This is a genomic window from Flavobacterium sp. B330r (assembly GCF_056824325.1).
This window is the reverse complement of sequence record NZ_CP124860.1, coordinates 1,441,788-1,499,458: the sequence shown is the minus strand read 5'-3', so window position 1 is coordinate 1,499,458 and position 57,671 is coordinate 1,441,788. Positions and strand designations below refer to the sequence as shown.

Annotated in this window: 54 protein-coding genes (2 of these 54 cut by a window edge); 32 read left to right on the top strand and 22 right to left on the bottom strand. The window is 33.1% G+C overall.

The window, feature by feature from the left end; translation table 11 throughout:
• Together QLQ95_RS06955 and uvrC are read right to left on the bottom strand one after the other, a co-directional pair.
• Window positions 1-557: the 5' portion of a patatin-like phospholipase family protein gene (locus tag QLQ95_RS06955; protein ID WP_482503168.1), read on the bottom strand. The gene continues 1,714 nt to the left of window position 1, outside the view; only the first 557 of its 2,271 coding nucleotides appear in the window; its start codon is at window positions 555-557; the stop codon falls past the left edge of the window.
• 7 nt (window positions 558-564) lie between these two features.
• Window positions 565-2,358: an excinuclease ABC subunit UvrC gene (gene uvrC / locus QLQ95_RS06950; RefSeq protein ID WP_320494305.1), complete on the bottom strand. Its 1,794-nt coding sequence runs from the start codon at window positions 2,356-2,358 to the stop codon at window positions 565-567.
• A gap of 137 nt (window positions 2,359-2,495) precedes the next feature.
• On the opposite strand from uvrC, the gene QLQ95_RS06945 reads away from it, so the two are divergent.
• From QLQ95_RS06945 to QLQ95_RS06935, 3 genes are all read left to right on the top strand, one after another.
• The gene (locus QLQ95_RS06945; protein WP_095928419.1) at window positions 2,496-3,473 is read left to right on the top strand and encodes a succinylglutamate desuccinylase/aspartoacylase family protein; all 978 of its coding nucleotides are present in this window, start codon (window positions 2,496-2,498) and stop codon (window positions 3,471-3,473) included.
• Window positions 3,460-4,029 (top strand): 5-formyltetrahydrofolate cyclo-ligase, encoded by a 570-nt coding sequence (locus QLQ95_RS06940; protein ID WP_482503166.1) that lies wholly within the window; start codon window positions 3,460-3,462, stop codon window positions 4,027-4,029. The genes QLQ95_RS06945 and QLQ95_RS06940 overlap by 14 nt, the downstream gene beginning before the upstream one ends.
• A gap of 286 nt (window positions 4,030-4,315) precedes the next feature.
• Window positions 4,316-5,863, top strand: a complete 1,548-nt coding sequence (locus QLQ95_RS06935) for a vWA domain-containing protein (RefSeq protein ID WP_482503164.1) — start codon at window positions 4,316-4,318, stop codon at window positions 5,861-5,863.
• A 75-nt stretch (window positions 5,864-5,938) separates the two neighbouring features.
• On the opposite strand, the gene QLQ95_RS06930 is transcribed toward QLQ95_RS06935, so the two are convergent.
• The 9 genes from QLQ95_RS06930 to QLQ95_RS06890 all read right to left on the bottom strand — a co-directional run bounded on the left by QLQ95_RS06930 (window position 5,939) and on the right by QLQ95_RS06890 (window position 15,911).
• Entirely contained in the window at window positions 5,939-6,556 is a 618-nt protein-coding gene (locus QLQ95_RS06930; RefSeq protein ID WP_482503162.1) for a hypothetical protein, read from the bottom strand.
• A 41-nt stretch (window positions 6,557-6,597) separates the two neighbouring features.
• On the bottom strand, window positions 6,598-7,344 hold the full coding sequence (locus QLQ95_RS06925; protein WP_095928415.1) for a tetratricopeptide repeat protein: 747 nt from the start codon (window positions 7,342-7,344) through the stop codon (window positions 6,598-6,600).
• Between the two features lie 102 nt (window positions 7,345-7,446).
• Window positions 7,447-9,195, bottom strand: coding sequence for a BatD family protein (locus tag QLQ95_RS06920; RefSeq protein ID WP_320494296.1), 1,749 nt, complete (start codon window positions 9,193-9,195; stop codon window positions 7,447-7,449).
• Between the two features lie 108 nt (window positions 9,196-9,303).
• Window positions 9,304-10,065 (bottom strand): tetratricopeptide repeat protein, encoded by a 762-nt coding sequence (locus tag QLQ95_RS06915; protein WP_320494295.1) that lies wholly within the window; start codon window positions 10,063-10,065, stop codon window positions 9,304-9,306.
• Window positions 10,066-10,104: 39 nt separating this feature from the next.
• A complete protein-coding gene (locus tag QLQ95_RS06910; RefSeq protein ID WP_248728578.1) occupies window positions 10,105-11,139 on the bottom strand; it encodes a vWA domain-containing protein in 1,035 nt (344 codons plus the stop codon).
• Between the two features lie 120 nt (window positions 11,140-11,259).
• Window positions 11,260-12,261: a vWA domain-containing protein gene (locus tag QLQ95_RS06905; RefSeq protein ID WP_482503159.1), complete on the bottom strand. Its 1,002-nt coding sequence runs from the start codon at window positions 12,259-12,261 to the stop codon at window positions 11,260-11,262.
• A complete protein-coding gene (locus QLQ95_RS06900) occupies window positions 12,261-13,898 on the bottom strand; it encodes a hypothetical protein (RefSeq protein WP_482503157.1) in 1,638 nt (545 codons plus the stop codon). Before QLQ95_RS06900 ends, QLQ95_RS06905 begins: the two co-directional genes overlap by 1 nt.
• A gap of 64 nt (window positions 13,899-13,962) precedes the next feature.
• Window positions 13,963-14,826 carry a DUF58 domain-containing protein gene (locus QLQ95_RS06895; protein ID WP_320494292.1) on the bottom strand — a complete coding sequence of 288 codons (864 nt, stop codon included), beginning with the start codon at window positions 14,824-14,826 and terminating at the stop codon, window positions 13,963-13,965.
• A gap of 80 nt (window positions 14,827-14,906) precedes the next feature.
• Entirely contained in the window at window positions 14,907-15,911 is a 1,005-nt protein-coding gene (locus QLQ95_RS06890; protein WP_095928410.1) for an AAA family ATPase, read from the bottom strand.
• 212 nt (window positions 15,912-16,123) lie between these two features.
• On the opposite strand from QLQ95_RS06890, the gene QLQ95_RS06885 reads away from it, so the two are divergent.
• The 4 genes from QLQ95_RS06885 to QLQ95_RS06870 all read left to right on the top strand — a co-directional run bounded on the left by QLQ95_RS06885 (window position 16,124) and on the right by QLQ95_RS06870 (window position 19,633).
• A complete protein-coding gene (locus QLQ95_RS06885) occupies window positions 16,124-16,999 on the top strand; it encodes an aldo/keto reductase (RefSeq protein ID WP_428237683.1) in 876 nt (291 codons plus the stop codon).
• Window positions 17,000-17,017: 18 nt separating this feature from the next.
• Window positions 17,018-17,524: a GNAT family N-acetyltransferase gene (locus tag QLQ95_RS06880; RefSeq protein WP_482503154.1), complete on the top strand. Its 507-nt coding sequence runs from the start codon at window positions 17,018-17,020 to the stop codon at window positions 17,522-17,524.
• Window positions 17,525-17,622: 98 nt separating this feature from the next.
• Window positions 17,623-18,378 carry an SDR family NAD(P)-dependent oxidoreductase gene (locus QLQ95_RS06875; RefSeq protein ID WP_095928407.1) on the top strand — a complete coding sequence of 252 codons (756 nt, stop codon included), beginning with the start codon at window positions 17,623-17,625 and terminating at the stop codon, window positions 18,376-18,378.
• A gap of 109 nt (window positions 18,379-18,487) precedes the next feature.
• A complete protein-coding gene (locus QLQ95_RS06870) occupies window positions 18,488-19,633 on the top strand; it encodes an ATP-binding protein (RefSeq protein ID WP_095928406.1) in 1,146 nt (381 codons plus the stop codon).
• A gap of 113 nt (window positions 19,634-19,746) precedes the next feature.
• On the opposite strand, the gene QLQ95_RS06865 is transcribed toward QLQ95_RS06870, so the two are convergent.
• Entirely contained in the window at window positions 19,747-20,490 is a 744-nt protein-coding gene (locus QLQ95_RS06865) for a DUF3298 and DUF4163 domain-containing protein (protein ID WP_320494288.1), read from the bottom strand.
• Window positions 20,491-20,594: 104 nt separating this feature from the next.
• Here QLQ95_RS06865 and QLQ95_RS06860 point away from each other — a divergent pair, with 104 nt between their 5' ends.
• Window positions 20,595-21,737, top strand: coding sequence for a cystathionine gamma-synthase (locus QLQ95_RS06860; protein ID WP_320494287.1), 1,143 nt, complete (start codon window positions 20,595-20,597; stop codon window positions 21,735-21,737).
• Window positions 21,738-21,908: 171 nt separating this feature from the next.
• Here the strand turns inward: QLQ95_RS06860 and QLQ95_RS06855 are convergent, their stop codons facing one another.
• Entirely contained in the window at window positions 21,909-22,700 is a 792-nt protein-coding gene (locus QLQ95_RS06855) for a THC0290_0291 family protein (protein ID WP_320494286.1), read from the bottom strand.
• Window positions 22,701-23,027: 327 nt separating this feature from the next.
• On the opposite strand from QLQ95_RS06855, the gene gdhA reads away from it, so the two are divergent.
• The 3 genes from gdhA (at window position 23,028) to recO (ending at window position 27,589) form a co-directional block, all read left to right on the top strand.
• Window positions 23,028-24,371: an NADP-specific glutamate dehydrogenase gene (gdhA, locus tag QLQ95_RS06850; protein ID WP_095928401.1), complete on the top strand. Its 1,344-nt coding sequence runs from the start codon at window positions 23,028-23,030 to the stop codon at window positions 24,369-24,371.
• A gap of 125 nt (window positions 24,372-24,496) precedes the next feature.
• Complete coding sequence (gene porZ, locus QLQ95_RS06845) at window positions 24,497-26,779, top strand: type IX secretion system anionic LPS delivery protein PorZ (RefSeq protein WP_482504055.1); 2,283 nt, start codon at window positions 24,497-24,499, stop codon at window positions 26,777-26,779.
• A gap of 96 nt (window positions 26,780-26,875) precedes the next feature.
• A complete protein-coding gene (recO, locus tag QLQ95_RS06840; protein WP_320494285.1) occupies window positions 26,876-27,589 on the top strand; it encodes a DNA repair protein RecO in 714 nt (237 codons plus the stop codon).
• 84 nt (window positions 27,590-27,673) lie between these two features.
• Here the strand turns inward: recO and QLQ95_RS06835 are convergent, their stop codons facing one another.
• Complete coding sequence (locus QLQ95_RS06835) at window positions 27,674-28,468, bottom strand: T9SS type A sorting domain-containing protein (RefSeq protein WP_320494284.1); 795 nt, start codon at window positions 28,466-28,468, stop codon at window positions 27,674-27,676.
• A gap of 299 nt (window positions 28,469-28,767) precedes the next feature.
• On the opposite strand from QLQ95_RS06835, the gene ileS reads away from it, so the two are divergent.
• Entirely contained in the window at window positions 28,768-32,169 is a 3,402-nt protein-coding gene (gene ileS, locus QLQ95_RS06830; RefSeq protein ID WP_482503150.1) for an isoleucine--tRNA ligase, read from the top strand.
• A gap of 6 nt (window positions 32,170-32,175) precedes the next feature.
• The gene (locus QLQ95_RS06825) at window positions 32,176-32,556 is read left to right on the top strand and encodes a TraR/DksA family transcriptional regulator (RefSeq protein WP_012022792.1); all 381 of its coding nucleotides are present in this window, start codon (window positions 32,176-32,178) and stop codon (window positions 32,554-32,556) included.
• A gap of 262 nt (window positions 32,557-32,818) precedes the next feature.
• On the opposite strand, the gene QLQ95_RS06820 is transcribed toward QLQ95_RS06825, so the two are convergent.
• Window positions 32,819-33,199, bottom strand: coding sequence for a hypothetical protein (locus QLQ95_RS06820; protein ID WP_095928397.1), 381 nt, complete (start codon window positions 33,197-33,199; stop codon window positions 32,819-32,821).
• Window positions 33,200-33,234: 35 nt separating this feature from the next.
• Window positions 33,235-33,591 (bottom strand): roadblock/LC7 domain-containing protein, encoded by a 357-nt coding sequence (locus tag QLQ95_RS06815; RefSeq protein WP_091494460.1) that lies wholly within the window; start codon window positions 33,589-33,591, stop codon window positions 33,235-33,237.
• Window positions 33,592-33,771: 180 nt separating this feature from the next.
• Between QLQ95_RS06815 and QLQ95_RS06810 the strand changes: the two genes are divergently transcribed.
• The 7 genes from QLQ95_RS06810 (at window position 33,772) to QLQ95_RS06780 (ending at window position 44,673) form a co-directional block, all read left to right on the top strand.
• A complete protein-coding gene (locus QLQ95_RS06810) occupies window positions 33,772-33,987 on the top strand; it encodes a hypothetical protein (RefSeq protein ID WP_095928396.1) in 216 nt (71 codons plus the stop codon).
• Between the two features lie 119 nt (window positions 33,988-34,106).
• Window positions 34,107-34,703: a lipoprotein signal peptidase gene (locus QLQ95_RS06805; protein WP_095928395.1), complete on the top strand. Its 597-nt coding sequence runs from the start codon at window positions 34,107-34,109 to the stop codon at window positions 34,701-34,703.
• A gap of 142 nt (window positions 34,704-34,845) precedes the next feature.
• Window positions 34,846-38,004 (top strand): UvrD-helicase domain-containing protein, encoded by a 3,159-nt coding sequence (locus QLQ95_RS06800; RefSeq protein WP_095928394.1) that lies wholly within the window; start codon window positions 34,846-34,848, stop codon window positions 38,002-38,004.
• Between the two features lie 81 nt (window positions 38,005-38,085).
• Window positions 38,086-39,279, top strand: a complete 1,194-nt coding sequence (kbl, locus tag QLQ95_RS06795) for a glycine C-acetyltransferase (protein ID WP_095928393.1) — start codon at window positions 38,086-38,088, stop codon at window positions 39,277-39,279.
• Window positions 39,280-39,392: 113 nt separating this feature from the next.
• Entirely contained in the window at window positions 39,393-40,874 is a 1,482-nt protein-coding gene (locus QLQ95_RS06790; RefSeq protein ID WP_095928392.1) for an OmpA family protein, read from the top strand.
• 63 nt (window positions 40,875-40,937) lie between these two features.
• Window positions 40,938-43,700, top strand: coding sequence for a PD-(D/E)XK nuclease family protein (locus QLQ95_RS06785; RefSeq protein ID WP_482503147.1), 2,763 nt, complete (start codon window positions 40,938-40,940; stop codon window positions 43,698-43,700).
• A gap of 298 nt (window positions 43,701-43,998) precedes the next feature.
• Window positions 43,999-44,673, top strand: a complete 675-nt coding sequence (locus QLQ95_RS06780) for an ATP-binding cassette domain-containing protein (RefSeq protein WP_482503145.1) — start codon at window positions 43,999-44,001, stop codon at window positions 44,671-44,673.
• A gap of 6 nt (window positions 44,674-44,679) precedes the next feature.
• Here the strand turns inward: QLQ95_RS06780 and QLQ95_RS06775 are convergent, their stop codons facing one another.
• Entirely contained in the window at window positions 44,680-44,823 is a 144-nt protein-coding gene (locus QLQ95_RS06775; protein ID WP_248728558.1) for a hypothetical protein, read from the bottom strand.
• A gap of 273 nt (window positions 44,824-45,096) precedes the next feature.
• Here QLQ95_RS06775 and QLQ95_RS06770 point away from each other — a divergent pair, with 273 nt between their 5' ends.
• Both QLQ95_RS06770 and QLQ95_RS06765 read left to right on the top strand, forming a co-directional pair.
• On the top strand, window positions 45,097-45,432 hold the full coding sequence (locus QLQ95_RS06770) for a roadblock/LC7 domain-containing protein (RefSeq protein WP_250834922.1): 336 nt from the start codon (window positions 45,097-45,099) through the stop codon (window positions 45,430-45,432).
• A gap of 24 nt (window positions 45,433-45,456) precedes the next feature.
• Window positions 45,457-45,831: a hypothetical protein gene (locus QLQ95_RS06765; protein ID WP_095928390.1), complete on the top strand. Its 375-nt coding sequence runs from the start codon at window positions 45,457-45,459 to the stop codon at window positions 45,829-45,831.
• Window positions 45,832-45,916: 85 nt separating this feature from the next.
• On the opposite strand, the gene QLQ95_RS06760 is transcribed toward QLQ95_RS06765, so the two are convergent.
• Window positions 45,917-46,693, bottom strand: a complete 777-nt coding sequence (locus tag QLQ95_RS06760; RefSeq protein ID WP_320494276.1) for an alpha/beta fold hydrolase — start codon at window positions 46,691-46,693, stop codon at window positions 45,917-45,919.
• A gap of 165 nt (window positions 46,694-46,858) precedes the next feature.
• Window positions 46,859-47,662: a TIGR00266 family protein gene (locus QLQ95_RS06755; RefSeq protein WP_248728555.1), complete on the bottom strand. Its 804-nt coding sequence runs from the start codon at window positions 47,660-47,662 to the stop codon at window positions 46,859-46,861.
• Window positions 47,663-47,839: 177 nt separating this feature from the next.
• Between QLQ95_RS06755 and QLQ95_RS06750 the strand changes: the two genes are divergently transcribed.
• Window positions 47,840-48,196, top strand: a complete 357-nt coding sequence (locus QLQ95_RS06750; RefSeq protein WP_320494274.1) for a hypothetical protein — start codon at window positions 47,840-47,842, stop codon at window positions 48,194-48,196.
• Between the two features lie 89 nt (window positions 48,197-48,285).
• A complete protein-coding gene (locus QLQ95_RS06745; RefSeq protein WP_095928386.1) occupies window positions 48,286-48,804 on the top strand; it encodes a ferritin in 519 nt (172 codons plus the stop codon).
• Window positions 48,805-48,863: 59 nt separating this feature from the next.
• Here the strand turns inward: QLQ95_RS06745 and QLQ95_RS06740 are convergent, their stop codons facing one another.
• The gene (locus tag QLQ95_RS06740) at window positions 48,864-50,156 is read right to left on the bottom strand and encodes an aminopeptidase P family protein (protein ID WP_482503142.1); all 1,293 of its coding nucleotides are present in this window, start codon (window positions 50,154-50,156) and stop codon (window positions 48,864-48,866) included.
• A 452-nt stretch (window positions 50,157-50,608) separates the two neighbouring features.
• On the opposite strand from QLQ95_RS06740, the gene QLQ95_RS06735 reads away from it, so the two are divergent.
• Window positions 50,609-51,244 (top strand): hypothetical protein, encoded by a 636-nt coding sequence (locus tag QLQ95_RS06735; RefSeq protein ID WP_482503140.1) that lies wholly within the window; start codon window positions 50,609-50,611, stop codon window positions 51,242-51,244.
• A 99-nt stretch (window positions 51,245-51,343) separates the two neighbouring features.
• On the opposite strand, the gene QLQ95_RS06730 is transcribed toward QLQ95_RS06735, so the two are convergent.
• Complete coding sequence (locus QLQ95_RS06730; protein ID WP_095928383.1) at window positions 51,344-51,751, bottom strand: helix-turn-helix domain-containing protein; 408 nt, start codon at window positions 51,749-51,751, stop codon at window positions 51,344-51,346.
• Between the two features lie 187 nt (window positions 51,752-51,938).
• Here QLQ95_RS06730 and QLQ95_RS06725 point away from each other — a divergent pair, with 187 nt between their 5' ends.
• The 4 genes from QLQ95_RS06725 to QLQ95_RS06710 are packed head-to-tail and all read left to right on the top strand — an operon-like array spanning window position 51,939 to window position 54,729.
• Window positions 51,939-53,282 (top strand): polymer-forming cytoskeletal protein, encoded by a 1,344-nt coding sequence (locus tag QLQ95_RS06725; protein ID WP_428237695.1) that lies wholly within the window; start codon window positions 51,939-51,941, stop codon window positions 53,280-53,282.
• Window positions 53,283-53,288: 6 nt separating this feature from the next.
• Entirely contained in the window at window positions 53,289-53,897 is a 609-nt protein-coding gene (locus tag QLQ95_RS06720) for a hypothetical protein (protein WP_428237696.1), read from the top strand.
• Between the two features lie 12 nt (window positions 53,898-53,909).
• Window positions 53,910-54,287, top strand: a complete 378-nt coding sequence (locus tag QLQ95_RS06715) for a nuclear transport factor 2 family protein (RefSeq protein WP_428237697.1) — start codon at window positions 53,910-53,912, stop codon at window positions 54,285-54,287.
• Window positions 54,288-54,291: 4 nt separating this feature from the next.
• The gene (locus tag QLQ95_RS06710; RefSeq protein ID WP_428237698.1) at window positions 54,292-54,729 is read left to right on the top strand and encodes a GNAT family N-acetyltransferase; all 438 of its coding nucleotides are present in this window, start codon (window positions 54,292-54,294) and stop codon (window positions 54,727-54,729) included.
• A 134-nt stretch (window positions 54,730-54,863) separates the two neighbouring features.
• Here QLQ95_RS06710 and QLQ95_RS06705 read toward each other — a convergent pair whose 3' ends face one another.
• A complete protein-coding gene (locus tag QLQ95_RS06705) occupies window positions 54,864-55,838 on the bottom strand; it encodes an integrase core domain-containing protein (protein ID WP_320493490.1) in 975 nt (324 codons plus the stop codon).
• Window positions 55,839-55,925: 87 nt separating this feature from the next.
• On the opposite strand from QLQ95_RS06705, the gene QLQ95_RS06700 reads away from it, so the two are divergent.
• The 3 genes from QLQ95_RS06700 to QLQ95_RS06690 form a co-directional block, all read left to right on the top strand.
• Complete coding sequence (locus QLQ95_RS06700) at window positions 55,926-56,666, top strand: LytTR family transcriptional regulator DNA-binding domain-containing protein (RefSeq protein ID WP_482503138.1); 741 nt, start codon at window positions 55,926-55,928, stop codon at window positions 56,664-56,666.
• A 101-nt stretch (window positions 56,667-56,767) separates the two neighbouring features.
• A complete protein-coding gene (locus QLQ95_RS06695; protein ID WP_428237700.1) occupies window positions 56,768-57,316 on the top strand; it encodes a hypothetical protein in 549 nt (182 codons plus the stop codon).
• A gap of 53 nt (window positions 57,317-57,369) precedes the next feature.
• Window positions 57,370-57,671, top strand: partial view of a hypothetical protein gene (locus QLQ95_RS06690; RefSeq protein ID WP_482503136.1) — the 5' portion only. 187 nt of this gene lie beyond the right edge of the window; the window shows 302 of its 489 coding nt (coding positions 1-302); it begins with the start codon at window positions 57,370-57,372; the stop codon falls past the right edge of the window.

The following is a 57,671-nucleotide window of genomic DNA, read 5'->3' as shown; positions in this document are numbered from 1 at the left end:
ATACATAAAAAAGGAGTTGGCAGTTTGTTGAAATCCCGAACGTGACGTACATTTCTAGTTAAACTGCTTAATAAATTATAATTGTACATTCCTTTTGAAAGCGCTTCTGGAATGCCGACTCTGAAGTTACTGAAAGGCAAGACAATCGCATATAACTCGTCATTCTTCTTGCCATAAAAATTCTTAGAAGAACGCGGAATATAATCGTTTATTAATTCGTCGAAATTGGTTCGTTTGAAAATAGAATCGATTTGAGAAGCATTGTAACCAGAGGCATAAAGTCCGCCAATTACAGATCCCATACTGGTTCCGCCAATGTAGTCGATTTTGATTCCGGCTTCTTCCAAAACTTTCAAAACTCCAATATGTGCAAAACCTTTAGCGCCGCCGCCACTTAAAACTAATCCTATTTTGGGTCTTTTAACACTATCTTTTTTTGTTTCCTGCGAAAATGATTTTGACGAAAACAAAAAGGTCAGCAATAAAACAAATGAGAATGCGTACGAAGAAGCTCCTTTGAAACAAATTTTTGAAATGTACAGTTGGAATGAACGCATAAAAACTTTAATTGGTTTTGTAAAAGTCGACAATTTTTTTGGCTTTAGAAACACCTATAACGTCTGAAATTTCTTTTTCTGTGGCCAATTTTAATCTTTTAACACTTTTAAAATGCTGAATCAAAGCAAGCATGGTTTTTTCGCCAATTCCAGGAATGCTTTCAACAGAAGAATTAAGTGCCGATTTGCTTCGTTTGTCTCTGTGAAAAGTAATTCCAAATCGGTGCGCTTCGTTTCGTAACTGTTGAATCACTTTTAAGGTTTCTGATTTTTTGTCTAAATATAATGGAATCGAATCGCCTGGATAAAAAAGTTCTTCCAAACGTTTTGCAATTCCGATAATGGCAATTTTACCGCGTAAACCTAATTCATCAATACTTTTTAAAGCCGATGATAATTGTCCTTTTCCACCGTCAATGATTATTAGCTGAGGCAAAGGCTGATTTTCGTCTAATAATCTTTTGTAACGGCGATAAACAATTTCGGTCATCGAAGCAAAATCGTCGGGGCCTTCAACAGTTTTAACGTTAAAATGGCGATAATCTTTTTTGCTTGGTTTTCCGTCTTTAAAAACAACGCAGGCCGCAACAGGATTTGTTCCCTGAATGTTCGAGTTATCAAAACATTCTATATGTCTTGGTTCAACAGGAAGACGTAAATCTTTCTGCATCTGCGCCATAATTCTGTTCACATGACGATCTGGATCTACAATCTGTAATTGCTTTAATTGTTCGATTCGATAAAATTTAGCATTTCGAATTGACAAATCTAAAATCTGTTTTTTATCTCCAAGCTGAGGAACAGTTATTTTAATGTTTTCGCCCAAATCCATTTCAAAAGGAACAATGATTTCTTTTGATAATAGCTGAAAACGCTCGCGAAGTTCTATAATCGCCAATTCTAATAATTCTTCATCACTTTCATCCAGCTTTTTCTTCATTTCTAAAGTGTGCGAACGAATAATTGAACCATGAGAAATCTGAAGGAAGTTGACATAAGCCGCACTTTCGTCAGAAATAATAGAGAAAACATCAATATTGGTAATCTTCGGATTGATAATGGTAGACCTAGATTGATAGTTTTCTAAAACTTCAATCTTTTCTTTGATTTTTTGCGCTTCTTCAAACTGTAAATTCTGCGCATAAGTGTTCATCAGTTTCTTGAAATCCTTTAAGCTTTCTTTGAAGTTTCCTTTTAAGATTTCGCGAATTGCATTGACTTGTCTTTGGTATTCTTCCAAAGGTTCCAAACCTTCGCAAGGGCCTTTGCAATTGCCAATATGATATTCCAGACAAACTTTAAATTTTCCCGAATTAATATTAGATGCGCTCAAATCATAATTGCAAGTTCGTAGCGGATATAATTCTTTGATTAAATCTAAAATAGTATGTACTGTTTTGAAACTGGTGTAGGGGCCAAAATATTCAGAGCCGTCCTTGATCATGTTTCGAGTTGAAAATATTCTTGAAAAAGGTTCTTTTTTGATGCAGATCCAAGGATACGTTTTGTCATCACGCAAAAGTACGTTGTATCGCGGCTGTAGGGTTTTAATTAAATTATTTTCTAATAAAAGCGCATCGGTTTCGGTTGGAACTACGATGTGTTTTATCGTTACGATTTTTTTTACCAGTACATTTGTCTTGGCAGTATCGTGAATTTTATTGAAATAAGAAGAAACCCTTTTTTTTAAATTTTTAGCTTTGCCGACATACAAGATTTTCCCGTCTTTATCATAATACTGATACACGCCAGGATTGTCTGGTAAAGTTAAAATTTGAAGATCTAAGGCTGGTTTTTGCATTCTTTTTTATGTGTGAAGATACTCGAAAAGCTTTTTTCAAAAACCATTCCGATTTCCAAATGAAGCTTAACATTGAATTAGTTTCAAATTTACAAAATCAAAAGAATAATTTCTATATTTAGATTTTATAATTCTACATGAAAAATAGTACTCCATTGGTTATTTTTGGCGAATCGATTTTGCCGGGAGAACACAGAACGATAAACGTCGAAATTGCTCGGCTTCATACTACAACAAAACTAAATATTCCTGTTATTGTTCGTCGTTCCAAGAACGAAGGTCCGACTGTTTTATTTTCTGCCGGAATACACGGAGACGAAATTAACGGTGTTGAAATTGTTCGTCAGATTATCAGTAAAAAAATCAACAGGCCTGCACGCGGTACTATAATCTGCATTCCGGTGATTAATATGTATGGTTTTGTAAATAAATCTCGCGAGTTTCCAGACGGGCGCGACTTGAATCGTGTTTTTCCAGGAAGTAAAAAAGGTTCGCTTGCCAGCAGATTTGCCTATCATATTGTCGAAGAAATTTTACCAATTTTGGATTATGCAGTCGATTTTCATGCGGGCGGAGCAAGCCGATTTAACGCGCCACAAATTAGAATCACAGAAAACAATCCTGAACTTAAAGTTTTGGCCGATATTTTTAATGCGCCATTTACACTCTATTCTAAAAATATAAATGGTTCTTTTAGAAAAACTTCTGAAAGTGCCAATGTAAAAATGCTTCTTTTTGAAGGTGGAAAATCTTTAGATATCAATAATGAAATTGCAAATCAAGGTGTTTTAGGAACAAAACGTTTACTGCATTATCTGGGAATGTTAGATTCTAAACAAATTATGGAACCTGCCTTAACACCTTCAATTTACATTAAACAATCGGTTTGGCTTCGAGCAAAATGTTCGGGTTTGCTTCATGATTTTAACTTGATCGGAAAATTTGTAACCAAAGGCACTATCTTGGCTATTATTACAGATCCGTTTGGGAAGTTTGAACAAAAAATCAAAGCGCCGCACGATGGTTATGTAATCAATGCGAATCATTCGCCAATTGTTTATGAAGGCGATGCTATTTATCATTTATCTAAAACTCCAGACAATGCCGACGAGTAAAAAAGAACTTCGAATAGAATATAAAAATTTCCGTAAAGCACTTTCTTTTGATGAAGTAGAAGAGAAGAGCTTGGCAATTGCAAACCAATTGATTCAAATGCCAATTTGGGATAAAATTTATTATCATGTTTTTCTTCCGATTGAAGAGCATAAAGAAGTCAATACTGAATTTGTTCTGCATTTGCTTTCTGGAAAAGACAAAGAAATCCTGATTTCTAAAAGTGATTTCGAAACAAGAAAAATGACTCATTTTCTTTTAACGGATAATACTAAAATCAAAAAGAACGAATACAACATTCCTGAACCTGTTGATGGAATTGAAGTTCCGTCTTCTAAAGTTGAAGTTGTTTTTGTACCACTTTTGGCTTTTGATGTTTTTGGAAATAGAATTGGTTACGGAAAAGGTTTTTATGATAAATTTCTTGCCGAATGCAAACCCGAAACCATCAAAATTGGACTTTCTTTTTTTGAGGCCGTAAATCAGATTGATGATGTTTTTGAATCGGATATCAAGTTGGATTATTGCGTAACGCCAGAAAAGATTTATCAGTTTTAATTTAATAGCAAAAAAAAATAATGCCACAGATTAAAGGATTTTAAAAGATTAATCTATTTAATCAGTGGCAAAAAAAATATTCGCATTTCACAAAAAAAATATTCTACACCAAATCCCTTTAAAATCAAGGTTTCTCATTTTATTTTTACGTAAGAAAAGGATTTTTAAATTTTTTGGCACGATTTTGCTTACTCGAAAAAATGCAAATAATCGCCTCTAGTACATCCGGAATGCTAGTCCTTATTTGAAGCCTATAACCTTTTATTAATTTTTAAAAATTTACTTTATGAGAAATCTTAATTTCTTTATGATGGCATTCCTTGTACTTACTATTTTCAGCTGTAAGAAAGCGTATGCACCAGATCAAAGTTACGAGACAGTTGATTCTGCTGCGGCTGTAACAGATGCAATTCCAGAGGAAATGTACATTGAACCAAATACAGAAAGCTACGCAGGATTGGAAGAAAATCCTTTTGAATCTCCCCTAAAAGAGCCTCTTTCTACTTTTTCTATTGATGTTGATAATGCATCCTATACCAATATCCGCCGATTTATAAACGAAGGGCAAAAAGTTCCTAAAGATGCCGTTCGTGTGGAAGAGATGATTAACTTCTTTAAATACAAATATCCACAGCCAGAGGGTCATCATCCGTTTTCTATTAATACAGAATACAGTGATTGTCCTTGGAATAAAAACAGCCGATTACTAAAGATTGGTTTGCAAGGAAAAGACATTCCGATGGCGAACCTGCCCGCTACTAATTTAGTTTTTTTGGTTGATGTTTCGGGTTCAATGGATGAACAGAATAAATTGCCATTGTTGAAAGAATCGATGAAAGTTTTGGTAAAAGAACTGAGAAGCATTGATAAAGTTTCGATTGTAGTTTATGCGGGATCTGCGGGAGTAGTTTTAGAACCCACTTCTGGAGATAATAAGGATGAAATTATGGATGCTTTTAATGATTTACATGCAGGTGGAAGTACGGCAGGAGGAGAAGGAATCGAATTAGCCTACAAATTGGCACAGCAGAATTTTATTAAAGAGGGCAATAATAGAGTGGTAATAGCTACAGATGGTGATTTTAATGTTGGTGCTTCTTCAGATGATGATATGCTGAAATTGATCGAACAAAAAAGAGAATCTGGAGTTTTCTTAACCGTTCTTGGATTTGGAATGGGAAATTATAAAGACAGTAAAATGGAAATTCTTGCCGATAAAGGAAACGGAAATTACGCTTACATTGATAACATTCAAGAGGCAAATCGTTTTCTTGGAAAAGAATTTAAAGGTTCTATGTTTGCTATCGCGAAAGATGTAAAAATCCAAATCGAGTTTAATCCGAATCACGTTCAGGCGTATCGATTGATTGGTTATGAAAACCGAAAATTAAATGCTGAAGATTTTAAAAATGATAAAATTGATGCAGGCGAATTAGGCAGCGGACACTCGGTTACGGCTTTGTATGAGATTGTTCCGATTGGTGTAGAAAGTGATTATGTTCCTTCAGATTTAAAATATACTAAAACGCAGAAAGTGGCTGGAAATCATAGTGATGAATTAGCTACAGTAAAATTTAGATATAAAAAACCTGATGGCAACAAAAGTATTGAAATCGTAAATGTAATTGCAGACCAAAAAACGGACTTAGAAAACAGTTCTCAAGATTTCAAATTCACAACTGCCGTTTCTTGGTTCGGATTAAAATTACGTGACTCAAAATATATAGCAAACAGTTCAAGTTCTGATATTAAAAGATTGGCAAAATCTGGTTTGTCAAACGACGAAGAAGGTTACAGATCTGAGTTTGTAAGATTGGTCGATGCAGTAAATTAATTTAAAATTTCAAAATAAGAAATCCCAAATTCCAGTCTTCTTTGGAATTTGGGATTTCTTATTTTTCAATGTAAATTATTGCAATTTAAAATATTGTAATTTTTGATTGCTGCAGAACAATTCTGATATTCCGTTTTCATTTTCTTCTCCGATATAAAAAGCAATCAAATTACCCGAAGCCTCATCAATATAATAACGCCAAACTTCCTTGTTTGAATACACTATCAATAAAGGATCAGAAGTTAAACTTTCTTTATCTGAAAAAATGATTTTTTCTGTTTTGGCTAAATTCCAGTTTTTTGCTTTATCATAAAGTTCGTAAAACAATATTTGATCAGGATCGATAGTAATCATTCTCCCGACGATACTGTCAGAAGGATCTCTCATTGCCCAAGAGTCAGGAGTAAGCATTTTCCAATTCCCTATAATTTCTTGTCTTTGTTCTGCTCTTACGATGATTTTTAAGGAATCAGTTTTTTTTATCGATTTGCTTACGATTTCTTTGTCTGGACTAAAACCGGTTTGAGCTAAGGAGAAAAAACCGTAGGCACGGTAAAAATTTTGTTCTTTTAAAGCTTTTAGTCCTTCTTCAAAAAAGTGTTTTTGGCGCTGTTCTGGTTTTAATTTTTCTTCCTGAGCATAGATTGTGCAGGATAAAGTAAATAGTATAATTAAGAGTTGTTTTTTGACCATTGAATGTAATTTTAAATTATTTCAATTGCATTCTAAAAAAACTATTTAACCTCTTTAATTGTTGAAGAGTCGATCCAACCTTGCGTTCCGTCTGTCAATTCGATTTTTTTCCAACCTGCAATACTTTCTAAAACATAAACTTTTGCTCCTTCATGCAATAAAATAATTCCAGTCGAAGATTTTTTAGGCTCATGTCTAACTTGGCTTAATTCAGAAAAAACAATGGCTACACGGTCGTTTTCAAAATGATTTTTTTCAGACATTCCCGCTGAAATGCTTAAAGCAAAAGCCACCAAAATGATAAACATTCCGACAAAATAAATTCTTTTTGCAAGTGTAGCGTTCGAAAAATAATACCCAATAAAGCTCAATAAAAACACAAACCCAAGCGCTATAGAAATTTTGGCCCAAGTATTATAGTCAAAAATAGAAGTAAAGTTTTGAATCAGTTTGGCAAAACCTACTTTTGGAACTTCTTTGATTTCATCAATCGTTAGTTTTTTGGCAAATTTTAAGTTGTTTAAAGTCTCAGGATCGTTTGGTTTAAGAACCAAAGCCTTTTCATAATTGTAAATTGAAGGTGCAACCTGATTTAGTTTGTAATAACAGTTTCCAAGATTAAAATACACTTCAGCAGAATGTAATTTGTCTTCTTTTATGATGTTTTCATAAACCTGCGCCGCTTCTTTATATTGTCCTTTTTGGTACAATGCATTAGCCGATTCAAAGCGACCTTGCGCAAAGAAAACCTGCGAGATGAATAAAAAGAGATATAGTATGTTTTTCATTTTCTATTATAATAAAGATTATCAACTTTGCGAACTTAAATTCGACTCAATCTAAATCAATTTTCTTAGCTCCCGATAGCTATCGGGATTGCGTAAAAAAAATTAAACAATCTGTTTTTCTAATTCAGAAATAATCAATACAGCCTTATCATAATCCTGTTGAATTGAAGCGCTCGATGCTGGTGCATAACGTGCAAATTCGCAGTTTTCAGTTAGAGCAATAAAATTCTGAACCGTTTCTGGATTTGCATTTCTAGATAGCAGCAATTCTCTAATATTATCTTTACTCATTTCTGAAGTTTCGATATGTAGTTTTGCTTTCAAGAAATTATGCATTGCTTTTTCAAGTGCAATGTAGAAAGGCTCTTTGTTGTTAAGATGTTTCTTCGCTTGCGATAAATATTTTTTAGCCAGCTTATTGTTCATTCTAATTCTATTTCCAGTAACATCACTATCCATAGCTTCTTTTTTCTTTCTAGCCAGAATAATTATCGGGATAATGATAAATGGAGCAAACAATAATCCTAAATATAAGTTTGAGTCGTAAAAATCTTTTTTCTCAATAGGAATTAATGCTGTTCTAGATTTAATGTTTTTGAACTGATCTGCTTTTGCTACTGCATTTTTAGAAGCTGATGCTCCTGGATTTGCTTCAGCAGGCGTTGGACCGTCCAAAACATCAATCATAATTTCTTTTGAAGTGATGGTTTTATAAGTACCAGAACTCAAATCGAAATACGAAAACTGCATTGGTTTTATCGCATATTTTCCTCGGTATTGTGGTACAATAGTGTATTTGTCTGTAATTCTTCCAGACATGCCGCTTAGAGAAGTAGTTACTTGCTCGTCATGAACAGGATCGTACATTTCTAATGCATTTGGAACAACTGGTTTTGGAAGCGTAAACAACTTCATATTTCCAGTTCCTTGCGCACTTACGATTAAGTCAAGACCTTCGCCATTTTTAAGCGTTGTTTTTGATGGAGTAACGGTAAAATTCAGTCTTCCGACAGCTCCAGTAAATCCTTCTGGTTTTGTGCTTTCGGGAAGAGGTCTTACATTGATTGTTTTTGCTCCAGCAGAAACTATTTTATTGTCTTCTGTAATAATCATTTGACCAAACATATCACGACGATTTGTTGGCAATTGCACACCAATATCTAGTGAAAGAGGTTCAATAGTAAGTTTTCCTGATTTCTGAGGATATAAAATGGTCTTTTTCAGGATAACATAATAACATTTTTGGCCTTGGAAATTTCCTTCTTCAATTGCTAATTGTTTGATATCAATGTTCTGATTCCAGAAATCATTGTATTTAGGTTTGGCCAATTCTTTAAATCCTGTAACTCCAATATTATTGAAATACAATTTGTAAACCGCTGTTATTGGTTCGTTTAGATACGGATTTGTTTTTGAAATTTCGGCAACAAGAGTCAATAATTCATTTCCAGATCCTGGAGGTCTATCGTTTGGATCTCTTTCTTGAGCCACGGCATTGGTCACAGTAACCTTAATCGGATTTGTTTTGTAAACCTGACCGTTGAATTCTATTGCGGCCTGCTTAATGGTGACAACTCCTTTTCTCTCAGGCTGCAAGATATAAGAATATATTTTCTGAAAAGAGCTTCGCCCATTTATCCAAGACTGACTAATCTGTTGGCTTGGTCCTGCGACCATTTTAAACCCCTCAAAAGAAGGTTGCTCGAAATTATCTCCGTCAACATTCATGATGAAGTCGATGCGAAGTCTTTCATTTATTCCAAGCGAGTTTTTGCTGACTCTGGCTTCAAATTGTACTTGAGCCATAAGTCCTTGAAAAGTGAGTAGAAATAGAATTAAATATCTTTTCATTACTTGTTTAATCGTTATTTTTAATGCTTAATCGTTTAAACGTTATTTTGTTTAATCGTATTGTTTGGATCAAATAAACAAATTAACGGTTAAACGATTAACCAAATTTTACCAGTCTTTTTCTGTTTTCTTAGGATTAGTTTTTACTTTTTGAGCGTTTACTTTGTCCTGAATTTTCTTTTCTTCATTGTTTACAGCATCTAACAAATTCTGAACACGCTCTTTTGATATTCCTCCAGGCTGTGGTTTTGGCTCTCCTTGATTATCAGATTTGTCATCTTTCTTAGGATCGTTTTTACCGTCTTTTTTGTCTTTATCCTGGTCGCCTTTATCGTCTTTTTTATCCTTGTCTTTATCTTTATTTTTGTCCTTGTCTTTATCTTTGTTTTTATCCTTATCCTTGTCTTTGTCCTTGTTTTTATCTTTCTGATCGTTTTTAGGAGGATTCTCTTTTAGTTTTTGTTTTGCGTAAGCATAATTGTAACGTGTTTCATCATCAGTCGGATCGTTGCGAAGTGCTTGTTTGTAAGCTTCAACTGCTTGAGAATAATCTTTCTCTTTCATAAAAGCATTTCCAAGATTATGATAAGCCTTATGTTTTTCAGGCCTCGTTTTGGCATTTTTTATCGCTTTCGCGTAAGCAAATTTAGCTTCCGAAATCTGATTTTGTCTATAAATGGTATTTCCTAAATTATATGGAGCTGCTGATTTTTTAGGAAATTTTGATTCCGAAATTCTATAGTTTGCCTCAGCATCAGTAAATTTATTCTGTTTATATTCTTCATTACCAGCAGGCAATGATTTGTCTTTTTCTTGTGCAGCAGCTGCAAAAGAAACGGTTAGTAAAATATAAAGGAGTAAATTTTTCATTCTAATTTTGTTTTCTGTTCTGAATTTCATTCTGAACATTTATTTCTTTTCATTAAATAAATCCAACTCTTTGATCCAGCTTGTTTTTCTTTCTAATAAGAAAATGTCTAGGAAAAGCAGTAAAAATGCAAATCCGATAAACCATTGGAACTGCGATTGAAATTCTGCCATTTGTGTAGCTTCAAATTCTGTTTTCTGAATATTGTTCAAAGCATTTTTTACATATTCTAAAACTTCTTTCGTGCTTCCGCCGTAAACATAACCACCTTTTGTTGCTTTTGCAATTGTTTTTAAACCTTCTTGATTTAATTTGGTAATAACTGTTTCTCCGTTCTGGTCTTTTTGATAGCCTCTTACAACGCCATTTTCTTTTAACGGAATTGTTCCTCCTCTTTCTGTTCCAACACCAATTGTGATGATTTTCATTCCTAACTTATTCGCTTCTTCTGCCGCAGCAGTTGCACCTTCAGAATGATCTTCACCGTCAGAAATCAGAATTAATAATTTACTGGTCTTACTCTTTTCATCAAAATAAGTAGAGGATAATTTAATCGCTTCATCCAAAGAGGTTCCTTGAGAGGAAACCATTCCTGGATTCATACTTTGCAAGAACATTTTTGCAACGCTATAGTCTGATGTAATTGGTAAAACTGGGAAAGCACTTCCTGCATACGCCACGATTCCGATTCTATCGCTTCCTAAATTGTTAATGATTTGAGAGACCAACTGTTTACTTTTATCTAAACGGCTAGGAACAACATCTTCTGCAAGCATACTTTTAGAAACGTCAACAGCAAAAACAATATCAATACCTTCTCGTTTTACGGTTTCCATTTTGGTTCCGATTTTCGGATTTACCAAGCCAATAATTAAACAAGTAAGCGCCAAAAGAATTACAACAATTTTTAAAACAGGTTTAAAAACCGATTTCTCTGGGCTCAATCTTTTTACCATTTCCAAATCACCAAATTCACGTTGCGTTCTTCTTTTCCAATACATGTTGAAAAGAAAAATACATACCACAATTGGGATAAGTAATAAGAGATATAAATATTTTTTTTCGTCTAATTCCATAAATGTTTTTAAATTCCAATATTGAAATTCCAAATTCCAAATCCTCTTTCTAATTTTTAATCTTCAAATCCTAAATTCCAATTTGTTATTTGGAATTTTTAGAATTGGAATTTTTTTAAATTAAATAAAGCTTCTGTAAACCGTATTTCTTAATCCAACTTCAAGCAATAACATTAAACCTGCAAATAAGACAAAAAACCTGTATTTTTCGTCGTAATCGTAGAATTTCAGTTCCTGAATTTCTGTAGTTTCCAATTTATTGATCGATTTGTATATTTCTGCTAATTTATCGTTGCTTGTTGCTCTAAAATACGTTCCATCTGTTTTTCTAGCAATGTTTCTCATTAGCTTTTCATCGATTTCAACTTTCTGCATTTTAAATAAGAAACCGCCATTTGGAGCATATGCGTATGGAGATTCTGCCATTCCGTTTGTTCCAAGACCAATCGTGTAAACTTTAATTCCATACTGTTTCGCAATATCTGACGCTGTTTCTGGTTCAATAAAACCAGCATTGTTTACACCGTCAGTAAGGAGGATAATAACGCGGCTTTTTGCTTTGCTATCTTTCAAACGATTTACAGCAGTTGCCAATCCCATTCCAATTCCAGTTCCGTCTTGTAAAACCGTATCGTATTTAATTCCTTTTATAGCTTCAAGAATAATAGCTTTATCACTTGTAACAGGCGTTTTGGTGTAAGCTTCAGAGGCGTACAAAACCAATCCGATTCTGTCGTTTGGTCTTTCTTCAACGAAATCGGCTGCAACTCGTTTTAAAGCTTCCATACGATTTGGCTTTAAATCTTTTGCCAGCATAGATCCAGAAACGTCAATTGCCATTACAATATCAATTCCTTTTGTTGTTTTAGTCTGGTTGCTAATATCTACAGTTCTTGGGCGTGCCAATGCTATAATTAATGAGCTTAAAGCGAGAATTCTGAAAACGTATAAAGCAGGTTTGAACTTGATCCAAAACGATTCATTATTTTGGAATCCTGCTGTCGAACTCATTTTTAAGGTAGCCGACTGCTGGTTGCGTTTCCAGAAAAACCAAATTATCGCAATCGGAATTAATAGAAACAACCAAAGGAACTCTGGATTTAAAAAAGTGATCTTGCTCATTAGTTGTTTGCTCTTTGAAGTTCAACAGAATTTAATATTCGGGTCGTGATTTCATTTGCATAAGTATCGCCTTCTTCGTGCAAAATCAGGATTTGCTGTAAACCTTGATCTTGTTTGAAAAGTAACAATTCATAATATGCTTTTGTACTCGTTTTGGTTGCTGGATTCAAAACAGTCATTGTTCCGTAACCTTTTACTCCCTGAATACCTTCATTAGTTTGAAAATCTTCTTGTTTTACTATAATATTTTGTCCGCCTTGAGCCTCAATAATTTTTAGAGTGCCTTCGAGAGTTTTACTTAAATCAATATCTGTTGGCTGTTTGAATTTAGATGTAGAAACCGTTACATAGAAATTATCAATCATACTTCCGTACGTAAAAAGTTGCATTTCTTTGATAAGTGCCATTGCTTCTTTTGGGAGTACTTTTTGCGCGTCCATTCTTTTTAAAACCTTTGGCGTTTCAACAACAACAGCAGGACTTCCGTAAGCACTTTTTACCCATTCGCCTTCTAATAATTCTTTTGAAGGGTGGCCAATTACGTTATCTTTTACATAATTGAACCCTTTGGTAACCACAAAGAAAGTTGTTGTGGCAAACAATAAAAGTATGATAGCAGCAACAGAATAACCAATTCTTGCATTGCGCTGTTTTTTAAGCTGCGCTTGAATTTGTTTTTGTCTTTGCGCTTCGTTTAATAACTGATCTTCAATTTCTTCTGGAACTTCAGTTGGAATTGCATTATCAAGGGTTAAAATTACTTTCTGTATTTTATTTCTATCATCGGTAATTTCAAAATCAAGCGGTTTAGATTTTGCAAATTTTACCAAATCGGCCTGACGTAAAACGCGTTCTAAATTTTCAACCGTTTCCGGCGTAAGGGTCATTTTCTTTTTGGTCGAAGCTTCTCTAATTGCAGCAATTAACTCAGAAGTTGTGCTTTCCATTGCTGGGATATGAATGGCTTCTTCAATATAATTTCTAGCAATATCGGTCAGTTCGCTATAGTATTCTTTGATTTCTCCTTTTTGAACCAGTTCTTTTTGTTCTAGATTATTTAATAAACTAGTCGCTTTTTCGATAGGAGTTTTGTAAACTTCTTCTTCGATTTTTTTCAACTGGCGTTTTTTAACATACCAGTAAACGAAAGCGCCAATTCCTAAAATTGCTAGAACTATTAAAGTGTAAATCCACCAATTTCCCATTCCTTCATCAACAGAAGAAATATCTTTAATGTCGTACATTTTCTGCTGTAAGGTATCAACTTTTACAGCGGCAACTTCAACTTTAATAGAATCAGAGTAAAAAGGTTTTTTATCAATTAAAATTTTGATGCTCGGAATCGTATAACGGCCAGAATCAAACTGTGTTAAACCATATTTTTTTATAAGTTCGTAATTAGTGGCATCTTTCTTAACCGTATCAATTGGATAAGACTGGATAACTTCTAACGGACCAATATTTTTAAGTTTAGGAAATTCAACTTTTGATGTTGAAGTTACAACTGTTTTCAGGGTCAGTTTGAACTCAGCACCAATCTTATTTTTGGTGGTATCAATACTCGTTTCTACTTGTTTTTGCTGAGCAAAAATCATGGTAGAAAAAAGCAATAAAAATATATAAAGTTTAAATTTCATTTGATTAACGATTGTTGATTTTAGATTAACGATTTTTGATTTGTTAATCAAAATTGCCAGATTTTTATCGTGATTTGAAATAGCCTAATAGTTTAGTAACGTAATTTTCGTCTACTCTGGTATTTACAATTCCTGCTCCAGATTTACGGAAAGTATCTTTAAAGTAATTCAGCTTTTCTTGATAATGTTTTTCATAATTCATTCGAACAGCTTTAGAACTTGTATCAACCAATTGTATTTTTCCGGTTTCGGCATCCAGCATGCTTACCATTCCTAAATTCGGAATTCTTTCTTCGCGAATATCGTACACACGAACTCCTGTAATGTCATGTTTTTTAGAAGCAATCTTTAATGTATGCTCATAAGAATCAGACATAAAATCGGAAATCATAAAAATGATGGCTTTCTTTTTCTGTGTTCCAGATAAGAATTTCAAGGCTTGAGCAATGTCTGTTTTATGACTTTTTGGTTCAAATTCAATCAATTCACGAATGATGCGAAGTACATGAGAACGTCCTTTTTTAGGCGGAATATATAATTCTACAGTATCAGAAAATAAGATTAAACCAATTTTGTCATTATTTTGTGTAGCCGAAAAAGCCATCGTTGCCGCAATTTCGGTTACGATGTCTTTCTTGAATTGATTTTTAGAACCAAAAGATTCTGAACCCGAAATATCGACCATTAAAACCATCGTTAATTCGCGTTCTTCTTCAAATACTTTAACGTGAGCTTCGTTGTAGCGTGCGGTTACATTCCAATCGATGTTACGAATATCATCTCCGTATTGGTATTGACGCACCTCGCTAAACGTCATTCCTCGTCCTTTAAATGAAGAGTGGTATTCTCCCGAAAAGATATGATTACTCAGTCTTTTCGTTTTGATTTCTATTTTCCGTACTTTTTTTAAAAGCTCTTTTGTATCCATTTGATTTGTTTAAAGTTTAAAGTTTAAAAGTTTCAAGTTTGTCTTGCAACAACTTGAAACCTGAAACTTGAAACAAATTTTTAAGGTACCTCAATCTCGTTAACGATTTTGTTGATAATGTCTACAGAAGTGATGTTTTCTGCTTCTGCTTCGTAAGTGATTCCAACTCTGTGACGTAATACATCGTGAACAACTGCACGAACGTCTTCTGGAATTACATAACCACGACGTTTGATGAAAGCATAACATTTAGCAGCATTAGCCAAGTTGATACTTCCACGAGGAGAAGCTCCAAAACTGATAAGCGGTTTTAAATCGGCTAATTTGTATTTTTCTGGGTAACGTGTAGCGAAAATAATATCAAGAATATATTTCTCGATTTTTTCATCCATATAAACTTCACGAACAGCTTCCTGAGCACGTAGAATCTGATCTACAGAAACTACTGGATTTACTTTTTCGTAAGTTCCTTTTAAGTTTTGACGAATTACAAAACGTTCTTCATCAATTTTTGGATAATCAATAACAGTTTTCAACATAAAACGGTCAACCTGTGCTTCAGGAAGTGCATACGTTCCTTCTTGCTCAACTGGGTTTTGTGTTGCTAATACTAAAAACGGACGATCTAATTTAAATGTAGTGTCACCAATAGTAACTTGTTTCTCCTGCATCGCCTCTAATAAAGCAGATTGAACCTTTGCTGGAGCACGGTTAATCTCATCGGCAAGTACGAAATTGGCGAAAATTGGTCCTTTTTTAATTGAGAACTCATTTGCTTTAATATTGTAAATCATGGTTCCGATAACATCGGCAGGTAATAAATCTGGCGTAAACTGGATACGGCTGAAAGATCCTTGAACCGCTTGAGAAAGCGTGTTGATGGCTAAAGTTTTTGCCAGACCAGGAACTCCTTCCAATAAAATATGCCCTTGTCCAAGTAATCCGATCAATAGACGCTCGACCATATGTTTCTGACCCACAATAACTTTGTTCATTTCCATTGTAAGAAGGTCTATAAAAGCACTTTCTCTCTCAATTTTTTCATTTATCGCTCTAATGTCTAAAGTCGTTGTATTTTCTTCCATATAAATATTTTTAAAACCTTGATTTTAACGCCTAATTTTTGAGAGTGCAAATTGAATATTTTTTAAGAAGTAAGATGTTAAAGAATGGTTAAAACTTCGACCAAAGACCTAATTTTAAGGACTAATTGTGAATCTATTTTTATATTTTTAAGAACTTTGATGATTATGTTTTAGTAAAGCATAATTATTACCAAAAATAACGCATAATTATTATGAGCAAAACAGTCTTATCGCCTATAATTTCGGGCACTATGAATTGGGGAGTTTGGGATAAAAACCTTACAACTAAAGAAATGGAAAACATGATACAGGTGAGTATCGAAAACAAAATTACGACTTTTGATCACGCGGATATTTACGGTTCGTATACGACCGAAGCCGATTTTGGAAAAGCCTTTCACGCAAGTAAGATTGCCCGTGAAAAATTACAATTAATTACCAAGTGCGGAATTCAGATGATTGCTGAAAAACGCCCTGAAAACAAAATCAAACATTATGATTATTCTAAAGACTATATTATTAAGTCTGTAGAAACATCTTTGAAGAATTTAAAAACAGATTATGTAGATGTTTTTTTACTTCACAGACCAAGTCCGTTAATGCAGGCTGATGAAATTGCAGAAGCGGTTGAGAAATTAAAAGGAGAAGGAAAAATTATTGATTTTGGACTTTCAAACTTTACAAGCTCACAAACTGAATTGATTCGTCAGAAAACAGAAGTAAGCTATAATCAAGTTCAGTTTTCTGCTACGCATTATGAAGCAATGATTGACGGAAGTTTAGATTATATGAAGACTAACGGAATTCGACCTTTATCATGGAATCCGCTAGGAACGGTTTTTAGAGAAGATACAAAACAAACTCGCCGTTTGAAAAAACTGTTTTCTACTTTATTAGAGAAATATCATTTAGGTGCAGATACACTTTTATTAGCATGGATTTTAAAACATCCAGCAAGAGTTATTCCTATTGCAGGAACTGTTAACGTTGCCAGAATTCAATCTCTGTCAAAAGCAGTTGAATTAGAAATGGATAAAGAAGATTGGTTTGCGATCTGGACTGAAAGTATGGGCGATGATGTGCCTTAATTTTGTACTATTCTGAAAATGATATACCTAGAAAAATTTGAGAGAAAAGATTACTTTGAATTGATTAATTCTGTCAAAAGTGCCAAAGATTTAATGCAATTTGGAGGACCAGAATTTACTTTTCCTTTAACAGAAGAGCAAATAGATAAAACGCTTTCTGATGAAAACAGAGTTGCTTTTAGAGTTGCAAATATTTCAAATGGAAATACGATTGGACATTGCCAAATTTACTTTAAAGATGATTTTGCAAAATTAGGAAGAATACTCATTATTGATGAAAATCAAAGAGGAAAAGGAATTGGTGAGCAGATGGTGACTTTATTGTTGCAATATATTTTTGAAAACAGAAAAGAAAGAAACGTAGAATTAAATGTTTTTGATTTTAATATTGGAGCCCAAAAATGTTATGAAAAAGTTGGGTTTACTTTTAATCCCAATAAAAAATATTTAAGGGAAGTAGATGGAGAAACTTGGACAGCGCTCAATATGGTATTGAATTTAGAAGAATGGAAAGATAAGAATTAAAAATATTTTGCCACAGATTAAAAGATTTCTAGGATTTCAAAAAAAATCATTTTAATCCTTAAACCTGTGGCAAAAAAATCTTTTTTAAAGAAAAAACAATGAAAAAAACAGTTTTAATTACTGGCGCTACAAGCGGAATTGGAAAAGCAACCGCTCAGATTCTGGCAAAAAACAATTATAAAGTTATCCTTTGCGGAAGGCGTAAAGACCGTTTAGAAGAACTCGAGAAAGAGCTTTCGGCTTTTACAGAAGTACATTCTTTAGAATTTGATGTTCGTAATAAAGAGGAAGTTTTAGAAAAAATAGGTGCTTTGCCAAACGATTTTTCTGCGATTGACGTTTTAATTAATAATGCAGGAAATGCCCATGGTTTAGATCCGATTCAAAATGGAAATTTAGACGATTGGGATGCGATGATTGATATTAATGTAAAAGGACTTTTGTACGTTTCAAAAGCGATAATTCCGCAGATGGTTGAAAGACAATCTGGACACATCATTAATATTGGATCAACAGCAGCAAAAGAGGTTTACCCAAATGGGAATGTATACTGTGGTTCTAAACATGCCGTTGATGCTATTACTGCAGGAATGCGAATAGATTTAAACCCGTTTGGAATTAGAGTTGGAGGAATTCATCCAGGAATGGTAGCAACTGAATTTAGCGAAGTTCGCTTTAAAGGAGATGTAGAAAGAGCGGCAAATGTTTATAAAGGATTTGATCCGTTACAGGCAGAAGATATTGCCGATATTATTCACTTTGTAGTTTCACGACCTTATCATGTAAATATTGCCGATTTGGTTGTTATGAGTACAGCACAGGCCTCTTCGACGATTGTTAAAAAGAATATTTAAAACTAGATTATTAGACTTCTTAGAAAGTCGGATCTTTAGTTTAACTTAGGAAACTGAAAATCAATCTAAGAAGTCTAAAAATCTAAGTCAGTCTAATAATCTAAAAAGAATGATTAATAAGCGCCTTTTAATTAAAAATCTCCTCGCTCATAATGACGAAAGCAGTTTTTATGATAAGAAAAGGCAGTTGAATCTTCATTCGCGCGAAGGGAAGGGCAAGTTTTTAAAACACATTTGTGCGTTATCCAATTCCAATCCAAACAATAATTCTTATATCGTTGTTGGAGTAGAAGATCAAGATAATGAGATTGTAGGCGATGATTTCTTCGATGATAGCCGAATTCAGAATCTGGTAAATGCATTTTTAGAAAATCCACCAAAAATTCAATACGAAAACGTCCCTTTTCCCAATCTTCCAAAAGACAAAGTAATCGGTCTGGTTACCATAAAACCTAAAAGTAAAATCTCTTATTTTAAAAAAGGAATTCATACCATTCTTGCTAACAGTGTTTTTGTGAGACGTGGCAGTAATTCAATTCCTCTAGAAGAACATGAGATAATCGAAAAGAGCAATCAAAATACAGAAACGGTAATCGGAATAGAAAATAGCTCTCGAAATAGTATTCAATATACTTTAGACGGTGTTATCGATTTTATGAATTTCAGACATAAAGATATGTCGCCAAAATACCGTGTTTTTAAAGAATTATTCGTGATTTGTTGGGCTGGAGTTCCGAAAAAATTACGTGATAAAACGTATTTGTCTCGCGTAGATATCGAATTGATAAACGAACAAATTAAGCTTTTTTATTCGGCACAAGATGTTGTTACAATACAATATAATGATGATACTTTTACCATTACAGAATATGTTCCGCTGGGATTAAATGACAAAACGAGTTATTATCCGTTAGAAGAACAAACGATTCATTTCTTTGATAATGGTTATTATAAAATAGATCGCCAAATGCTTTTTCAGCCACCAGAATTCAACCGAAAAATGCTGTATCATATTTATAATTCGAATATGGCTTTGCTCGGAAAACTTCAAAAAGAAATTGCATTGTCTGATCGTGAAATGAAAGATCTGGAAAATCTTCCTTCTACTTTTATGATTTGTCATTTGAATGGTTTCGAAGATGCTCGACAAAAATTAATAGATGCAAAATTGCTTTTAAAACCGTATAAAAATGTATACTCTTCTTTTAAAGAAGCTTTGAGGGTTTTAAGAAAGATGAAATATGATGTTCAGTAATCTAAGGTTCTAAGTTTTTTCTGTAGAGATACATTGTAGTGCGTCTACGTCCACTATATCTACAAAGATTGTGCTAGATAGGGAATAAATAAAAATGTCTTGATTTTATTTTTCTATTGAAAATTCAAATATTTTTTTATTTCTTCATACGGAAATATAAGTTCTTTTGGGCCATCTGCATAAGATGCGGCTTCATATGAGTTGTAATATAAAAGCAAACCTTCAGAGGTGTAAAAAATGTTTTGAGGCAGTTGAAATTTATCATTTTCAAACATTAAACCTGTAGCGTTGATATTAGCTTTTTCTGGAATTTTATATTTTGATCTGAATGTTTTCTCAGCGAAATTTTTAAACTCATTTTCGTTTTTAAATAACTGATTATTGAAAATGGTTTTTCCTGTTTTTTTATCGAATAATAAAGAGCGATAACCTTGATAACCGTGAGCGCCGCCAGTAAAAGTATAATGGTCAATTTTAAGATTTAAAATTTGGTCAGATTCAAATTCGACATTTCCAATGATTTTTGCTTCCCAGCCAAAGGTATCGTTTGGGAATTTTTGATGCATTTCTTGATAGGAGGCAATAAAAGATTTCGCCAAAGCTTTGTAGCCATCAACTTTTACCGAATCGTCTTCAAAAAACACAATCTCTTTAATGACGGCAAATAGTTTCTTGTTAATGCTGTCTGATGTTACTTTAACATTTTTAGCAATTGGAACTTCTATGGTGATTTTTGGGCAATCATTTTTGCATGGGACAGTAGATTTCTCTTCAAACGTTTCATTCTCAAATGAAAGCTCTTTTTTGCAACTTGTAAAAATCAAACACAAAAAGAGTATAAATAATGAATTTTTCATATCAAAAAGTGTTAATTATCTACAAAGGTAAGAAGTTGTGTCGCGATAAAATAAATTAAGCGGTAAATTTGTAAAAGAATTAAGGATTTAAAATTTATAACTATATGAAATTCAATACAAAAGTTATTCACGGAGGACAGCATCATGATCCAAGTACAGGCGCTGTTATGCCACCAGTGTATCAAACTTCAACATTTGTACAAACAAGTCCAGGTAAACCTTTGGCAGATTACGAATATAGTAGAGCTTCAAACCCGACACGTACGGCTTTAGAAGAGGCGCTGGCTAGTATTGAAAACGGAACTCGCGGATTAGCATTTTCGTCTGGTCTTGCAGCTACAGATTGCGTTTTAAGATCTTTTAAAGCTGGAGACGAAATCATTGCGATGGATGATTTGTATGGCGGAACTTACAGAATGTTCTCTCGTGTTTATAAAGATTCGGGTATTAAATTTCATTTTGTTGATATGACGAATATCGAAAAACTGAAAAGTTTAATTAACGAAAATACGAAGTTAATTTGGGTAGAAACACCAACAAATCCGTTGATGAAATTGGCAGATATTCAAGAAATTGCAAAAATTACTAAAGAGAAAAATATTCTTCTTGCGGTTGATAATACTTTTGCAACGCCTTATCTACAAAAGCCTTTAGATTTAGGAGCAGACATTGTAATGCACTCTGCTACGAAATATTTAGGAGGTCATTCTGATGTTATTGCTGGAGCATTAATTGTAAAAGACGCAGCGCTTGGAGATCAATTGCATTTTCAGCAATTTGCAACAGGAGCGACTCTTGGGCCAATGGATAGTTTCTTGGTTTTAAGAGGGATCAAAACTTTAGCTTTAAGAGTTCAGAGACATTGTGAAAATGGGGAAAAAGTAGTTGAATATTTGAGCAACCATCCTAAAATTAAAACGGTTTATTATCCAGGTTTAAAGAATCATCCGTTTCACGAAATTGCTAAGAAGCAAATGAAAGCTTTTGGAGGAATGGTTTCTTTTGATTTTAAGTCTGGGAAGAAAGAAGATTCTATCGCGTTTTTAGAAAAACTGAAAGTTTTTACTTTGGCAGAATCTCTTGGCGGTGTTGAATCATTGGCTAATCATCCAGCTTTAATGACGCACGCTTCTATTCCTGCAGATAAAAGAGCAGAAGTTGGTATTACTGACGATTTAGTTCGATTGAGTGTTGGTATCGAAGATGCAGAAGATTTAATTGCCGATTTAGAACAAGCTTTAGCTTAATATAAATTCCAAATAAGAAAATCCCAAATTCCAATTTTTATTCTGGAGTTTGGGATTTCTTATTTTAAAATTTCTTAGAAAGAAGGCGATAAAATGTCTAATGAAAAATCCCAAATTCCAATGAATAGTTTTGGAATTTGGGATTTTTTATATTTTGAAATTTAAACTTTTTTAGAATTCTAAATAGTAGATGTATCCAAAGTTAAACCAAACTTGCCAATCGTTAGATTTGTTTTCTTTGTAAATATCTTTATTTGGGTTTAATCCGTCAATCCAGTCTGAGCTGTACATATGAAAACGAGTTTCAAACATTAAATCACTCATTTCAGTTAGTTTATAATGTACACCTACTGCTGCTGTTGCCGCTAAAGCTACACCAGTTTCTGTAGAAAAACCATGTGCACGTCCGTCAGATGGAGTTAAGTATTTTCCTGGGGTAATAGCAGGAAGCGTAATGTCTCCTAAATGTGACCCAACTTTTGCTGAATAATAGCTCACCTGAAACCCTACAGCTCCATACGGACTGAAGCTACCAACTGTGTTTTCGAAATCGTGGATTTTCATAAAAGGAGAAAATTCCATCTGTGCTCCCAAGCTTACTATACTAGAACTTGCATGCATGTTTCTTAATTGTGTTGCAAATAAACCATTGGGCTTATAATCAACCCATTTTCCATGATGTTTTAAAGTGGTTCTGCTGTAAGACAGATCAGATCTTACTTTAAAATGTTCTGTGAAAAAATTTTCTCTATTGTTATTGGCAGAAAAGTTTATAAAGTGCATGATTCCAATGCCAAAACCTGTGTTTCCGACATTATTATCAAAGTTGTTTCTTTCTCCAAAATCGGACTGTAAAGTTACAGGTCCTGCGTAGATTCCGATCTCTTGGGCTAATCCTTGTGCTGATACAGCAGTTGAGATGCCCAATAAGGCAAATAATGTGATAAATAGGTGCTTAGGCATTTTTTAGGGGCTTACAAATCTCGGCAAATATATAAAAAACATAATCGATTCAAAATATTAAATTGACGTATTGAAAAATAACTAGCAAAATACTTAATTTACTAACTTTTAAAAGGTGATTTGCATGTAAACACCTACATGTAAAATGTGTTTTTTTCTATTGTTTGAAAAAAACACAAATCGCTTCAAAAAAGTGAAAAATGTAACATCGAATCATTATTTGATATATCTTTGTCAGTTAAAACGAAAACGTTTTCTTAAACATGATTTCTTATTTTTTATAAGAGTAAAAATTAAATCTAAATTATCTGAAAATTTATTTTAAAGATGGAACAAAAAATAAATGAATTTATGGCTCTTGTTGAGTCAAAAAATCCAAATGAGCCAGAATTTCTTCAAGCAGTTAGAGAATTCGCTGAAACTGTAATTCCGTTTATATCTGAGCGTAAAAAATACGATGGAAAGAATATTCTCTTAAGAATCGCTGAACCGGAAAGATCAATAATATTCAGAGTTCCGTGGGTAGACGATAAAGGGGAAATTATTGTAAATAGAGGTTTCAGAATTCAAATGAACTCTGCAATTGGACCTTACAAAGGAGGAATTAGATTTCATCACTCGGTAAACTTATCGGTTTTAAAATTCTTGGCATTTGAACAAGTATTTAAAAACAGTTTGACAACACTTCCGATGGGAGGTGGAAAAGGAGGTTCTGATTTTGACCCAGAAGGAAAATCTGATGCTGAAATTATGCGTTTCTGCCAGTCATTCATGACAGAATTATGCCGTCATATTGGTCCAGATCTTGACGTTCCAGCTGGAGATATTGGTGTTGGTGCACGTGAAATCGGTTACTTATTTGGTCAATATAAAAGAATTAGAAATGAATTTACAGGAGTTTTAACTGGAAAAGGTTTGGCTTACGGAGGTTCATTAATCAGACCAGAAGCTACAGGATATGGTGTAGTTTATTTTACAGATCAAATGCTTCGTACAATTGGTCACGAAATTAAAGGAAAAAGAGTTGCTATTTCTGGATTCGGAAATGTGGCTTGGGGTGTTGCTTTAAAAGTAAATGAACTAGGAGGTAAAGTAGTTACTATTTCTGGACCTGATGGTTATATTTATGATGAAGAAGGTATCTCTGGAGAAAAAATCGAACATATGGTTGAGATGAGAGCTACTGGAGATAATAGAGCAGAAAGATATTTAGAGAAATATCCAAATGCTATTTTCCACAAAGGAAAAAGCCCTTGGGAAGTAAAAGTAGATATTGCTATTCCATGTGCTACTCAAAATGAATTGAATGGCGACGATGCTAAGAAATTAATAGATAATGGCGTTTTATGTGTTACGGAAGCTGCCAATATGCCTTCTACTTTAGATGCTATTAAACTTTTCTTAGATAGTAAAGTATTATTCGCGCCAGGAAAAGCTGCAAATGCTGGTGGAGTTGCTGCTTCAGGATTAGAAATGACTCAGAACTCAATTCGTTTAAACTGGACTAGTGAAGAAGTAGACTTGAGATTGAAAGAAATCATGATCGGAATTCATAACCAATGTAAAAAATACGGTGCAGAAGAAGACGGATATGTTAACTACGTAAAAGGAGCTAATATTGCCGGATTTGTAAAAGTTGCCGACGCTATGCTTGCACAAGGTGTAGTTTAAGATTTAATTGCAATATTTAGAATTACCCTCGTTATCCTAATAAGATATCGGGGGTATTTTATTTGTGCTAAAAATTAAATAAAAACCCGATTGTATTATATTTGTCTATTCGAATACATTATATGATGAAAAAAGTATTTTTCTGCGGTTTGTTTTTACTTCTAATTCAGTTTTGCGAAGCGCAGAGCAAATTGTCTTGGCAGGGATATTTTTCATTTAATGAAGTAAAAGACATTTCAGAATCTGGAACAACTGTTTTTGCGGCTTCCGAAAACGCACTGTTTTCAAAAAATACAGTAACAAATGTTCTTAAAACGACGACGACTGTTGATGGACTTTCCGGCCAGACCATTTCGGCAGTTTATTACAGCGAAGCTTCTAAAAAAACAATCATAGGTTATGAAAATGGTTTGATGATCTTGATTAACGAAGTAGACGGAAGTATTCTAAAAGTTGTAGATATAATCAATAAGCAATTGCCAGCAAATACTAAAAAAATCAATCATTTTATGGAAAATAATGGATTGATATATGTTTCTTGCGATTTTGGAATTGTTCAATTTAATCTTAAAACATCTCAATTTGGCGACACTTATTTTATTGGAGATAATGGAGCAGAAATAAGCGTAAAGCAAACCACAATGTTTAACGGATTTATTTTTGCGGCAACTTCAAGCGGTATTAGAAAAGCTGACATAACAAATGCTAATCTTATAGATTATAGCCAATGGTCAGTAGTCAATGGCGGAGATTGGTCGAGTGTTGAGGCTTTAGATTCAGAGCTTATTGCAATAAATAGTACAGGGTATATTCATAGATTTAATACCAATACCTTTGTGGGCTTTTTGCAACTGCCTCAAGCGTCTGTTGATACGCGAGCGAAAAACCATAATTTATTTGTTACGACTGCCAATACAGTATATGTTTATAATAATCAAATGACGTTGAGTCGACAAATTACAAATTCTCAAGTTTTAGATAATACCCTGAATTTTAGCTGTGCAACTGCAGTTGGAAATCAGATTTTTATTGGAACAAAAGAAAAAGGACTATTTGCTTCTACTTTAAATAATGCCACAGCTTTTGAAAACAGTACGCCTAGCGGTCCTGTGCGTAATGATATTTTTTCTATAGATGCTGGTTCAAATGTTTTGTGGGCAGTTTATGGAGATTATGATGCGGTGTATAATCCGTACCCTTTGGATAGTTATGGAATTAGTCGATTTAATGCTTCGGGATGGTTAAACATTCCATATTCTGATGTTTATGATGCCAAATCAATAACGAGAATTTATATAAATCCTAATAATGAAAAACAGGTTTATGCTGGTTCTTTTTTCTCTGGATTATTGAAAATTGAAAGCGATATTCCAACTCATTTATATAATGAAAAAAATAGTGGTTTAGAGTCGCTTAAAACAACATCGCCAGATTATGTAGATGTCCGAATCAATGCAACGGCTTTTGATAAATCTGGAAATCTTTGGGTGACCAATAGCAGAATCAATAATGGATTGAAGGTTTTAAAAACAAATGGACAATGGGGCAGTTATTCGATGACTTCGATATCAGACGATGTGGGAGAAGATAACTATTCAAGTATAGTGGTAGATCGCAACAATGTAAAATGGATTGGAACTTATAAAAGTGGAGTTGTAGGGTTTAATGAAGCTACAAATACCTTCAAAAAAATGACTTTTGGAACTGATGCTGGTAATCTGCCAATTGCCGATGTTAGAGCAATAGCTTTAGATACAAAAAATCAGCTTTGGATAGGAACAACAAAGGGTTTGAGAGTTCTCTCTAATGTTTCTAGTTTTCAAACAGATAGTCAGTTAAAAGCAAATTCAATTATTATAACCGAAGACGATTTGGCTCAGGAGTTGTTATACGAACAGTTTGTAACTTCGATAGCAGTCGATGGCGCAAATAATAAATGGATTGGAACGGCAGATTCTGGAATATTTATGGTTTCGCCAAATGGTCAGGAAACAAAATATCATTTTACAATAAACAATTCGCCTTTGCCAAGTAATTATATAAATGATGTTAAGATAAATGCTAAAACGGGAGAGGTCTTTATTGCAACCGACAAAGGATTGGTTTCGTTTGGCGGAATTGCAACTGGAGCAAATGACGATTTAAGCAATGTATATGTTTATCCAAATCCTGTACGTCCGAATTATTCGGGAACCGTTAAAGTGGCTGGATTAATTGACAAGGCTAATGTGAAAATCACAGATATAGAAGGGAATTTAGTTTATGAAGTGACTTCTTCTGGCGGAACAATCGAATGGGACACAACTGCTTTTGGGAAGTATAAAGTAGCATCTGGTGTTTACATGGTTTTTATCTCGGCAGAAGATGGAGGAGAAACTAAAGTTAAGAAAGTAATGATTATACGATAAGATCAGTATTCAGTATTTAGTCTTTTTTAGTGTTCAGTTTATCGTCAATTTGATAAACTTGATACCTGAAAATTGAAACAAAAAAAACAAAAATTTGTGCTCGTCAAAACAAAAGCCATAGTAATTTCGTCTTTAAAATTTCAAGAGAAAAGCTTGATTGTAAAATGCTTTACACTTTCTAGCGGACTGAAATCTTATTTTGTGCGCGACGCTTTTTCGAGTAGGAAAGCAAGTCAGAAAATTGCTTATTTTCAGCCATTTTCTATTTTAGAAATTGAAGCTGTGCATAAGAATAAAGGAACTTTAGAGAATTTTAAAGAAATAAAAAGCGCTGTTCCGTTTCAGACTATTCATACTGATATTGTCAAAAGTACCATGGTGATGTTTTTGTCCGAAATGCTTCATTATTCTATTCAAGAAGAAGAGAAAAACGAACAGCTTTTCCTTTTTTTAGAAGCTGCGCTGACTTGGCTGGATCATCATGATGAGATTTCTAATTTTCATTTAATTCTCCTTTTAGAAATCACAAAATATCTCGGTTTTTATCCTGATATTTCTGAAATTGATTTGCCTTTTTTTGAAATGAATGAAGGTGTCTTTACACTTTTTCAAAATGGAAATTTGCTTTCAGAACACGAGACCAACTTGTTTAAAAAGTTATTGGAATTAAAATTCGATAACGATCAAAAAGTCTTTCATGTTTTAGAAAGGCAGATTCTCCTAAAAATTCTAATCGATTATTACAGTCTGCACTTGGAAGGTTTTAAAAGGCCCAAATCTTTGGATATTTTAAAAGAGATTTTTTCGTGAGAGTATACTTTCTTTAAATTGTATAAAAACAAAAAAGGATCAAGTTTAACTCGATCCTTTTTTGTTTTAGGTTGCTTAAGTCTATTATTTGATGAACTTAACTGAAGTGCCTAAGTCGTTTAATTTTAATAAATAAACTCCGTTTGGTAATCCAGAAATTGCAATAGTTTCAGATGAGTTATTGTTTACTCTTTTTACTGCTTTACCATCGATAGAGTAAATTACATAAGAAGAATTTTTAAAATCACTGCTTAATTTTATTTCATCTTTAGACATAGATGCTATCGGGTTGGTTTTTTTATCAAAATCAACAGTTCCTAAAGTGCCTTTTTTTGCTACTATCACATTGTCAAAATAGATTGCAGGACCATCAAATTGACATCCAGCTGTAAAAAAAGCAGCCATTGTTACCGATGTTGTTGGTGCTAAAAATGCTGTTATTTTAAAGTCAAAAGTTACTGTCTTCCAAACGCCAAATTCTCTAGTAAGAAAATCGGGTTGAGCAATAAAAGAGGCTCCTCCTGAAGTTACTTTTATGATTTCATAAGATAGATTGCTAATGTTCATGAAAGAAGGAACATCATTTGGAATATAATAGTCAAATTTTAAAGTGTATTCGTCAAGATCTGATAAAGTAAACTCTTGTTTGAATTGTAAAGTTGGCATCAGACCATTTTCTAAGTCTGATACTGGTAAACCCTTTAAGCTTGAAGATCCACCATTTTTAATTGTTTCTTCTTTTGATGTAGCTCCGTAAATAAAAGTCCATGAATCAGGAGCATTAGCGGTAAATTGTTCAAAACTACCGTTTTGTAGAAGATTCTGGCTTTTTGCAAAACTTACTGTAAGTAAGCATAAGATAAGTAATTTTGTTCTCATACACATTTTTTAAAGTTGGGTATAAAACTACAATTATTAATCTTACAATTCCTAATAATAGGTTTCAATATGTTAAAATTTAACAAAAATTCATGACAGTACATTGCAATGCTGTTAATCTTTTAGAAAAGTGTATTTGAATTAAGAAATGTTGAAAAAAGCGATCTTAATTTCTTATTTTGATAATGATTTCTTTTTTACTCTTAAAAATTGTCTTAAAAGTGCCAACTTTTGGCTTTAGATATTCTACTTCTGACTTAAATTTACTACTTTCGCACCTCGTTTAAGAAAAGGATAAAATGAGTACAAAATTTACTGAATACAAAGGACTTGACTTGCCAACTGTAGCGTCTGAAGTTCTTGATTTTTGGAAGAAAGAAAATATATTTGAAAAGAGTGTAACAACTCGCGAAGGTGCTGAGCCTTTCGTATTTTTTGAAGGTCCGCCTTCAGCAAACGGATTGCCTGGTATTCACCACGTAATGGCACGTGCGATTAAAGATATTTTTTGCAGATATAAAACTCAAAAAGGTTTTCAGGTAAAAAGAAAAGCCGGTTGGGATACTCACGGTTTGCCTGTTGAATTAGGTACCGAAAAAGAATTAGGAATTACAAAAGAAGATATTGGTAAAACCATTTCGATCGAAGAATATAACGAAGCGTGTAAAAAAACCGTTATGCGTTATACAGACGTATGGAATGATTTGACCGAAAAAATGGGGTATTGGGTTGATATGGAAGATCCGTATGTGACTTATAAACCAAAATATATGGAATCGGTTTGGTGGCTTTTGAAGCAAATCTATGATAAAGGTTTGTTGTACAAAGGATACACAATTCAGCCTTATTCTCCAAAAGCAGGAACGGGATTGTCTTCTCACGAAGTAAACCAACCAGGAGCTTACCGTGATGTTACTGATACTACAATTGTAGCTCAGTTTAAAACATTGCCAGAAACATTACCTTCATTTTTGCAAGGTTTTGGAGATATCCACATTTTAGCTTGGACGACTACTCCTTGGACACTTCCATCAAATACAGCTTTGACAGTTGGGCCAAAAATTGATTATGTTTTAGTGAAAACATTCAATCAATATACTTTTGAGTCAATCAATGTTGTTTTGGCTAAAAACTTAGTTGGGAAACAATTCGGAAAAGGTTTTTTCTTAAGTGAAGATGACGCTGATTTTGACAATGTGAAAAACGGCGACAAAAAACTTCCATACAAAATTTTAGCAGAAGGAAAAGGAGCAGATTTAGTAGAAATCCGTTACGAACAATTATTGCCTTACGTATTACCTTATGAAAATGCTGAAAACGCATTTAGAGTAATCGCAGGTGATTTTGTTACAACTGAAGATGGAACAGGAATTGTGCATACAGCTCCGACTTTTGGTGCAGATGATGCTAAAGTAGCAAAAGAAGCAAAACCAGAAGTTCCGCCAATGTTGGTTTTAGACGAAAACGGAACTCCAGTTCCATTAGTAGATTTACAAGGAAGATTCACTTCTCATGTAGGTGATTTGGCTGGTAAATACGTTAAAAACGAATATTACGATGCAGGACAAGCTCCGGAGAAATCTGTAGATGTTGAAATCGCTATTCGTTTAAAAGAAGAAAACAAAGCTTTTAAAGTTGAAAAATACGTGCACAGTTATCCACACAGCTGGAGAACAGACGAGCCGTTATTATACTATCCTCTAGATTCATGGTTCATCAAAGTAACCGATGTAAAAGATAGAATGTTCGACCTGAACGAAACTATCAATTGGAAACCTAAATCTACTGGTGAAGGACGTTTTGGAAATTGGCTTAAAAATGCCAACGATTGGAACTTATCTCGTTCTAGATATTGGGGAATTCCGTTGCCAATTTGGAGAACAGAAGATAAAACAGAAGAAGTTATTATCGGTTCTGTTGAAGAATTGTACAATGCAATCGAAAAATCAATTGAAGCAGGTTTCCAAAAAGAAAATCCGTTTAAAGGATTTGAAATCGGAAACATGTCTGAGTCAAATTATGATTTAATCGATTTGCATAAAAATGTTGTTGATGGACTTACTTTAGTTTCGGCTTCTGGAAAACCAATGAAGCGCGAAAGTGATCTAATCGACGTTTGGTTCGATTCTGGAGCAATGCCTTATGCACAATGGCATTATCCTTTTGAAAACAAAGAAAAAATTGATGGCAACAAAGATTTTCCAGCAAATTTCATTGCAGAAGGAGTAGATCAGACTCGCGGATGGTTTTATACTTTGCATGCAATCGGAACTTTGGTTTTTGATAAAATAGCCTACAAAAACGTAGTTTCAAACGGTTTGGTTTTGGATAAAAATGGAATTAAAATGTCTAAGAGTAAAGGAAATACTATAGACCCATTTAAAACCATTGCAGAAAACGGTCCAGATGCTACACGCTGGTATATGATTATGAATGCAAATCCGTGGGATAACTTGAAGTTTGACCTTGAAGGAATTGCTGAGGTTAAACGTAAATTCTTCGGAACACTTTACAATACCTATTCATTCTTCTCGTTATATGCAAACATCGACGGATTTAAATATGAAGAAGCCGAAATTCCATTAAACGAAAGACCAGAAATCGATCAATGGATTATCTCTGAATTACATTCGTTAATCAAATTTGTTGATGAATGCTATGAAGATTATGAGCCAACAAAAGCGACAAGAGCAATTTCTGACTTCGTTCAGGAAAACTTAAGTAACTGGTACGTTCGTTTATGCCGTCGTCGTTTCTGGAAAGGAGAATATGGAAAAGATAAAATTGCAGCTTACCAAACGCTTTATACTTGTTTGCTTACAATCAGTAAATTGAGCGCTCCAGTAGCTCCATTTTTTATGGATAAATTATACCGTGATTTAACAACTTCGACGGGAACCGAGGATTTTGCTAGTGTTCACTTGGCTGAATTTCCAAAATTTGTCGAAAACTTTGTTAATAAAACGTTGGAAAGCAAAATGCAGAAGGCGCAAACGATCTCTTCTTTGGTGTTGTCACTACGCAAAAAAGAGATGATTAAAGTTCGTCAACCTCTGCAAAAGGTAATGATTCCAGTACTTGACGAGAATCAGCGTGCTGAAATCGAAGCAATTTCTGATCTTGTAAAAGCCGAAGTAAACGTTAAAGAAATCGAACTTTTAGACGATGCTTCTGGTATTTTGGTTAAGCAAATTAAGCCTAATTTTAAAGCTCTTGGGCCACGTTTTGGTAAAGACATGGGCTTGATTTCTAAGGAGATACAAGGTTTTTCTGCAGATCAGATCAATCAGCTGGACAAGCAAGGAACGCTAGATATTGTTATTGCAGGAAATAGTGTAACTTTATCATTAGAAGATGTGGAAATAACATCACAAGATATCGAAGGATGGTTAGTTGCTAATTCAAACGGAATAACAGTTGCGCTTGATATTACTCTTACCGAAGAATTAAAAAATGAAGGTATCGCTAGAGAGTTAGTAAATAGAATACAAAACATTCGTAAAGATTCAGGATTTGAGGTTACGGATAAGATTAAAGTACAAATAAAAAGAAACGGTATTTTAGAAGATGCAGTTTCAAAAAACGAAGACTATATTAGGTCTGAAACATTAACAGACGAACTGGTTTTTGCTGACACGTTAGAAAACGGCACAGAAATTGAGTTTGATGATATTAGAACCATTATATTAATTTCAAAATAGTAGAAAATGATAGATGAAATTACAAGATACTCTGATGCAGATTTAGCAGAGTTCAAAGAAATAATCCAAGCAAAAATTAAAAAAGCACAAGAAGATCTTGATTTGATCAAAAGTGCCTATATGAACGATTTGAATAACGGTACCGACGATACTTCTCCAACTTTTAAAGCTTTTGAAGAAGGAAGTGAGACCATGTCAAAAGAAGCAAACTCTCAGTTGGCTATCAGACAAGAGAAATTCATTCGTGACTTAAAAAATGCTTTATTCCGTGTGGAAAATAAAACTTACGGTATCTGCAAAGTAACAGGTAAATTAATTAGCAAAGAAAGGCTTAAAATCGTTCCTCATGCAACAATGAGTATCGAAGCTAAAAACTTGCAAAGATAAAATTGCGTAGAACTACGTAAGAGAAAAAGCGCTCCTTTAAGGGGCGCTTTTTTTGTTTAACATTTAGCTATAAGAGAGTTCATTGCTAGGTTTGTGCTTTGAAAGAAATTATTTATAATTAATCAAAATAATTTTAAAGAGAGGGTATTGGTTTTTGTAAGAACTATTTGGTTTGACTCTTTTTGGTTTTTTGTTTGCTATTCAAATAAAAAAAAACCGCCTTTATAAAGACGGTTTTTTCAGTGTATTGTATTTTAAGAAGTTATGCTAGATTTTTTTCAACATCAGCTTTGTGTTTTCTTAAAATAGCTCTTGTCATACCTAAATTCGCTTTTGAAGCATCAGCAGCAAGATAGATCATGAATTTTTTGTTTGGAGAAATATCGATAATGTGAATTTGATTAGAAAGAGTAATCAAAATATCTTCGATGTCCTGGTTTAGGTTTAGTGCTTTTACGGCGCTCAATTTAGCTTTTACAACTTCTAAGTTATAGGCTGCTGCAAGTTCAGGATCAAAACCTGGATCTACAGTTAAATTTCCAAAGCTTAATCCAGATTCAATTTCTGTTACTGCTACAGCGATAAAGCCATTTACGTTGCTTTTCATTTCGTTCAAAAACACGTTTAAAAAATCATTGCTCATAGTTCATTTGGGTTATTTGTTAATAGAATTTTATGTTATTTCAATAGGGAATTTTTGCTTAATTCTGCAGAAACTTCTTCTGTAGAGCGCATCAATAATGCTAGGTTACTTCCTTCTTTAGAGAAAGCAACGATAAAGTTAGAGCCGCTTATTTTGTTTCCAACAATAACGCCTTCGGCACTTTTTAGATATAATTGTTTTAGAGAGCCTTTTTCCAAATCAATTAAGAATTTTTCGCTCATAGATAAAATAGCTGCACTCATTGCGGCAATACTGTCGCCGTAATCAAGATTTAAGGAAGTGATAAGTTTTCCTTTTCCATTTAAAATTAATGCAGCAGTAGATTTTGTGCTGACAAGAAAGTCATTTAGTGTGGTTGTGATTTCATTCATTTTTTGTAGGATTTTGGGAGGAATGTTAAATTCAGTTTGTGTTGGTATTCGTTTTTAAAAATTAATTCAAGTTATCCTAAACAAGTGTTAATTTTTATTAACAAATATAAATTAAATTATGTATCATTGTAGTACCAAATCAGTAATAATTTAAATTATTTACTACAAAAAACTTACATTATGGCTAAAGTATTGAAATTCAAAGAAGTAAACTCTGATGTAGAGCGCAGAATGAAAGAATTTGAAAAACTGCGTGTTAAGTTTAAAGCTGATGTAAAAAAGGGAGAAGCTAAGAAATTGGCGGCCGGAAAAGAAAGCAAAGGGATATTCAAGTCCATTTCAGAATTTTTTTCCGACAGTCCAAAGACACCAGCAAAAGCTGCCGTAAAAAAGTAAACTTTACTCGGTTTAGATTAGCAGATAAACTTGTTTAGTTTGTTACAAAACAATTAACGCTCCTTTGGGAGCGTTTTTTTTGATTAAATTGTTATTTTTGCGCATCAAAAAATTATAAAATGTCATTACGAAAAGCGTATTTCCTTATATTCTTAGTTTTAATTGTTGATCAGCTTTCTAAAATTTATGTCAAAACAAATTTCGTTTTAGGCGAAGAATTTGTGATTGCTGATTGGTTTAGAATTCATTTCATTGAAAATGAAGGAATGGCTTGGGGAACAAAAATTCCTGGAGAGTATGGAAAATTAATTTTGACCGTATTCAGAATCTTTGCAGTTGTTGGAATTGGCTGGTGGCTTTCTGATTCAGTAAAAAAGCGTCATTCGAATTATTTGATAGCAGCTATTGCATTAATCTTTGCTGGAGCAGCAGGAAATATTATTGATTCTGTTTTCTACGGGGTTATTTTTGATGATAGTACACATAACTTAGCGACTATTTTTTCTCCAGTTCCATACGGAACATGGTTTCACGGTCTGGTTGTAGATATGTTTTACTTTCCAATTTGGGAAGGAGAGCTTCCAAGTTGGCTTCCAATATTTGGCGGAAAACACTTTGCTTTCTTTAATGCGATTTTTAATGTAGCCGATGTGGCAATTTCTACAGGTGTAGGTATACTGTTAGTTTTTAACAAAAGAGCTTTCCCAAAACACTAATTATTTTTAAAAATACAACATAAAAAATTCCAAATTCTAATATTTGTTTGCAATTAGTGCTTCAAAAATTAGAATTTGGAATTTTTCATTATTGGGATTTAATATTTAATTGTGCTATTTTTACAATACTAAAACTAAACTTATGCAAAGTCCGTCTTTTTCCATTTATGATGCTTCTGCGGGATCAGGAAAGACGTATACTTTGGTAAAAGAATATTTAAAGATTATTCTTTCTTCTCCAAAAAACGATGCGTACCGAAATATTTTAGCCATTACTTTTACCAACAAAGCGGTTCATGAAATGAAAAGCCGTATTGTTGGGAGTCTGTCTGAATTTGCAAAAGACAACCCGTCTCCAAAAGCCGCCGATTTGATGGAGGACTTATCGCGCGATACTGGACTTTCGATTATTAAAATTAAAACCAAATCGCAGCAAATCATTAAGCACTTAATTCATAATTATGCCGCTTTTGATATTTCTACAATTGATAAATTTACCCATAAAGTTATTCGTGCTTTTGCTCATGATTTGAATCTTCCGATGACTTTTGAAGTTACTTTGGATACCGAAAATTTATTGGTTGAAGCTGTTGATGCTATTATCGCACAAGCTGGAGAAGACGAAACATTGACCAAACTGCTCATTGATTTTACAATGGAAAAAACCGATGATGACAAAAGTTGGGATGTTTCTCGAGAAATTCTCGATACAGGAAGATTGGTTTTAAATGAGAACAATAGAAATGAAATTCTGCATTTTCAAGATAAAACTATTGAAGAGTTTGTTGAGATTAAAAAGAAGATGCAAGTGCTTTGTAAAGAGCTAGAAGATGTAAATGAAGGTCTTGCAACGAAAGCAATTGAATTGATTGATAAAAACGGAATTGATCCAAAATCATTTTCGAGAGGGACTTTTTCAAATCATTTGCAAAGTATTCGAGATGGAAAATTCAATCCAAAAAATAAAACCTTTCATGAGTTTGATGATATTGCGATTAACAAAACGGCAAAAGACCGAGCGTTAATTGAAAATATTATTCCAGAATTGCTTCAAATATTAAAAGAGGTTTATCAAAACTTTGAAAAAAGAGATTTTTATAAAGCTTTTTTAAAAAATATAACACCACTTTCTTTGCTGAATACTGTGAGTAACGAGCTTGCAAAAATTCAGTCAGAACAAAATGTCTTGTCGATTTCAGAATTCAATGCGATCATTCATCGCGAAATTCAGAATCAGCCAGCACCTTTTATTTACGAACGTTTGGGTGAGCGTTATCGTAATTTTTTTATCGATGAGTTTCAGGATACTTCAGAAATGCAATGGCAGAACTTGATTCCGCTTATTGATAATTCGCTTTCTGGTCTAGATGATTACGGAAATAAAGGAACTTTGATGATTGTTGGAGATCCAAAACAATCTATTTATCGCTGGCGCGGAGGAAAAGCAGAGCAATTTATTGAATTAAGTAAAGAAGAGGTGGCTTTTTTTCATCATGAAAAAGTAGTGAAGCATTTAGATACCAACTATAGAAGTTATAGTGAAGTTATTGAATTCAATAATGCTTTCTTTAAATTGATTTCGACTGAATTTACAAATGAAGATTATAAGGATTTATATGAAAATCACAGTTTTCAAAATACGAATTCAAAAAAAGGCGGTTATGTAAATATTTCTTTTCTTCCGATTGCTGAGAAAAATGAATCTGTAGATGAAGAAGAAGTGGTAGAGAAATCTGATTTGTATGTTTTGGCAACTTTAAATACAATTCGAGAAGTTGTTAAACAGGGTTTTGAATATAAAGATATTGTAATTCTGACCAGAAAAAGAGATCAAGGAATTGCGGTTGCAAATTATTTGACGGAGCAAGGCGTTCCGCTTCTTTCTTCAGAGACATTAATGATTCAAAATGCATCAGAAGTTCGTTTGATAATTCATCTTTTGAGATATTTAAACAATAGTGCTGATTTAGAGTCGAAAGCCAACTTTTTGCATTTTCTTTCGTCAACAAAAGATTTGTCAATGCCTGTGCATGATTTCATCGCATTGGGAATGAGTCAAAGATTTGAAAAAGAATTTGAAGAATGGCTTATGACTTTTGATGTTTCTTTTTCGTTTGAAGATGTGCGAAAGAAATCTTTGTATGAAGCGGTAGAAATCATCATTTCTAAATTTATTCTTCCGTCGGAAGGAAATGCTTATGTGCAGTTTTTTCTAGATATTGTTTTAGAAAGAGATATTCGAAATCAATCTGGTGTTGCAGACTTTTTGATTTTCTGGGATAAAAATTCCGAGAAATTTAGTATCCCGTCTCCAGAAGGAAATAATGCTGTTCGTATTATGACCATTCATAAATCTAAAGGATTGGAGTTTCCGGTTGTAATTATGCCTTTTGCAGACGAAGATTATAACAGAAAACCCAAAGATAAGTTGTGGTTAGATACGGAGGAAATCGATTTGGGAGTTCCAAAAGCTTTGGTCGATAATAGTAGCGCTGTTGAGGGTTTTGGCGAAAACGCTTCGGCAGTTTTCAATTTGAAAAAACAAGAAGAGCTTTTAGATAATATAAATGTGCTATATGTTGCGCTAACTCGTGCTGAAGAACAGTTGTATGTAATTTCTCAATCGCTAAAAGCTAAAAGCGATGGCGAATATCCGAATAATATGGCTTCTTTTTTTATTAAATTCTTGATCAACGAAGGGGTTTATGAAGAAGAAAAATTGAATTACGAGTTTGGAAATAAAACCAGATTGTCAAAAAATACAGAAACGGTAGATACAGTCAAGTCGATTCCTATTGTGAGGGAGGTTTTGAATCCGAAAAATATTAAAATCGCGCAACGAGAAGCTTTGATGTGGGGGACGCATCAGCAGGAAGCTATTTCATATGGAAATATTGTTCATGAGATTCTGGCTTATGTGAAAGATAAATCAGATGTTGATTTGGCTGTAACAAAATCTATCGAGAATGGTTTGATAACTTACGACCAAGTAGATCAGGTTTTGAAAACTCTAAAAGAGATTGTCAACCACCCCGAATTAAATGTTTGTTTTGATGGAAAAGATAGAGTTCTAAATGAGCAGACCATTGTGCAAAAAGAAGGAAGGATTTTAAAGCCAGATAGAGTTGTGTTTTTGGAAAATAAACAAGCCTATTTATTGGATTATAAAACTGGAGCTGTTAATGCAAAATATCAGCAGCAAATTCAGGAGTATCAAGATGCAATTGAAGATTTAGGATACACGGTTCTAAAAAAGGCATTAGTGTATATAGGAACCGAAATTGAAGTGGTAAATTTGTGAAAAAATTAATCAGATGTTAAAGAAAAACGAAGCTTTATTTTTGTTAAGCTGTTAATTTTTAACGTTTTAAATAAATATAAAATGTACGGTAAAATAAAAGAACATCTGCAAAAGGAATTGCAGACAATTGAGGAAAATGGAATTTTTAAAAAGGAACGTATTATTACGTCTCCTCAAGGTGCAGAAATCACAATTTCGACAGGCGAAACAGTGTTGAATTTTTGTGCTAATAATTATTTAGGACTTTCTTCTCATCCAGAAGTGGTTCAGGCTGCTAAAGATGCAATGGATACGCATGGTTTCGGAATGTCTTCTGTTCGTTTCATTTGCGGAACACAAGATATTCATAAAACATTAGAGAAAAAGATTGCTGATTTTTATGGTACAGAAGATACCATATTGTATGCGGCAGCCTTTGATGCAAATGGAGGAGTATTCGAACCTTTGTTAGGAGAAAACGATGCAATTATTTCAGACAGCTTAAATCATGCTTCTATTATAGATGGTGTTCGTTTATGTAAAGCGGCTCGTTATCGCTATGAAAACAATAATATGGAAGATTTGGAGCAGCAATTAATAAAAGCAAATGAAGCAGGAGCTCGTTTTAAATTAATTGTTACTGATGGAGTTTTCTCTATGGACGGTCTTGTAGCGCCATTAGATAAAATCTGTGACCTTGCTGATAAATATGATGCAATGGTTATGGTAGACGAATGTCACGCGGCTGGTTTTATTGGAGCAACAGGAAAAGGAACTCTTGAGGCAAAGGGAGTAATGGGAAGAGTAGATATTATTACGGGAACTCTGGGTAAAGCCTTAGGAGGAGCAATGGGAGGATATACTACTGCGAAAAAAGAAATAATCGAATTATTGCGTCAGAGATCTAGACCTTATTTGTTTTCAAATTCATTGGCACCTGCAATTGTTGGGGCTTCTATAAAGGTATTTGAGTTGTTAGAAAAAGACACTGCGCTTCGTGATAAGCTAGAATGGAATACCAACTATTTTAAAGAAGGTATGAAAAAAGCAGGTTTTGACATTATTGATGGAGATTCTGCAATTGTGCCTGTTATGTTGTATGATGCAAAATTGTCTCAAACGATGGCAAATGAACTTTTGAAACAAGGGATTTATGTTATTGGGTTTTTCTTTCCGGTGGTTCCAAAAGATAAGGCTAGAATACGAGTACAGTTGTCTGCGGCGCATGAAAAAGAACACCTGGATAAAGCTATAAATGCCTTCACAGTTGTCGGTAAAATGTTAAAAGTTATATAATTACCACTTACGTTAAATTTTTGTAGGTTTTTTTTAACATTTCATTTTGTATTTAAAAAATTTGGTGTTACTTTTGCTTGTAATTAACTAAATTGTAATTAAAAAAATTAAGTATGAAACATCTTAACAAACTTTTAGTTGCTGTATTGATGGCGATGGGTTTAAGTTCTCACGCGCAAGACAGTAACAATCCATGGGCGATCTCTTTCGGGGTTAATGCTGTGGATACTAGAACAAGTTCAGGAGCTGGTCATGGGTTTTTTGATCAACACTTCTCTCAGCCATTCGCTGTAAAAGACAATTGGAACATCCTTCCTTCTCTATCTTACATTGGAGTAAATAGATACATTGGACATGGTTTGTCAGTTGGTTTACAAGGATCTGTAAACAAAATTGATAAAGCTGTTTATTTCGCACCAACTGCTCCAGGACATGATGGAAGAGGTAACGTTGTAACTAATCCTGGTGACTTAATGTACTACGGAATTGATGCTACTATCAAATACAGCTTCCAAGAATTAATCAAATCTAAAGTGGTTGATCCTTCGTTATCTATTGGTGGAGGTTATACTTTCTTAGGAGATGACAGTTTTGGAACTGTTAACCCAGGTGCTGGAATCACTTTCTGGTTTACAGATGCTATTGGTCTTGAGCTTGCTACAAGATACAAATGGGCTGTTGCTTCAGGGTCTGGAGATAATCCTGGAAGAAATGACTACAATGGAGAAATTGATACTCCATCTCACTTCCAACACACTGCAGGTTTAATCTTCAAATTCGGAGGTAAAGATACTGACGGAGACGGAATCTACGACAAAGATGATGCTTGTCCAGATGTTGCTGGTTTAAAACAATTCAACGGATGTCCTGATACTGACGGTGACGGAATCGTTGATGCTTCTGATGCTTGTCCAGATGTATTTGGTTTAGCTGCATTAAACGGATGTCCTGATACAGACGGAGACGGAATTGCTGATAAAGATGACGCTTGTCCAGATGTTGCTGGTTTAGCTGCTTTAAAAGGTTGTCCTGATACTGACGGAGACGGAATCGCTGATAAAGATGACAAATGTCCTACAGTTGCTGGTCCTAAAGAAAACGGTGGTTGCCCATTCTTAGATGCTGATAAAGACGGTGTAGCTGATAAAGATGACGATTGTCCTACAGTTGCTGGTCCAGCTAGTAACAGAGGATGTCCAGAAGTAACTTCTGAGGCGTTAGAAGATCTTAAAGTTCAAGCTAGAGCGGTATACTTCAACTCAGGAAAAGCTACTTTCAAAACTGGAGATAAAGAAACTCAAGCTAGATTAGATGCTATTAAAGAAATCCTTAAAAACTATCCAAACGCGAAATTCTCTATTGAAGGACACACAGATAGTACAGGTTCTGCTAAAATCAACCAAAAACTTTCTGAAGACAGAGCTAAAGCTGTCTTAGATGCATTAGTTCAAAGAGGTGTTAACCCAGAGAACTTAGAGTCTAAAGGATTTGGAGCTAGCCAACCAGTTGCAAGTAACAAAACTGCTGCAGGTAAAGCACAAAACAGAAGAACTGAAATTAGACACATTGGTTCTAAATACCAAGGTAAACTATAATTAGTTTTCTAAATAAACAGGAAAAGCCATTCTTAATTGAATGGCTTTTTTTATTTTTATCCTATGGTAAATACTTCTTTTCTTCAAAAAATTGCCTCTATTGTAATTCAGGACTTTGCAGGCAAACTTTCTGAAATAACAATAATACTTCCTAATAAAAGGGCAAAAGTTTTTTTGATCGAAGCTCTTAAAAAAGAGACTTCAAGAACTATCATTGCTTCAGAGATTACAAGTATAGAAGATTTTGTTCAAGATGTAGCTTCAATTCGTTCGGTTGATTCGATTGAGCTTTTGTTTGAATTTTATGAAGTTTATTTATCTATTACAGAACAAAAACAACAACAATCTTTTGAGCTATTTGCAAATTGGGCAAAAACGCTTCTACAGGACTTTAATGAAATTGACAGATATCTTCTGGATCCTTCGCATGTTCTGTCTTATCTGAAAGATATTGAAGATATAAAAAGATGGGGACTGGAAGTAGATCAAAAAACAAAGCTTCTTGAAAACTACATAAATTTCTGGAAGTTACTTCCGTTGTACTACGAGTCGTTGTACAATCATTTGCTTTTTAAGTCAATTGGATATCAAGGTTTGATTTACAGAGAAGCGGTAAATAATCTTAATCATTTTTCGAATACTATTGGAAATCGTACATTTATTTTTGCCGGTTTCAATGCTTTGAATGCTGCCGAAGAAAAAATAGTACAGCATTTACTAGCTTTAGATCAAGCTAGAATTTATTGGGATGCCGACCAGGCTTTTCTAAATGATCCATATCATGATGCAGGACTTTTTTTAAGACGATTTAAAGAAAGTTGGAAACATTATAAATCAAATGTTTTTGAATGGATTGTTGATGATTTTTCACAGTCAAAAAACATTCAAATAATAGGAACTCCAAAAACAATTGGCCAAGCAAAATTGGCTGGAAGTATTATTGAGAATTTAATAGATCAACACCCTGATGCTTCGTTGGATAAAGTTGCAGTTGTGCTAGGTGAGGAAAACTTATTGGTTCCTGTTCTATACTCGCTTCCTTCATCTGTTGGGGCATTAAATATTACGATGGGATATTCTGGGAAAAATAATCCGTCGCAGATATTTGTTGCCAAATTATTTAAAATGCACACCAATGCGCTTTCTCGAAAAGGAGGCAGTTATGTTTTTTATTATAAAGACGTGCTTGATATTTTGACGCATCCTTTGGTGGAGCCCTATGCGAATGCACATAGATTGGTACGAATTATAAAAGAGAATAATTATACTTTTATTACGCATCAGAAAATTTTAGAACTTCATCCAGAGTCTTCAAATTTTTTTAATTTGTTGTTTGAAAAATGGGAAAATGGTTCTATTGCAGTTTTAAAGAATATTTCGACTTTATTGATCGCAATTAAAGATCATTTTAGCAATGATAATGAAGAAGAAAAAATTGCGAAAGCTTTTGTTTATGGCGTTTTTAAAGTAATCAATAAGCTAATAAATTATTATTCAAAACATCATCATATCGACAATATCGATACCCTGCATTCGATTTACAAACAGATTATAGATTTAGCGGAAGTATCTTTTGAGGGTGAGCCCTTACGAGGTTTACAGATCATGGGGGTTTTGGAAAGTCGTGTTTTGGACTTCGATACTGTTATTATAACTTCTATGAATGAAGGTAAATTTCCAGCTGGAAAATCGCAAAATTCATTTATTCCTTATGATGTAAAAAGAGAACTTGGCCTTCCAACTTTTAAGGAAAAGGATGCTATTTATACTTATCATTTTTATCACTTATTACAGAGGGCTAAAAATATTTATTTGATTTATAATACTGAAAATGACGGATTGGATGCTGGAGAACGAAGCCGTTTTATTACGCAACTAGAAGTCGAGAAGAAACCACAGCATAATATTACTTTTGATATTTATAATCCTGATCTTCCCAATACAGCTTACGAGCCTATTTCTGTTCCTAAGTCTGAATTGGTAATGGAGCGATTGAAGGAGATTGCTGTTAATGGTTTTTCGCCCTCAGCGTTGACTAGTTATATTCGGAATCCGATTGAGTTTTATTTTCAGAAGATTTTGAGAATTCGGGAAGTGGAAGAAGTGGAAGAAAATATTGCTTTGAATACTTTAGGAACAATTATTCACGAAACATTAAAAACGCTTTATGAGCCTTTTATTGGGAAATTTATTTTTGAGAACGATCTTTTAAATTGTTTTAAATTACTGGATGATGAAGTGCTTAAGCAGTTTAAGTTAGTTTACAAAGAAGGTGAAATCAAGAAAGGGAGAAATCTTTTGGCTTTTGAAGTCGCAAAACGAAATGTGGCTAATTTCTTGAGAATGGAATTAGAATCGGTAAAAAACAATGAAGCGATTCAGATAATTGCTTTAGAGCAGACTTTTGAACGCGAGTTTGTTCATCCAAAATTGCCGTTTCCTGTTTTAATTAAAGGAAATGTCGATCGAATTGAACGTCGAGATGGGAAAATCCGAATTATCGATTATAAGACCGGAAAAGTAGAAAAGGCTAATGTTATATTGAAATCTTGGAATGGATTAACACAAGAGCTTAAAAACGACAAAATCATTCAGGTTTTGGCTTATGCATTCATGTTTGAGAAACATGCAGGCGGACTTCCGATAGAAGTTGGAATTATATCATTTAAAAATTTAAAATCGGGTTTTTTGCCTTTTGGCTTTAAAGAAGAAAAGGATCTAGATGTTATAGTGTCACCTCAAATCTTGAATTCTTATTTGGAAGAAATTGCTAATTTGCTAGCGGAGATTTTGGATATTAATATTCCTTTTGAGGAAAAAATCTAGAACATCTTATCAGGAAATTTAGAAACATATTTGAATTTTATAAGACGACTTTGATGGTGAATTTAGCCGTTTCTGCCATTGCATTTCTTTTTGGAGGATTTAATCATTTTTTATTGATGATAGCTACACTAGGTTTTGCTTCAAGCATTGGATTTAAAGAAATATATCGCCAAAACGAATATTTGTTTTATAGGAACAATGGTCTTTCAAAAAGAAGGCTTGTGTTTTGTAGTCTTTTGCTAAATTTTGGTTTTGTATTTCTGTCTTTGATGATTTGGGTTTTAACTCAAAAAATATCTTGAAAAAGCATATTCTTGAAGTCAGCGGAATTCAAAAAAGCTTTAATAATAAATTATTGCTTTCAGATATTTATTTGAAATTGGAAACAGGTCAAATAATGGGCTTATTGGGCAGAAATGGCTCAGGAAAATCTACCTTGTTGAAAATTATATTTGGAATAGTGCCGGCTTTGGATAAAAGTATTTTTATTAACGGAATTTCAAAAAATAACGCCTCTACTTTGTTAAATGAAATTGGTTATCTACATCAAAACCAATTTATTCCAAATCATTTTTCGGTTTTGAAAACCATTTTGTTATCTGTCGATAAACAAAAAGCGCACTTTGTTTGTGAAGATGATTTTTTAAAATCTCTTTTAAATCAAAAAATTAGGGATTTGTCTTTTGGAGAATTGCGATATCTTCAAGTTAAATTAATACTTTCTAATCAGTCAAAATTTGTATTATTAGATGAGCCGTTTAGTGGTTTGTCTCCTAAAATGATAGAAATTGTAGCTTTGTTAATTAAAGAAAATTCTCAAGAAAAGGGAATAATTGTTACAGATCACAATTATAGAAGTGTTATAGAAATTGCAACAGATTTAAGAATAATGAATAATGGTAAGTTGCAGATAATCAATGAAAAAGCCGAACTTATGCAGAAAGGTTATCTGATAAATTCGGCAATTTTTTAGATGCTTTTAGCTGAATATTTTTTTGAAAAAACCTTTTTTAGATTTTTCTCCAGAAGTCGAGTTGTTAATGTGTCCGTTTTCAATACGAAATCTTCTAAACTTCTCCAGTTTTACATTTAAGTCAAAGCGTAATTCGTCAACAGTTTTCATTTTATTAAATTTTTTTGCAAATCTATAGAAAAACTTTTGTCAAATGCAATAATCTGCAAATGTTAATTTTAGAAATGAGTTTTGTTAAGCGAATTGTTATGTTTTTAGTATTATTTGCTTTTTATGTTAATTTTTTTTGCAGATTTTTTGCAAAAAAATAGGATTAATTAAGTGATAAATAAAAGTGCGTCAGTACGTTATACTACATCTTTTTTTAACAAGTGTTTATCGCGCAATTGCCAATATTAAAATATCTTTGGCGCTTCCAAAAACATGACAAATAAGAAAATGATTGATTTACAAACACTAGTAGAAGAGACTGGCGCAGAGTCTGGACTAAGTTTTAATATTGATGGAATCTTGAATGAGTCTGTTAATTTAGAGTACGACGGGAATGTTGCAGCAATGATCGGAATGATTTTAAAGATGTGCCTAGAAATGTCTGAAGACGTTAATAATGGAGATCTTAAACAAGTTATGATAAAAAATAACGACGGAATTGTTGTAGCGAGCAAAAATCAAGATGATAATTGCATCGCGTTGCTTTCTAAAGATTTAAGCAAAATGGGTCTATTGCTAAGAAAAATGGATTCTATTTTTAACAACTAATTTAAAACCAAAAATTTAATACACATGTCAGATTTTTTGCAAAATTTTCAAAACGATTTAAAAGAGAATGTTAACGGATTCATCGCTGTTTCGGTTACAGAAGTTGAAACAGGAATGTCTTACTGCTCTCTAACAGTAAAATCTGATTTTGATCCAGAATTGGCTTCGGCTTATAATTTAGAAGTCGTAAAAGCTAAATTAAATGCACTTAGAGCTTTAGGATTAAATCAAAAAATTAATGATATTTTAATTACCCTTACAGATCAGATTCATATTATTGATGTTTCTGAAGATGGAAGATATTTTATCTACTTAGCGGTAGATTCTACTAAAGCAAATCTTGGTTTAACAAGAGCGACTTTATCTAAATACAAGAAAGACATTACTTCAAAGTTATAACGATATTTTGCCCCCAAGAATGAGAAAAAGGCTATTTCAACCCTAGGTTAGAAATGGCCTTTTTTGATCCTGATTGTTTTGATTTTTATTCGAAGAAATCTAATAAAATAGTTTTTAGAGCTTCTTTGTTTTCAATCTGGCTCATATGCCCGTCTTCAAAAGAAACCAATTCTGCTGTCGTATCTTCGATTTGTGAAAGACTTTCTTCGTAATTTAAAACAGGATCTTTTTTTCCTAATATCAATAAAATCGGAAATAAATTTTTGCGAACCAGTTCTTCTCGGTCTTTTCTAATTTTCATGCCTTCCTGAGAAGCGATAATTCCTTGTAAAGGTGTTTTTAAAGCTTCCGTTTTTACTTTTTCGATTTCTTCTGCTAATCGAATTCTGTTGTTTTCGCTGAATAAATTTGCAATCGCTAAACTTACAAAATTGACATAATTTTGTTTTACAGCTTTAATGGCTCGGGTTCTGTTTAATTTTTTCTCCGCGCTGTCTTCTTTTGAAGTGGAGTTTAGTAAAACTAATTTCTGAATTTTTTCTGGGTATAATTCGGCGAAAGCCAAACCAACATAACCTCCCATTGAATGCCCGACAATTGTAGCTTTTTCAATATTCAAATGCTCTAAAACTTCATTTACAACGCCTGCATTGTCTTCCATTTTATGGACATATCCTAAACAATCAGATTCACCATGACCTAATAAGTCGATTGCTACAACGCGATATTTTTCTGAAAACAGATTATTATATTCTAACCACATTTTTTTGTTTTCAAGAAAGCCGTGAAGTAAAACTATTGTGTTTCCAATTCCAGAATCTGAGTATGATATTTTAGTATTCTTGTATAAAATCGTTTTCAAAATGAAGATTTTTTTTGTGAAAGCACAAAGTTAAGAAAGCTGAAGTAAAATATCATGATGTCTTGATTTAATTGGGAAATCTTTAAAAGAGTTATAAAATTATTTATGATAAAATAGCATTTGTGATAATGAAAATGGCCTTCATTTCTGAAAGCCATTCTAAAATTAAAATCGGTTATCGCCATCCAAAAGATTTCCTAGTCCGCCAAGAAGACTTCCTTCATCACGGCTATTTCCACCAGATCGTGGCGCCGATGCAATAATACGGTCAGCCAATCTTGAGAATGGTAACGATTGTATAAAGACTGTTCCTGGACCTTTTAAAGTGGCATAGAATAATCCTTCGCCACCAAAAATAGAATTCTTAATGCCGCCAATAAATTCAATATCATAATCTACATCTTTGGTAAAACCAATAATGCATCCAGTATCTACTTTTAAGACTTCGCCAGGAGCTAACTCTTTTTTAGCCATTGTTCCTCCAGAATGCACAAATGCCATTCCGTCTCCTTCAATTTTCTGCATAATAAAACCTTCGCCGCCAAATAAGCCGCGACCAAGTTTCTGAGAAAATTCAATTCCGACAGAAACGCCTTTGGCAGCGCATAAAAAAGAGCTTTTTTGACAGATAAATTTACCTTGAAATTGGGTTAAATCAATCGGGAGGATTTTTCCAGGATATGGTGATGCAAATGAAACTTTACTTTTGGTGTGACCCTGATTTAAAAATGCGGTCATAAACAAGCTTTCGCCCGTAAGAACTCTTTTGCCTGCATTTAAAAGTTTGCCAAACAAACCCGAACCTTGTTGTTGAGAACCGTCTCCAAATATAGTTTCCATCTGGATATTGTTTTCCATCATCATAAAACTGCCCGCTTCGGCAATTACAATTTCCTGTGGATCCAATTCTATTTCCACATACTGCATTTCTTCTCCAAAAATCTGATAATCTATTTCGTGTGCCTGCATAATTTCTTAGGTATTTGTTTTTAAAATTAGACAAAAAATGCTGTAGAATGTTACAGTGTTTAATGCACTTCGACTGTTTTTAAGAACTTTAAATGATTTTGTTATTTTAAATTAGTCTTAATTACGTGTTTATTTGCTTTAAATTCTATATTTTTGCATCGTTATAATTTTATCAGAATGTCATTAGTTAGCGATTTGACCACCAAAATATTATTTGAGACCGAAAAAGGATACAGTTACCAATGTGATTTGACCAATAGTATAGTTATTAATTTTGTTGATACTATGTCAAGTTATAAAATTCAGGATTTTTTGATTTTTCAAAGAAAGGTTAATAGTGTTGATATTCTTAACATGCTTTATGACTTATCTGATCAATCAGATGCACAGCTGATTGAAACTACCAAAAGAAATTTTTCTAGAAATCTTACTATCTGCGAAATAGTGCAGTTAAGAGATTTATTAAACGGAACAAAATTTACCCTAAACCTGCATTCTATGCTTTGCAATATGGTAAACGTCGAGCTTATTTAGATTCTTACTTAGATTAAATCCAAATTTTCAAGGGGTTACGATCGGCTTCTTTAATTTTTGTAATTTTACACGTATAAAAATTAAAGGTTATGAAAGATTTACTAAGAACACGTACTTCATTAGTTGAAGGTGTAGAAAATATATTGAATTTACAAGCAAAATTAGAAAGTGACGCTTCTAACAAATATTTAGCTATGGCTGCATGGTTGGATAGAAATGGTTATGCCAATACAGCATCGTATTTGTATAAGCAAGCCGAAGAAGAAAGAGAGCATTTTCTGAAAATTTTCAAATTCATTACAGATATGGGAGGGATTGCAATTACGCCATCGGTTCCAGAAGTGCAGCAAGAATTTGCTTCTTTTAAAGAAGTATTCGAAATTGCTTTGCAAAACGAAATTGCAGTTACTCAGGCGATCAATAAAGTAATCGCAAAATGTAGAGCTGAAAATGACTACGCTACAGAAGATTTCATGATGTGGTATGTAGCAGAACAAAGAGAAGAAGAGAAAAATGCAAGAAGAGCGTTAGAGCTTTTTGATCTAATCAATGGAAATGAAGCCGATGGTAAATTCCAACTGGATGTACAAATCTCAAAAATCGGATAATTAACCGATTTAGATAATAAAAAAAGCCCTTAATATTTTATTAAGGGCTTTCTTTTTATTTATGAGTTCATCAAAGTTTCAATCTCATCTGCTTCAACAGGAATGTTACGCATTAAGTTGAAAGGTTCTCCTTTTTCCTGAACCACAACGTTATCTTCTAAACGGATTCCGAATTTTTCTGCTGGAATATAAATTCCTGGCTCAACCGTAAAGACCATATTTGCTTTCATTGGTTCGTGAAGCAATCCGTAATCGTGCGTGTCAAGTCCTAAGTGGTGAGACGTTCCGTGCATGAAATATTTTTTGTAAGCAGGCCATTGTGGATTTTCATTCTGAACATCTGCTTTGTCAATTAAGCCTAAACCAAGTAATTCAGAAGTCATGATTTTACCCACTTCAACATGGTATTGTTTCCAAAGTGTTCCAGGCGTAAGCATTTTTGTCGCTTCGTTTTTAACTCTCAAAACAGCATTATAAACCGCTTTCTGACGATCTGTAAAACGTCCAGAAACTGGAATTGTTCTCGTCATGTCGCTAGAATAATTAGCATATTCTGCAGCAACATCCAACAAAATCAAATCTCCGTCTTTACATTGCTGGTTGTTTTCGATATAATGTAAAACATTTGCATTGTTTCCAGAAGCGATAATTGGCGTATAAGCAAAACCTTTAGAACGGTTTCTGATGAATTCGTGAGCTAATTCGGCTTCGATTTCATATTCTGTAACATTTGGTTTTACGAATCCCAATAATCTGCGGAAACCTTTTTCTGTGATATCACAAGCGTGCTGAATCAAATCGATTTCTTCGCTTTCTTTTACAGAACGAAGTCTTTGTAAAATTGGATTACTTTTTGCAACATTGTGTGCTGGATAACGCTCTTTCCACCATTTTACGAAACGAGCTTCACGAGTTTCTGTTTCAACAGTTGCGCGATAATGTTCGTTTGTATTGATGTACATCGTATCGGCATACGTCATCATTTCGTTCAAAACTTTATGAAAATCCTGTAACCAATAAACTGTTCTAACTCCAGAAACCTGAAAAGCACGTTCTTTAGTCAATTTTTCACCTTCCCAAACTGCGATATGATCGTTTGTTTCTCTCAAGAAAAGAATTTCTCTCTGACTTTCATAAGGCGCATCTGGAAACAAAAGCAAAACGCTTTCTTCTTGATCTACACCGCTCAGATAAAAAATATCTCTATGTTGCGCAAACGGTAAAGTACTATCGGCACTAACTGGGTAAATGTCGTTTGAGTTGAATACTGCAACAGAATTAGGTTTCATTTCAGCCATGAACTTTCTGCGATTTTTTACAAAAAGAGCGCTGTTTATTTGATGATATTTCATAATTATTTCGTTTTTGAACTTCGAATTTCAAAATTACTAATTTTTGAATTAGTGACGTATAGCAGATTTATTAAAGTTTTCTTATTTATTGTTTTTGCCACAAAGGCGCTAAGGCATGAAGTTTTTTAACCGCAAAGAACGCTAAGGTTTGCGCAAAGTGCGCAGGAGATTTTTGCTCGCAAAGACGCGAAGTCGCAAAGTATTTACCCAATCTTGTCATTTCGACGAAAGGAGAAATCTCCGCAAGTAACTCTACAAAGATTTGTATACTCCTAGTTTTGTCATCTCGACGAAGAAGAGATCACATTCGAAATTCTACAAAGATTGAAAAATCTTACCTACTCCCATTCATTCCAATGGCTATCGAGAGATATGTGGTTTTTAAAAGAAAAAGCATTTTATAGATTCTGGTATTTTGTATATTGGTATTCTACTATAATTTAAAATGATACATGGAAAAAGTTAATGATTTGATTTTAAACAATTTTCTGGAAATTGAAAAAGAGGCAAAAGAAATTATTGTAACCGATTTACAAGATTCGGAAAATGAAGCCTATAATTCATTTTATAATTTATGGAAAAACCAGAATAGAGAAGAACATGAAAATTTGATGATTGAGGAACTAGAGATAAATATTGAAAAATACTGGCTTGCAGAGAAATATAATAGTGATATTGGTAAAAGTTTCAATATGATTTATTTTGAACATGGAGGTTTGTATGGTGGGGAGTTAGAAGCTTTTGCCATTGATTTTGATGATTCAGATCGAAAATTATCTGAATTTGAAATCGATGAGGATCAGATGGAATATTTGGATAATATTTCTTGTCTGCCAGCTTTTATTTCTCCAACTTTATATCACTTAACTGAAAATATACAGGGAGAGGAAGATAATTTTGATGATTTTATAGATGTAAATAATATTTATAAACTATTTGAAGCTACAGCATTAATAGAAATGAATAAATTATTTAAAAGGGCAGATGAAGAAAATGTATTCGAAAAATTAAATTTGAAAAAGCCTTTTTATTTAGCTGTTGCAGAACATGATGCTGGCCCTCCTATATTAATTTATGTCATTGAATAAATTAGAAATTCTAGTTTGTTTGCTATGTAGCGAAACATAAAAAAACCGAAGCTTTGAAATTTCAAAACTTCGGTTTTTTTTCTTTTATAAAATAAATTTCTATTTATCATCAAGCAACTTCTCCAAAAGTGCCACTTTCTCTTTTTCGGCTTCAACCAATCTTTCATAAAGTTTTTCATTCTTTTCAATAACTTCCAAAAGTTTATCAAGCGGATTAAAAGTACAATTATAGTTTTTTATAGATGAAGAATCATCATTATAAGTATTCCCAATAATATTAAAAACAGCGTCCTCAGAAAAATTTTTAATAGCTTCTGTTGAAACACCCAAAGCTTCTGCAATTCTGGCTAGTTTTTCGTCATCAACGCTTTCACTTCCTTCGAGATTAGAAACAGATTGCTGACTAACACCAAGTGCAATAGCAAGCGCTTCCTGCTTCATATCTCTCAGTTCTCTAATTCGGCTAATGTTTCTGCCGATGTGTCTTGGTTTTATTGCTGTGCTCATGATTCAAAGATATTTAAAATTCTTTTACCTTTTTTGGTTTATGCAGAAAACAAGTTTGCATTTGCAAGTTCTTTTTTGTGGAGTAAAAATACAATTTTTCTGACTATCGAATTGGTTTTGAATTTAGAATTGTGTAATCTTGATATAAAATAAATGCCATGTAAATTTGGTTTAATAAGAATAAAAAATGCACAATTCAGCTTTTAAATTAGTTACTATAAAAGAAGTAAAATCTAAATATCCCTTTTTACTTGATCGAGAAGGATTTGATTATTTTGACGAATGGGACGATGAAGATTTTTTTCTTGTAGCAGATAAAGATGTGCTTTTTGATTCCAATTTTCATTTGGATATTTATGAGGATAAAATAAAGAAATGGTATTTCAATATTTTTAATCTTCCTTTTAAAACCATTGACGAATTTAGAATTGAAGGAATTTTAATTGACGGAAATGCTTTCATTAGCGGTTCTATTATAAATGCTGAAGGAGATTATGGTCCGTATGTTTTTATAAGCGGAAATGTTTTCTGTAAAAGTTTGCTTTTAGGCGGTTCGTATGTAGAAATAAACGGGAATGTTACGGCAAAAGAAGTTGTAATGACGTATTATAATCATGGTAATTTTAATTGTACAGGTTTAATTGAAGCTCCGGTTTTTATTGTAACAGATCACAATACAACATTTGCCGAAAGAAAAAATGATTTGTTTTATTATAATGATAGAGATGAAATTGATCCTAAAAATGAATGCGAATATGACGATGAAACGGGCGATGAAATTATTTCGAACGAACTCAGGAAGTTGTTAGATAATCCGTTAATTGAAACTTTTGAAGAATTGGAACGGGATTTGGCAAGAGGCGAATTTGTTTTAAAGCAAAGTAAGCCAGCTCCAAAAACCTTTGCTCATTGGGAGTTAAGAGTAAAAACAAATTACAGAGATCTGAAATTGGTTCCGCCTCAATATAAAACCAAAGAATTGTGCGAAATGGCATTAGAAAATACATTTTATGCTTTGCCTTATGTAAACGAAGAATTTATTACGCCAGAACTTTGCGAAAAACTGGTAAAAAAAGATGGTTTTGCAATTCAGGTAATTCCTGATGAATTTATCACAAAAGGCCTTTGTTTCAAAGCGGCAGAAAGAGGCACAATGTTGAGATTAATTCCAGAGGAATATTATTCGGAAGAACTAATTCTGTTAGTTTTTAAAAACGGGAAACATGAACCTGACATAAACGATGTTCCTTCTCCATTTATAACAGAAAATCTTCTTGTAGAATATGTAAAAATTGGAAAAGGGCTTTGGCTGGATAAAGCTTGCAAAGCAACTGGAATTGATAAATTACAAACTCTAAAAAAAGTAATCGATTCAGGAATTGAATATTTGGATAATATTTTTGGAAATCATTTCAGCAAAGAAACGGTTGATTATGCTTTTTCGGTTTATAAAAATCAAGAGGAGTGGAGTAAATATATTCAAAAATACAAACAGAAATTTGAACGACTTGGGTTGAATGAATATTTGTAATGAAGAATGGATGAAAGTGTAAAAATATTAAGAAGTAGAGTCTCAATTCCTTTAACCAGAGCAGTTCAGCTTCTTAAAAAGAACAATAATGATGTTATACTCTCCGAAGAAGATTTTCATAATGAAAACATTAGAGAGATTTGTGAGAAAACTGAATGTGAAGAAGAAATTGCAAAAAAAGAATATCAAATTTGTAATCGGGATGTGGTAAAAGCAATTGAAAGAATTAATCAAAAGCCAGTTGTCATAGCCACAGGAAATAATCCTGTTTCAAAAATCGGTTTTATTTTATGGCCAGAAACTGCAAAAGGAGAATTTTATAAAACTGCAAAAAGAAGTGATGTTTTTATTCAAACAGAGGATTTTAATATTGTTATAGAGACATTTAAATCAGTTTATCCGCTAAAAAATCCTTGGAATAATTTAGTTGAAAATAAATTTGATGTTTTAGGACATAATTTTTTTGATAATATAACCTGTACAGAAATTGTCAAAAAAATAAATCAGATTGAGACTGATGATGAAAAAGTCAAAATGTTTTTAAAAGAAATTATTAATTGGCTAAATGATAAATTGTTTTATGCGGACTACATTGTGGTTTACGGTAATTTATAAATTAGGAGTGATATGAACAACAAAGAAAAAATAATCCAAAATTATATCGAAGGATATAATCAATTTGATATTGACAAAATGATTGCTGATTTTGACGAATCGGTTATTTTTGAAAACATTCAAAATGGCGAAATCAACTTGACTTTGAATGGAATTGAAGAGTTTAAAGCTCAGGCTGAAAAAGGCAAAGAATATTTTTCAGCAAGAAAACAAACTATTATATCATTCATACAAGATGAAATTACAGCAATTATTGACATTGATTATTATGCTGTTTTAGCAGTAGATTTTCCAAACGGATTAAAAGCGGGTCAGGGATTAAATATGAAAGGGAAGTCGATTTTTCAATTCTCGGACAATAAGATTGTAAAGCTGACAGATATTAGTTAGAGTTATGAATCTAAAAGTAAACATTAGAAAAGTAGAAAATCACGACTTAGACTTCGTCTACAAAGCAATTTGCGAACTCGAAAATGAAATTTTAGATTTTAAAATGTTCGAAACAATATTCAATGAAAACATCTCAAACCCAAAAAATCTTTATCTAATCGCCGAAAACGAAAATGAAGGTCTAGGTTTTATTAGCTTTCATACCCAAAATCTTTTGCATCATTGTGGATTAGTTGGTGAGATCCAGGAGTTTTTTATTCATCAAAAATATCGTTGTCAAGGCGTTGGAAGATTGTTAATAAATGAGATTTTAGATTTTGCTCAGAAAAATAATTTAAAAAGTATTGAAGTGACGACAAATAAGAAACGAGTAGAAAATGTGGCGATTTATGAGAATCTTGGTTTTACTTTGAGTCATAATAAGTTTACGATTTATAAATAAGTAAAGAATTATCAGTCTAGTTTGTCATTTCGACCGAAGGGAGAAATCTTCGCGAGAAGCTCGACAAAGATTGGCTTGTTGGAACGGAGTTACTTGCGAAGATTTCTCCCTTCGGTCGAAATTGTAAAAGTCACTTATTTCGGTAACGGATTTATCATTTCGATTGGCTTTTTTCCATCAATTCCCTGATGTGGCCTTTCGTGATTATAGTAATATAAATATTGTAATAATTCTTCTTTTAGCTCTTCCAAAGAATCAAAATCAGTTTCTCTAAGCAGATCATCTTCAAGAGTTCTCCAGAAGCGTTCAACCTTTCCGTTTGTCTGTGGTCTGTAAGGTTTGGTGTGTCTATGGATAATCCCTAATTCCATAAGCATTCTCTCAAAAGGATGGTTATATTTCTGCTGGCTGGTTTTGATTCCAAATTCAGGCCCATTGTCAGATAAAATCTCTTCAAATTTTATTTCATAATGATCACTTAAGATGTTTAAGCATTTTAATGCTGCAAACATAACTGTTAAACTAGTAATGTCGGGAATTAATTCCGCCCAGGCAATCCTACTGTAATCATCAATTATGCACACTAGGTACAATCTTCGATTCTCTCCTTTTATGATGCTCTTGCTTAAGTGATGACAATCAATGTGACCAAGCTGACCCATTCTTTCCTTGATTATTTTTTGATGATTCTTTTTAATCTTCGGAGTTAGCCTATTTATATTATTGCGTTTTAAAATATTATAAACTCCAGAATATGAAGGAGTGCTCCTTCCTAATTTGGGCTTTAAGATACTAACAATTTCATATTTGTTGTTTCCTTTTTCTCTTAATTCAATTACTTTTCGCTCTATAAATGGCACAGGACGTCTTGTCTTGTATTTTGGACCTCGCTTTTGAGGCAGTAGATCTAAAGACTTACCGCTCTGCTTATAGCGGTTATAATACTTTAAGAAACTTTTTCTGCAGGTGTCATTTGCCTTATAAAATTCCATAGCCTTTTTATGCACTGGATGCGTCTTGTTTTTTACCTGCTCATATTCTTTTATCAAAAAACGATACTTCTCTAAATAGTTTCTTTCTAGTGTTGAATCATGACTGTTATTTCTCATCGCAACAAAATTTATTAAAGGTAAATTTTGTTACCGAAATATCTAACCTTTACAGAAATGACAAGATTGTGAAAAAAAAACAGTAGAATGTATAAACTAAATCCATCAATAAAGCATCATTTAGTAATTGCCATTCTAATAAGTTTATGGCTTTTTGTTTTTGCTTTCATTATAAGGCCCTTTGACGACGGAACTATAAATTTCAGAGCGTGGTTTTTAATCAGTTTTGGGTTTAGTGTTATGGCTTTTTTATGTTATTGTCTTTTAGCTGTTATTCAAAAAAACTTTTACAAAAGAATAGGGAAGTGGAATATTAGTTTAGAAATAATAGCCATTTTTCTGTTTCATGGATTGTATTTAATTGGAGTTTTTGCCTTTTATAAAAGCCCAATTTTAAATGGCGGATATACTTTTTTAGAATTCTTTTCTGTAATCTTTATAAAAGTCGCTCTAATCATAACTCCTGTGATTATTCTCGCACGAAGATATTTAATCAAACTCATTCTAATAAAAGATGATGTTTTAATATTTAAAGGCGAAAACAGATTAGACATTCTAAAAATCAATAAATCCGATTTAGTCTGTATTTCGAATGCGCAGAATTATGTTGAGATTTTTTATCTGGAAAATGAGAAACTTCATTCGAAACTTATTCGATCTTCGCTCAAAAAAGTTCAGGACGATTTTGGTTTTTTAGTGCAAATTCATCGTTCGCATTTAATAAATCCGTCGCATTTTAAATCTTGGCGAAATTCAAACACCATTATTTTGACTCAAATAGAACTTCCAGTTTCCAGAAATTATAAAGATGTTTTATTGGCATTGTAATTTTGTACCTAAAACAATGCATTTCGTGCCTAAGTCAGTAGAATAAGGCTTTCAGGTGAATTTTCATTTTAGTTTTGCTTCATCAATTTTAAAAATAAATTATGAAAACAAAACATCTTTGCCTGCTTGGACTATTATTTTTCCTGATCAGTTATTTATTCTTTGCTAAAATTTTACCCAATTTTCAAAAACCAATTGATCTCGCACATTGGTTTAATTTAATCGGCGCTTGTTTGTTATTGTCATTTAATGACGTTTTTCCGAAATTCACTTTGAGTTTTTTTGCTTCAATTGTAACAGCTTTTGGAGTTGTCGCACACATTGGACTTTGTACAATTGATTTTGTAATGTCGAGTTACGGAAATAATGAAATGGCAAAAGAAGCACTAAGCCATCAAATAAGTAATTCACCAGAAATTTTCTATCCTTTTATTGCAATTGGGCCTTCATTACTTTTTATTGGTTTAACGATGCATGCTTTGCGTTTTATTAAAACACATTTTGTTATTGTTTTAATGATTATTTTGAGTTCAGCATCAATTGGATTTTCATTTTTTGTTTTGAAAGATGGAATTTATATGTTTTTGAGTTGTCTGGTTTTTGTTTTCGGATTGGGATTTTTGCTTTTTGAGAAGAAAAAGTTATTGTGAAAGACTAAATATTAAACATAGGATTTGTATATTGTCTTTATTTTATGAAAATTATGAATAAACGTTCAATTGCTGTCTTTTTTATGTTGCCTTTAATAGGAATGCTTTCTTGTAATTCAAATAAAAAAGAAGAGAATAAGGATTTGCAGTGGGACGATATTGAAATTCAGACTAAAAATCAAAAAATAGTTATTTATAAAAAAAGTGATACAGCAACTTTTGATGAGGCGATTTACGAAAAAGTGAAGCGTAAGGGCTATTCATCCGCTTATAAATTAGATACGATTCAAAAGAAAATATTTGTAATGACTGTTTCAGAACGAGATAGTGTTTACAAATACGCACACCGAATAAT

Excerpts from the sequence above, each read along its gene's own strand:
- QLQ95_RS06855 (WP_320494286.1), bottom strand. The coding sequence starts at position 22,700 with ATGCCTAAGCACCTATTTATCACATTATTTGCCTTATTGGGCATCTCA.
- QLQ95_RS06875 (WP_095928407.1), top strand. The coding sequence starts at position 17,623 with ATGAAAAAAACAGTTTTAATTACTGGCGCTACAAGCGGAATTGGAAAA.
- QLQ95_RS06765 (WP_095928390.1), top strand. The coding sequence starts at position 45,457 with ATGTCAGATTTTTTGCAAAATTTTCAAAACGATTTAAAAGAGAATGTT.
- QLQ95_RS06800 (WP_095928394.1), top strand. The coding sequence starts at position 34,846 with ATGCAAAGTCCGTCTTTTTCCATTTATGATGCTTCTGCGGGATCAGGA.
- QLQ95_RS06885 (WP_428237683.1), top strand. The coding sequence starts at position 16,124 with ATGAGCAAAACAGTCTTATCGCCTATAATTTCGGGCACTATGAATTGG.
- QLQ95_RS06715 (WP_428237697.1), top strand. The coding sequence starts at position 53,910 with ATGAACAACAAAGAAAAAATAATCCAAAATTATATCGAAGGATATAAT.
- QLQ95_RS06740 (WP_482503142.1), bottom strand. The coding sequence starts at position 50,156 with ATGAAATATCATCAAATAAACAGCGCTCTTTTTGTAAAAAATCGCAGA.
- QLQ95_RS06745 (WP_095928386.1), top strand. The coding sequence starts at position 48,286 with ATGAAAGATTTACTAAGAACACGTACTTCATTAGTTGAAGGTGTAGAA.
- gdhA (WP_095928401.1), top strand. The coding sequence starts at position 23,028 with ATGGAACAAAAAATAAATGAATTTATGGCTCTTGTTGAGTCAAAAAAT.
- QLQ95_RS06775 (WP_248728558.1), bottom strand. The coding sequence starts at position 44,823 with ATGAAAACTGTTGACGAATTACGCTTTGACTTAAATGTAAAACTGGAG.
- ileS (WP_482503150.1), top strand. The coding sequence starts at position 28,768 with ATGAGTACAAAATTTACTGAATACAAAGGACTTGACTTGCCAACTGTA.
- porZ (WP_482504055.1), top strand. The coding sequence starts at position 24,497 with ATGAAAAAAGTATTTTTCTGCGGTTTGTTTTTACTTCTAATTCAGTTT.
- QLQ95_RS06705 (WP_320493490.1), bottom strand. The coding sequence starts at position 55,838 with ATGAGAAATAACAGTCATGATTCAACACTAGAAAGAAACTATTTAGAG.
- QLQ95_RS06820 (WP_095928397.1), bottom strand. The coding sequence starts at position 33,199 with ATGAGCAATGATTTTTTAAACGTGTTTTTGAACGAAATGAAAAGCAAC.
- QLQ95_RS06905 (WP_482503159.1), bottom strand. The coding sequence starts at position 12,261 with ATGAGCAAGATCACTTTTTTAAATCCAGAGTTCCTTTGGTTGTTTCTA.
- QLQ95_RS06750 (WP_320494274.1), top strand. The coding sequence starts at position 47,840 with ATGTCATTAGTTAGCGATTTGACCACCAAAATATTATTTGAGACCGAA.
- QLQ95_RS06835 (WP_320494284.1), bottom strand. The coding sequence starts at position 28,468 with ATGAGAACAAAATTACTTATCTTATGCTTACTTACAGTAAGTTTTGCA.
- QLQ95_RS06725 (WP_428237695.1), top strand. The coding sequence starts at position 51,939 with ATGCACAATTCAGCTTTTAAATTAGTTACTATAAAAGAAGTAAAATCT.
- QLQ95_RS06910 (WP_248728578.1), bottom strand. The coding sequence starts at position 11,139 with ATGGAATTAGACGAAAAAAAATATTTATATCTCTTATTACTTATCCCA.
- QLQ95_RS06785 (WP_482503147.1), top strand. The coding sequence starts at position 40,938 with ATGGTAAATACTTCTTTTCTTCAAAAAATTGCCTCTATTGTAATTCAG.
- QLQ95_RS06890 (WP_095928410.1), bottom strand. The coding sequence starts at position 15,911 with ATGGAAGAAAATACAACGACTTTAGACATTAGAGCGATAAATGAAAAA.
- QLQ95_RS06920 (WP_320494296.1), bottom strand. The coding sequence starts at position 9,195 with ATGAAAAGATATTTAATTCTATTTCTACTCACTTTTCAAGGACTTATG.
- QLQ95_RS06805 (WP_095928395.1), top strand. The coding sequence starts at position 34,107 with ATGTCATTACGAAAAGCGTATTTCCTTATATTCTTAGTTTTAATTGTT.
- QLQ95_RS06940 (WP_482503166.1), top strand. The coding sequence starts at position 3,460 with ATGCCGACGAGTAAAAAAGAACTTCGAATAGAATATAAAAATTTCCGT.
- QLQ95_RS06895 (WP_320494292.1), bottom strand. The coding sequence starts at position 14,826 with ATGGATACAAAAGAGCTTTTAAAAAAAGTACGGAAAATAGAAATCAAA.
- QLQ95_RS06770 (WP_250834922.1), top strand. The coding sequence starts at position 45,097 with ATGACAAATAAGAAAATGATTGATTTACAAACACTAGTAGAAGAGACT.
- QLQ95_RS06720 (WP_428237696.1), top strand. The coding sequence starts at position 53,289 with ATGGATGAAAGTGTAAAAATATTAAGAAGTAGAGTCTCAATTCCTTTA.
- QLQ95_RS06815 (WP_091494460.1), bottom strand. The coding sequence starts at position 33,591 with ATGAATGAAATCACAACCACACTAAATGACTTTCTTGTCAGCACAAAA.
- uvrC (WP_320494305.1), bottom strand. The coding sequence starts at position 2,358 with ATGCAAAAACCAGCCTTAGATCTTCAAATTTTAACTTTACCAGACAAT.
- QLQ95_RS06930 (WP_482503162.1), bottom strand. The coding sequence starts at position 6,556 with ATGGTCAAAAAACAACTCTTAATTATACTATTTACTTTATCCTGCACA.
- QLQ95_RS06860 (WP_320494287.1), top strand. The coding sequence starts at position 20,595 with ATGAAATTCAATACAAAAGTTATTCACGGAGGACAGCATCATGATCCA.
- QLQ95_RS06865 (WP_320494288.1), bottom strand. The coding sequence starts at position 20,490 with ATGAAAAATTCATTATTTATACTCTTTTTGTGTTTGATTTTTACAAGT.
- QLQ95_RS06935 (WP_482503164.1), top strand. The coding sequence starts at position 4,316 with ATGAGAAATCTTAATTTCTTTATGATGGCATTCCTTGTACTTACTATT.
- QLQ95_RS06915 (WP_320494295.1), bottom strand. The coding sequence starts at position 10,065 with ATGAAAAATTTACTCCTTTATATTTTACTAACCGTTTCTTTTGCAGCT.
- QLQ95_RS06695 (WP_428237700.1), top strand. The coding sequence starts at position 56,768 with ATGAAAACAAAACATCTTTGCCTGCTTGGACTATTATTTTTCCTGATC.
- QLQ95_RS06870 (WP_095928406.1), top strand. The coding sequence starts at position 18,488 with ATGATTAATAAGCGCCTTTTAATTAAAAATCTCCTCGCTCATAATGAC.
- QLQ95_RS06735 (WP_482503140.1), top strand. The coding sequence starts at position 50,609 with ATGGAAAAAGTTAATGATTTGATTTTAAACAATTTTCTGGAAATTGAA.
- QLQ95_RS06790 (WP_095928392.1), top strand. The coding sequence starts at position 39,393 with ATGAAACATCTTAACAAACTTTTAGTTGCTGTATTGATGGCGATGGGT.
- QLQ95_RS06880 (WP_482503154.1), top strand. The coding sequence starts at position 17,018 with ATGATATACCTAGAAAAATTTGAGAGAAAAGATTACTTTGAATTGATT.
- QLQ95_RS06810 (WP_095928396.1), top strand. The coding sequence starts at position 33,772 with ATGGCTAAAGTATTGAAATTCAAAGAAGTAAACTCTGATGTAGAGCGC.
- QLQ95_RS06925 (WP_095928415.1), bottom strand. The coding sequence starts at position 7,344 with ATGAAAAACATACTATATCTCTTTTTATTCATCTCGCAGGTTTTCTTT.
- kbl (WP_095928393.1), top strand. The coding sequence starts at position 38,086 with ATGTACGGTAAAATAAAAGAACATCTGCAAAAGGAATTGCAGACAATT.
- QLQ95_RS06755 (WP_248728555.1), bottom strand. The coding sequence starts at position 47,662 with ATGCAGGCACACGAAATAGATTATCAGATTTTTGGAGAAGAAATGCAG.
- QLQ95_RS06730 (WP_095928383.1), bottom strand. The coding sequence starts at position 51,751 with ATGAGCACAGCAATAAAACCAAGACACATCGGCAGAAACATTAGCCGA.
- QLQ95_RS06945 (WP_095928419.1), top strand. The coding sequence starts at position 2,496 with ATGAAAAATAGTACTCCATTGGTTATTTTTGGCGAATCGATTTTGCCG.
- QLQ95_RS06700 (WP_482503138.1), top strand. The coding sequence starts at position 55,926 with ATGTATAAACTAAATCCATCAATAAAGCATCATTTAGTAATTGCCATT.
- QLQ95_RS06710 (WP_428237698.1), top strand. The coding sequence starts at position 54,292 with ATGAATCTAAAAGTAAACATTAGAAAAGTAGAAAATCACGACTTAGAC.
- QLQ95_RS06825 (WP_012022792.1), top strand. The coding sequence starts at position 32,176 with ATGATAGATGAAATTACAAGATACTCTGATGCAGATTTAGCAGAGTTC.
- QLQ95_RS06900 (WP_482503157.1), bottom strand. The coding sequence starts at position 13,898 with ATGAAATTTAAACTTTATATATTTTTATTGCTTTTTTCTACCATGATT.